This is a genomic window from Kribbella alba (genome assembly GCF_039529635.1).
Taxonomy (GTDB): domain Bacteria; phylum Actinomycetota; class Actinomycetes; order Propionibacteriales; family Kribbellaceae; genus Kribbella; species Kribbella alba.
Map to the genome: position 1 here is coordinate 57,672 of NZ_BAAANE010000007.1, position 55,968 is coordinate 113,639.

Here is a 55,968-nt window from a genome sequence, read left to right on the forward strand (position 1 = left end):
CCGCTCGAGCTGCCTGCCGGCACGTTCGACAAGCAACTGCCGAGCACCCTGGGCAAGGTCGACGACAAGATCTACTCGTTCGGTCACTACGACGTCGCGATGAACGTGACGGCTCGCAAGTCTGTGCTGACGGAGTACGGCATCCGGATCCCGACGATCGACAAGCCGTGGACTGGCGAGGAGTTCGACGCGGCGATCGCGAAGATCAAGGCCGGGGGCAAGTACCAATACCCGCTCGACATGGGCACGGCCGGCACCGGCGAGTGGATCCCGTACGCCTACTCGCCGATCCTCCAGAGTTTCGGTGGAGACCTGGTGAACCGCGACGGCTACAAGACCGCTGACGGCGTGCTCAACGGACCAGATGCCCTCAAGTGGGCGACCTGGTTCCGCGGCCTGATCACCAAGGGCTACGCGCAGCAGAAGTCTGGCAAGGACTCGGCCGTGGACTTCGTCAACGGCAAGAGCGCGATCATGTGGAACGGGAGTTGGGCCGCGGATGCGGTGACCAAGAAGTACGGCGCCGACGTGGTCTTCCTTCCGCCGCCGGACTTCGGCAAGGGTCCGAAGATCGGTGGCGCCTCCTGGCAGTGGGGGATGTCCTCCGCCTGCGCCGCCAAGGAAGGTGCCCTGGAGTATCTGAAGTTCTCGACCAAGCCGGAGTACTACGTGGACTACGCGAAGGCGCTCGGCCTGATCCCGGCGAATACCGACGCGGCAGCTCAGGTGCCCGCCTTCGCTCCCGGTGGTAAGTACCGCATCTTCCTCGAGCTCTCGCAGAAGTACGCGCTGGTGCGGCCGGTCACGCCGGCGTACCCATATATCTCCTCGACGTTCCAGAAGGCGGTGTCGGACATCCTCGCCGGCGGGGACGCCCAGAAGATCCTCGACAAGGCGGCTGCCGATGTCGACAACAACATCAAGTCCAACGGCAACTACGAGTTCTGACATGTCCGCCACCACAGCTCCCAAGCAACTGAGCAAGCCGGCCGTTTCGGGGCAAGTGCGGCCCGGCAAAGAAAGAAGCGCGCGATCCCACGAGACCCTGATCGGCGCCGCGATGGCCTCGCCGGCCGTGATCCTCCTGATCGTGTTCTTCCTGGTCCCCGTGCTGCTCGCGTTCGGGCTCGCGTTCACCAACGCCAGGCTGATTTCGCCGAGGCCGCCGCGGTTCGTCGGTGCCGACAACTTCATCACGCTCTTCGGCGACAGCCTCTTCTGGGCGTCGTTGCGCAACACGGCGTACTTCGCCGTGATCGTGGTACCCGTTCAGGCAGGGCTGGCGCTGATCCTGGCGCTGCTTGCCAACGCGAAGGTCCGCGGTACGAACTTCTTCAGGACCGTGTACTTCGTGCCTGTGGTCACGTCGATGGTCGTGATCTCGTTGCTCTGGCGGTTCATCTACCAGCCTGACGGGTTGCTCAACCAGATCATCGAGGCCGTCACGTTCGGCCACCTGCACGGGACCGACTGGCTGAACAACCCGACGACGGCTATGCCGGCGATCATGTTCATGTCGATCTGGCAGGCGGTCGGGTTCCACATGATCATCTGGCTGGCCGGGCTGCAGACCATCCCGCAGGACCTGTACGAGGCGGCGTCGCTGGACGGCGCCTCCGGCTGGAAGACGTTCACCCACGTCACCTGGCCGAGCCTGCGGGCGACTCGTACTTTCATCCTGATCACCATCACGATCGCGGCTCTCAGTCTGTTCACGCAGATCAGCGTGATGACGCAGGGCGGGCCGCTCGACCGGACGACCACGGTGGTCTTCATGGCAGTCCGTGCCGGCTACGAGCAGCAGTCCACCGGGTACGCCGCGGCGGTCTCACTCGTGTTCTTCGTTCTCGTACTAGCGGTTTCGGGCGTCCAGCGCTTCCTGACCAGAGATGAGGCGTGAGGATGACGACCGATCGCAAGACCAAGTACGCATTGCCTCTTCAGCTGGTGCGGATGATCCTGGTGATCTTCTTCGCCTTCCCGATCGTGTTCATGTTCATCTCGTCCTTCAAGCCGGATGCGCAGATCTTCGCCGACCTCAGCTCGCTCAAGGCGATCCTGCCGGTGGGTGACATCTCGCTGGACAACTACCGCGGCGTTTTCGACCGGGTACCGGCCGAGCGCCTACTGCTCAACTCCGTGATGATCTCGGTGGTGACGGTTGTCGTCGGCATCTTGATCAACAGCATGGCGGCGTTCGCGCTGTCGAGAATGCGCTGGCGCGGGCGCCGCGTAGTACTGGCGGCCATCATCGCGACGTTGATCGTGCCGTTCGAGACGTTCGCGCTGCCGCTGGTCTGGTGGGTGAACAAGCTGCCGTGGTTGGAGGTTCATGGGTTCAACGTCACCCTCACCGAGGGCTGGCTCGACACCTACCAGGTGCAGATCCTGCCGTTCGTGGCCAACGCGTTCTCCATCTACTTGTTCTACCAGTACTTCAGCAGCATTCCGGTCGAGCTCGATGAGGCCGCGCGGATGGACGGTGCCGGATGGTTCGGCATCTACCGGCGCGTCGTGATGCCGCTGTCCGGTCCCGCTATCGCGACCGTCGCGATCCTGACCTTCCTGCCGGCGTGGAACTCCTATCTGTGGCCGCTGATGGTGGTGCAGAGCGAGGACCTGCGTCCGGTGATGGTCGGCATCCAGTACTTCTTCCAGCTCAACGTCTCCTGGGGACAGATCATGGCCTACGCCTCGATGATCACCGTGCCGGTGCTCGTCCTGTTCGTCGCATTCCAGCGCGCCTTCATCGGCAGCATCGCCTCGGCGGGGGTGAAGGGCTGATGCTCGAGCTCCCCGACTCCTGGGTGTGGGACTTCTGGTTCGCGCAGGACGGCGATCAGTACCACCTCTTCTTCCTGTACGCGTCCCGCGCCCTGCATGACCCGGGCCGGCGGCACGGTCGGGCGTCCGTCGGTCATGCGGTCTCGGACGATCTCCGGAACTGGAAGCGGCTGCCGGATGCGCTCGTCAGGGGCGATGCACCGGCGTTCGATGACGCGGCGACCTGGACCGGTTCCGTAGTACGGGGTCCTGAGGGCAAGTGGCACCTGTTCTACACGGGTGCCAGCGAGCGCGATGGGGTGTTGATCCAGTCCATTGGCTTGGCCACGTCGGACGACCTGATCACCTGGCACAAGTACGACGGCAACCCGGTGGCGGCCGCGGATCCGCGTTGGTACGAGAAGTACGACGGTACGACGTGGTTCGACGAGGCCTGGCGGGATCCGTGGGTCTTCGCGGATCCGGACGGCGACGGCTGGCACATGCTCGTCACCGGACGCGTGAACTACGGGCCCGTGGACGACCGCGGAGTCGTCGCTCACGCACGGTCACGGGACCTCCTCCAGTGGGAAGTCCAGCCGCCGTTGAGCGAGCCGGGCTCCGGATTCGGACAGCTTGAGGTCCTCCAGGTCGAGGTGGTTGAGGGACGCGTCGTCCTGCTGTTCAACTGCTTGCGCAGCGAGCTGTCGGCGGGCAGGAAACAGACCTCCGGCGGCGGGGGAGTCTGGTCGCTGGTCGCCGACAGCGTCACCGGTCCGTTCGACATCAGCAAGGCCACGCCGCTGACCGACGACTCCCTGTACGTCGGGCGGCTGGTGCGGGACCGCGATGGGGCGTGGGTGCTGCTGGCCTTCCACAACGAGGGCCCGGAAGGGTTCATCGGCAGCATCAGCGACCCGATGCCGGTTCTCCTGGGCGACGACGGCCTCATCCTCAAGCAGGGCTGAACCGTTCATCCGGTCTAGCTGATTGCGGAAGCGAATCGGCCGCGATTGGTGAGAAGATCGACGGATGTTGGAAACGTCGGCGAGGCTGCTGCGCTTGCTTTCCCTGCTCCAGGCGCGGCGGGATTGGACTGGTCCGGAGTTGGCTGAGCGTCTCGGCGTATCGACGCGAACACTGAGGACGGATGTCGAGCGGTTGCGGGTGTTGGGATATCCGGTGGAGGCGCGGCCCGGGGTCGCGGGTGGGTATCGGCTGGGTGCGGGGGCTGCGCTGCCGCCGTTGTTGTTGGATGACGATGAGGCTGTGGCCGTTGCCGTGGGGTTGGGGGCAGCCGCGGGTGGGAGTGTGGCCGGGATCGAGGAGACGTCGGTCCGGGCGCTGGTGAAGTTGGAGCAGGTGTTGCCGTCGCGCTTGCGGCATCGGGTGAAGGCGATGCAGGCCGCGACGGTTACGGTACCCGGGTCGGGGCCGACGGTTGATGCTTCAGTGTTGACTGCGATCGCGGCGGCCATTCGGGCGAGTGAGCGGTTGCGCTTTGCCTACTCGGGCCGGGATGGAGCGGCGAGCCTCCGTACTACGGAACCGCATCGGCTGGTCGCCTGGGGAAGGCGCTGGTACCTCGTTGCCTGGGACAACGACCGGGAGGACTGGCGGACGTTTCGAGTGGATCGGATATCACCCCGCACGCCTACCGGGCCGCGTTTCGTGCCGCGGGAGTTGGCCGACGAGAGCGTAGCGGAGTTCGTGCAACGCACTGTGGGGATGGCGTCCTGGCAATATCGGGCTCGCGTCCTCGTCCACGCCTCGGCCGATTACGTCAGAGGGCGGATGCCCATCCCGATCGACGCGGAGATCATCGACGACAACACCTGTAGCGTCGAACTCGGGTCGGACGCCCCGCACCAGCTGGCTCTATGGTTAGGCCTGCTCGACGCAGACTTCGAAGTACAGGACGCTCCCGAGTTGGCTGACGCGGTCAGGCGCTTGGGCGACCGATATCACCGTGCAGCTGGGGATGGTGGGCGATGACCCTATGGACGATGCACGGCGAGCGGGGGTTCCCGGCCAGGCCGAGCTGCTGCGCCAGGCATTGCGGGACCTCGCCTCCACCGGCGACCTCGACCGCCGTGCCGCACGCCCTTCGCTGGGCACTCGGCTCGGTCGGAATCCCCGACCTGTGCGACGCTCTGCACGCAATACGAGACGAAGCCGACCGCGATCCCTTCCACTAACCGCCCGACGCCGACGACCGGTCCACCGCAACCTCCGCTCGACCCAGGCTGCTCAGCGAAGGCAACATTCAGCTGATCCCTGAGCGATGTTTGCGGTCACGCAGTGTTAACGCTAACAACCTAACTGATCAAGGGCAGAACGAGTTCGTTCCACCCTATTGTCGACGGCATTACATCGATGTATCGTCTGCCACCAATACGCCGGTGAACTGCCGGAATTGGGAGACTTTCCGCTCGACGCAGCTCCCGGCAGGACGGCCCGACTTCCGTCAGCGACGACACCAGAGGAGACCTCTCACTCATGCCCAACGCTCGTCTCGTGCTCGACGCCGCGTTCACCATCGCACCCGTCCCCCGCCGGCTCTTCGGCTCCTTCGTGGAGCACATGGGTCGTTGCGTCTACACCGGCATCTACGAGCCGGACCACCCCACCGCCGACGAGGCCGGCCTGCGCGGCGACGTCCTGGACCTCACGCGGGAGGTAGGGCCCACCGTGGTCCGCTACCCCGGCGGCAACTTCGTCTCCAACTACCGCTGGGAGGACGGCGTCGGCCCCAAGGCCGAGCGGCCCCGGCGGCTGGATCTGGCCTGGCACTCGATCGAGACCAACCAGTTCGGGCTGCACGAGTTCGACGACTGGGCTCGGAAGGTCGGCACCGAGGTGATGATGGCGGTCAACCTCGGCACCCGTGGGTTGCAGGAGGCCTGCGACCTGCTGGAGTACACCAACCACCCGGGCGGGACCTACTTGTCGGACCGCCGAGTCGCGAACGGCGCTGCCCAACCGTTCAACTACAAGCTCTGGTGCCTCGGCAACGAAATGGACGGCCCCTGGCAGGTCGGCCACAAGACCGCTCTCGAGTACGGCCGTCTGGCCAACGAGACCGGAAAGGCCATGCGCCTGATCGATTCCGAGATCGAGCTCGTTGCCTGCGGCTCCTCCAACTCCGCGATGCCGACCTTCGGTACGTGGGAGTCGACGGTGCTCGAGCACTGCTATGACACCGTCGACTACATCTCGCTGCACGCCTACTACGAGGAACGCGACGACGACCCGCTGACCTTCCTGGCCTCCGCAGTGAACATGGATGCGTTCATCGAGAGCGTCATCTCCACCGCCGACGCCGTGCGCGCCCGCGGCCGGCACAAGAAGAAGATCAACCTCTCCTTCGACGAGTGGAACGTCTGGTACATCAGCGAGTTCAGTGGCGACGGCCCCAAATCGAACAGCGAAGAGTGGGTTCCCGGCCCCGAGCTGATCGAGGACGAGTTCACCATCACTGATGCCGTGGTGGTCGGGACGTTCCTCAACTCCTTGCTCCGGCACGGCGACCGCGTGACGGTGGCCTGCCAGGCCCAGCTCGTCAACGTGATCGGGCTACTCCGCTCAGAGGAGGGCGGCGACGCCTGGAAGCAGACGATCGCCTACCCGTTCGAGCAGATGCGCCGGCTGGCCACAGGCCAGATCGTGCAGGTGGTCGCATCCGGTGACAAGTACGACTCCGCCACCTATACCGACGTCCCGGTTGTCGACGCCGCCGCGACGTACGACGAGGCCACCGGCCGCACCGCGCTGTTCGTGGCCAATCGCAGCCTGACCGAATCATCCACCCTGGAAGTCGACCTCCGCGGAGTCGGTGCCACGGCGGTCGTCGAAGCCAGCACGCTCCACGCGGGCGGCGACCAGGATCGCCACGCGACCAACCGCCTTTCGCACGACGCGGTGGCCCCGCGTCGGTTCGACGACTACGTGCTCGACGGCGGGCGGCTCAAGGCCAACCTGCCCGCCCTGTCCTGGACCGTCTTCTCATTCGAGGCGTCCCGGGGCTGACCCAACGACCCGGCTCTGACACCTTGTCAGCGCACAATTTACAACGTTAGATGTGATATCCGTCACACCACTGGGTATCTAGATCTCGCCACCACCCAACGAAAGGACATGCCGTGAGAAAGACATTCAACGCAGCAACTGTCAGCTCACGCGAGCTCGCAGGAGCACTGGAGCGCACCACCATCAGCCGCCGCGGACTGCTCGGCGGCGTACTGAGCGCTTCGGCTGTCTTCGGCCTGGCCGCCTGCGGTGGTGGATCAGGTACCGTCCCGGGCAAGCAGAACTCTGTCGCCGGCGGCGGAGGCGCCGAAGCGTACAAGGGCCCCAACGTGGAGCTCGCCTTCTGGAACGGCCTCACCGGTGGTGATGGCCCGGTCATGCGGAAGATTATCAGCAGGTTCAACGATGAGCATGCCAACATCAAGGTGAGCATGACCGCGATCGCATGGGCGGACTACTTCCAGAAGCTTCCGGCCACGGTCAGCAACGGCAAGGCGCCGGACATCGGTCTGATGCACAACAGTGACCTGGCAACCAACGCGGCTCGGCAGGTGATCAGCCCCCTCGACGACGTGGCGAAGGCGCTGAACCTCACGAAGGATGACTTCTCCTCCATCGCCTGGGACGGCGGCCTCTACCAGGGCAAGCGGTACGGCATCCCGCTCGACATCCACCCGGCCGGTCTGTTCTACAACAAGAACGTGATGGCGAAGGCTGGTCTGGACCCCAATAAGCCACCGACCACCGGCGCAGAGCTGCTGGCCATGCTCGACAAGCTGAAGGCGGCCGGGGTCCAGGGATGGTGGGTCTCCCCGCTCACCGTCAACGACCCGGTCATCTCGGGGACTCTGGTCTACCAGTACGGCGGCAAGATGGTGAACGACGACGGATTGACCGTCGGCTGGGGCGATGAGCCAGGTGTCAAGGCCATCACCTTCCTGAAGGACCTGGTCGACAAGGGCTACAGCCCGGCCAACGCCGGTGCCGGCTCCGACTTCGTTTCCTTCAGCAACGACAAGTCCGCGTTCTTCCTCGGCGGCCCCTGGAACACAACGCCGTTGTCTGCCATCAAGAAGCTCAGCTACGGCGCGGTGCCAGTTCCCAACATCGGCGGCACCCAGGCCACGTGGGCAGGCTCCCATCAGTTCGTACTTCCTCGCCAGATCAAGCCTGACGAGAACAAGGCGATCGCAAGCCGTGTCTTCGTCAACTGGATCTCCCAGCAGTCGCTCAACTGGGCGGACGCCGGCATGGTTCCGGCACGTAACCAGGTGCGCGACTCGGCGGGATTCAAGCAGAAGGGTCTGGTCAACCAGTTCGCGAAGGAGCTCGACTACATCCACTTCGTGCCCCCGATCCCCGGCGTCGCCGACGTCGACGCCGAATGGGTGACCGCCACGAGCAACGCCATGCTCGGCAAGCAGCCCATCGCGCAGGCGCTGAGCGAGGGGGCCCAGCGAGCCAACAAGATCCTTGCGGCGAACAAGAAGAAGTACGGCTAATGAGCACGGGCACGGCCGCACCGATGGCCACCACCGATACCGCGGGTGCCTCGGGCACGGGGGGTGGGAAACTCCGGCTCCACCATCCTCTGACGCCGTACCTGCTGTGTGCTCCTTACGCGCTGCTGCTGCTTACGTTCGTCGTGGGTCCGGCGCTCTTCGGAGTCTGGATCAGCCTGCACGACTGGGACTTCATGCTCCCGCAGAAGCCCTTCATCGGTCTGCAGAACTACAAGGACCTCTTCGACCCGACCTCGGTGATCTCCCGGCCGTTCTGGCACGGCATGCGTGCTACGGGCATCTTCGTGGTGGCCAGCGTCCCGTTCCTGGTCATGATCCCGTTGGCGATCGCGGTCCTGCTCAACCGGCAGTTCCCTGGTCGGACGTTCTTCCGGGCGGTCATCTTCGCTCCGTTCGTGCTGGGGATCGCGGTCGTCGGTGTCCTGTTCTCCTACCTGCTGGACACGCAGTTCGGGTTGATCAACGGTTTCCTAGGTCTCTTCGGGATTCCGAACATCGGCTGGATCTCGACCCAACCGGCGGCCTGGGTTGCGTTGGTCGGCATGACGGTGTGGTGGACGCTGGGCTTCAACACGGTGATCTACCTCGCCGGTCTGCAGGAGATCCCCGGAGAGCAGTACGAGGCAGCCGCGATCGACGGTGCCTCCTCATGGCGCCAATTCCTGCACATCACCATCCCAGGGTTGCGGACTGTGCTCGTGTTCATCATCACCACCACGGTGCTGGCGAGCGCGAACATGTTCGGCCAGTCCTACCTGGTCACGAACGGCGGCCCTGGGGACAGCACCCGGACGGCGATCATGGTGATGACCCAGGAGGGCCTGCGGAACTTCAAGATGGGCACAGCGTCCGCCATGAGCTATGTTCTGGCGCTCACCCTCGCCGTCATCTCCATCATCAACTTCTTCCTGTTGCGTGAGAGGAGGACGAAATGAGCACCGCTACTGCCGACACCACCAAGACGGACGCGGGTAAGGCCCCAGCGACCGGGCCGAGAAGGCGCAGCTACCGCAAGCACAGGAACGGCCCTGTCTTCTGGATCGGGATGGTCATCCTGGCGTTGATCTTCGCCGTTCCGGTGCTCTGGATGTACATCACGTCGTTCAAGACGATCGAGGACTCCCGCAGCATCCCGATCAACATCATCCCCGGGTCGGTCACCGTACGGGCGTTCAACTTGATCTTCGCGGACTCACAGAACCCTGTGTTCCGGTGGGCTCTGAACTCCCTGATCGCTGCGACGGCGCATGCCGTACTGGTCCTCGTGGTGGCCTCGATGGCGGCCTACGCGTTGGCGCGGATGAAGTTCCGGGGGCAGGGTTTCATGCTCGGGCTGATCATCTCGACCCTGTTCGTGCCGGGCTTCATCTTCCTGATGCCGAACTTCCTGCTGATGGACCGCTTGGGCTGGCTGGACACCCTGTGGGCGCTGATCGTGCCAGGCGCCGCCGGCGCATTCGGGGTCTTCTTCCTCCGGCAGTTCTTCGTCAACATCCCGCGCGAACTGGAGGAAAGTGCGCTGATCGATGGCGCCAACACCTGGCAGATCCTGACCAAGGTGGTCCTTCCGATCTCCCGGCCGGCGCTCGTGACCCTCGGCGTCCTGGCGTTCCTGGCGAACTGGAACGACTTCGTGTGGCCGATTTTCGTCTTGTTCTCTCCCGACCGAATGACGCTTCCCGCCGGACTGGCAGGCCTCAAGGGCAACTACAACATCGACTATCCCGTCGTGATGGCGGGGGCGACGATCGCCTCGGTGCCGGTGCTGATCCTCTACGTCTTCGTTCAGCGCTACATCATCGAAGGTGTGGCCACGAGCGGGCTCAAGGGCTGACACACACAACCTCGTCCGGGTCCGTCGATCCTCACCCAGGATCGGCAGGCCCGGAGGAGTGGATCAAGTTGCCGCCATCCTGATCAGTCAGCTTTCGCCAGGTCGAACAACATCATCTGCTTGATGTTGATCGGTTCGTGCCCCAGAAGCAGCCTTTAAGTCGTACAGGTCGTGTGCCTACTTGCTCGTAGGGTGAATGGGTCGCGCGTGGTCGCCACGGGTGGCAGCATCGCTAGTAGCTGATCGATCAGCTGTTGGGGTGTTTGCGATGTCACGAGCCAAGAGGGCGGTCGGGCACAGGAAGAAGTTGCTCGTGCCTGTCGTCGGAATCAGCGCTGCTGCTGTCGTTGCCGCCGTGGCGATGGTGGCACAGCTTCGCACGGACGACGACCAAGGGGCGCGCCCGATACCGACGACCTCAGCTGAGCAGACTCCGAGCGTGGCGCCGACGACCTCGGCCGTGCAAACGCGGCAGACTCCATCCGCGGCGCCGACTACTAAGAGCACATCGGCCGCTCAAGCTGCAGCAGAGGTGGTCCGTACCTGCACCGCAGAGATGCGCTCCACCGAGGCGATGGTCGGTGCGGTTCGCATCGCCGCCACGCACTGGCGTGAGCATGTACAAGCGCAGACAGACCTGATCGCCGGTAAGAACACAACCGCCACGACGACCGCGATCTGGAAGCGCACCCGGCTGGCCGGGCCGGGTGACATAACGAGGGTCAGCCTGGCTACTGCAAACCTCAAGAACCAAGCCGGTTGCGCCAAACTCAGAGGCCCTGCGGCAACCTCGTGTTCGCAGCGTAAGGCTGCAATGGAGGTGGCAATCACGACCGGACGTGCAGCGGCCCAAGATTGGGCGAACCACCTGTCGATGATGGCTGCTCACGCGTCGGGCGACCTCGGAGCCATCCATGCACAGCAGCGCTGGATCGACCAGTGGAGGGCCGCGCCGAAGAACCTCGATGCCTTTGCCCAGGCCGCGGCGGCGCTGTCGAAGGCGCCGGGTTGCGCACCTGCGTGACCCCGTACTACGACGTGCTGGTCGGTGGGCGAGGCGGGAGGTCTGAGTCGGCGTACTGGGGTCAGCCCATTACGCGCGCGAGGAGGCGGCCGGCTCGAGCGCTGAGGTCGTCGATGCCTTCGGCGAGGCGCGCGATCGGCGGGGACAAGATGATGGCGAGTTGGCGGCTGGTGGACTTGGCCTTGTGATCGAAGGCACCGTGGGAGCCGTGGTCGCCGGGAACGGGGTCGAACAGGTTGTCCGGGCGGTTGGGGTCTTCGGGTTCGTCGACCTGCTGGGCGTCGTATCCGGTCCGGCCGAGGTAGGCGTCGAGGAGCGGAGCGGCGACGCGGTTGCCGAGGATCGTGTAGACCGTCGGGAGTCCCACCCAGACCTGACGCCGGCGATGATGAGCCGCGTGCCAGATCGCCTCGGCGGCCAGTTCAGGCTGGTAGATCGGCGGAACGGGCTGGGCCTTGCGGTTCAGCTTCGAGCGCTGGATGCGGAACTGAGGCGTGTTGACCGCGGGCATCTGAACCTCGGGGATCCGTACTGCGCTCTCATCGTGGAGCAACTCGCACCGGATCGAGTCGGTGAATCCCTGAGCCGCGTGCTTTGCCCCGCAGTACGCCGATTGCAGGGGGATTCCGCGGTAGGCGAGAGCCGAGCCGACCTGGACGATGACGCCGCGATCGCGCGGGACCATCCTGTGCAGCGCGGCCCTGGTTCCGTTGACGAAGCCCAGGTAGGTCACCTCGGTCACGCGGCGGAACTCGTTGGCTTCGATGTCCAGGAAGGGCCCGAATACCGTCGCCATCGCGTCGTTGATCCAGACCTCGATCGGGCCGAGCTCGTCCTCGATCCGCTTGGCCGCGTCCTCGATCGCCTGGGCGTCGCTCACGTCGGCCTGGATCGCCATCGCCCGCTGACCCGCGTCTTGAACCTCACGCTGTACTCCGTTCAGGCCGTCGCTACCGCGGGCGATCAACCCGACGTCATAACCGCGGGACGCGAACAACTGGGCAGTCGCGCGGCCGATCCCCGCGCTGGCCCCGGTCACCACCACAACAGGCTTCTCACTCATGCCCCGCCGGTGCCCACCCCAACCAAAGCCACACACGACCCTCAGCGAACCCTCAGCGAAACCTCCGGGACGACGGCGACGGCCGGCCCGCCGCGGGTGCGGGGGCCGGCCAGGTCGGGCGGTCAGTTGGCGCGGAGGGTGGCGAAGAAGGTGCGGAGGTCGGCGGTGATGTCTTCGGGGCGTTCGAGGGCGGCGAAGTGGCCGCCTTCCTTGAAGGTGGACCAGTGGACGATGTTGGTGTTGTCGCGCTCGGCGAGGGGGCGGATGGTCTTGAAGTCGTCGGCGAAGACTGCGACGCCGGTGGGGGCCGCGTTGGGGGTGGACGAGTGCTCGGCGTGCGCTTCTTCGTAGTGGTAGCGGCCGGCGGCGGCTGAGGAGTTGGTGAACCAGTAGACGGACACCTCGGTCAGGATCTGGTCGCGGGTGACCAGGCTGGTGCCGTTGCCGAAGTTGTTGAAGAGCTCGTTCCAGGCGAGCTGGCCGACGGGGGAGTCGGAGATACCGACCGCAACTGTTTGCGGGCGGGTCGAGTTGATCGCGTTGTAGCCGCCGACCGACTGGAACCACTTCAGGTGCTCGAGCGCCGCGTAGTCGTCCGGGGTGAACTTCTCGAACTCGGACGGGTCACCCGACGGGAACGAGAACAGCTGGAGTACGTGCAGGCCGAGGAAACCGGGAGGGTTCAGCAGACCGAGTTCGCGGGAGATCATGGCGCCGCCGTCGCTGCCGTGCGAGCCGTACGAGTCGTAGCCGAGCCGGCGCATCAGCTTGTCGAAGGTCTCGGCGACCCGGGCCATGGTCCAGCCGCGGTCGACGAGCGGAGTACTGAATCCGAAGCCGGGGATCGACGGTACGACGACCGAGAACGCGTCCTCGGCCTTGCCGCCGTGAGCGACGGGGTCCGTGAGCGGGCCGATCATGTCGAGGAAGTCCACGAACGAGCCGGGGTAGGTGTGGATCAGCAGCAGGGGAGTGGCGTCCGCCTCGGCGGAGGGTACGTGGATGAAGTGCACTGTCTGGCCGTCGATGTCGGTCAGGTAGTGCGGAAGCTCGTTCATCCGCGCCTCCTGCTCGCGCCAGTCGAACCCGTTCTGCCAGTGGTCGACCATCTCGCGGAGGTAGTGGTTCGGCGTACCGAGATCCCAGTCGTCACCGGGCGCGGCCTCGGGCAGGCGGGTCCGAGCCAGCCGGGCCAGCAGATCGTCGAGGTCGGCCTGGGCCACGTCGACCTTGAAGGAGCGGATTTCTGCGGGGTTCGTGGTGTTGTTCATGGCACTACCGTAGAAGCCGTATAGGAACGTTGGATTCCTATTCATGAGATCATTTTCCGCATGCGTGAAACCTCGTCACGGTTGCTCTCCTTGCTGGCGCTGATGCAGTCCCGTCCGGCCTGGCCCGGCTCCGAACTCGCGGAGCGCCTGGGGGTGAGCACGCGGACCATTCGCAACGACATCGACCGGCTGCGCGAGCTCGGCTATCCGGTGGACGCCACCCGCGGCTCGGCCGGGTACTACCAGTTGGGCGTGGGAGCGAAGTTGCCGCCGCTGTTGCTGGACGACGAGGAAGCGGTTGCTGTGGCCGTCGGGTTGAGAACCGGCGCCGGGGTGAGCGGGATGGAGGAGAGCAGCGCGCGTGCTCTGGCGAAGCTCGAGCAGGTGCTGCCGCATCACCTCCGCCGGCAGGTGAACGCGATCCACACAACGCTGTCGAGGGGCCCGGACAACACGGGGTCCAACGTCAAGGATCCCGAGGTCGATCCGGCTGTGGTCACGACGATCGCGGCGGCCATCCGGGATGAGCACTACCTGCGCTTCGACTACGCAGTACCGCAGGAGCCAGAAGGCCCAGAGAACCCCGAGAACCCAGAGATCTCCGAGAACGGGGAGAGCGCTCCCCGGCTGCCGATCCTGGTCGAGCCGTACAGATTGCTGACCTGGCAGCGCTACTGGTATCTGGTCGCGCGGGACGAATCCGGCGACTGGCACACGTATCGCGTCGACTGGATGGAGCTGCGGATGGCGACCGGCCGTCGCTACAAGCCGCGGCCGATGCCGGGCGACGACTACACAGACTTCGTACTGCGGGACGTGGCGTCGACGGGTTGGAAAGTCCACGCCCGCATCACCGTCTTCGCCTCAGCCGAGGAGGTGCTCTCCCGCATCCATGCGGCAGTCGGCATTGTCGAACCTGTCGACGACAACACCTGCGTCCTGATCACCGGCGCCGAGTCGCTCGAAGTCGTCGCCGTCTACATCGGCATGCTCGGCCTCGACTTCCACGTCACCGCCCCACCCGCCCTGGTAGGACACCTCAAGCTCATCGGAGAGCGCTATCTCCGCGCGATCGATGCGTAGCGCGAAGTGGCTGCCGCGCCGGCAGGCGCAGCGGCGAGGTCAATGGGGGCCGACGGCCACCCGGGGGGAGGGTGGCCGTCGGCGGGGATCGTCCTGGGCCTGGGGCGTGGCCCGGGACGTCGCCCGGGCCGGGGAGGGGTGGCCGCGCGGGCGATCGCTTGGAGGTTAGGCGGATGGGTGGAGCGAGTCCGGCTTGGTTTGACCGGCGGTCTTGGCTGCGGGGCTGATGGACGGGGTCGTGGTGTGCAGTTGGGCGATGCGCAGTAGAGCGAGCAGACCGATGAAGACCATGCCGTAGACGGTGACCAGGGCTGAGGATTCGTAGATGTCGGCGGTCTGCCACTTGTTGCCGACGGCATCGGTGACGGTCGTGTGGGCCTCGGTGAAGTACGCGATGAAGAAGCTTGCCGTCGTCAACAGGTAGAGCACGATGCCCTGGAGGTCGCCGGCGAGGTCCCGTTCGGTTCCGGGCTGGGGACCGCGGGCCCGCAGGTCGAGGGCGAAGACCTGGATGAAGAGATAGACGGTGAAGGTCCAGCCGAGGAAGTTGCCCAGCGGTACACCGAAGAAGCCGCCGCCGTCCTCCCAGATCCAGTTCTGGTGGATCGTCGAGGCGGTGGGGTCTAGAGAAAGGTCCCAGGCGGTCATGGCGAAGGCGGCGACCACGGGAGTGCCGATCGTCGTCAGCCAGGGGGAATTGCGGCGTACGTCGCCGAGGAGCACGGTGGCCACCACCCAGGCAAGGTAGCCCGTGGCGAGGTAGGCGGGGCCGATGAACCACGGCACCTGGAAGATCTTGCCGCTGCCCGTGTAGTGGTAGTTGCCGAACGGGAAGCCGGTGCTGATGCTGAGGTTTTCGAGGATGTTGCTGATCACGAGCCCCGCCACGATGAAGACGGCGATGCCGCGCCAGCCGTAGCGGCGGGCGCCGTGCAGCAGCGCGAAGACGACCTGCACAACGATCAGTAGCATCCTGATCCCAGGCACGAACCCGGTGATGATCAGGCCGAGGGAGATCACAGCGGTGATGGCCCACAAAGTGGTGAGCCGGTTGGAACGCACGATGGTAGACATTGACATCTCCGACCCGTTCATAGCCGCAGGCCGTTGAGGACCAGCGTGCTCAGCAGTGCGTGATCATCGGCGTCGTCCGGGCGACCGAACAGGCGCGCTAGAGGCTCCTGGCTGTACATGGCCAGGGGCTTGGTAACGGCGAAGTGGAAGAGATACCACGGGATGTCTCTGAGCTGGCCCTTCCGCACGAGCCGCTCGAACTGCGGCCGGCCGGCTTCGTTGAGTGGGCCCATCAGCTCGTAGAGGTACTCGAGACGAGGCGAGTCGATCCCGGCCTCGTAGTCGATGACGCGGGTGAGGTGTGGGCGGCGGGCCGATGCGATGTGGAAGGCGCGGATGCCGGCGATCAACTGGGTGAGATCGTCCTCGCCGGCCTCGTGCGCGGCTCCGACCTCAGCGGTCACCTGACGGATGGCGGATCGCACGACCGCCTTCCAGAACTCTTCCTTCGACCCGTACCGGTCGTGGATGAAGGTGTGTCCCATGCCCAGGCGGGCGTTCAGCTGCCGCACCGACACCGCCTCATAGCCCAGCTCGGCGAACGCCTCGAGACCGCGTTGCAGGATCTGTTCCAGGTCCGGCACAGGCGCATCGGCCGGCGGCCTGCCAGGCCCACGCCGCTGCTGCACCGCCATGCCGACTCCCCGCTCGATGTTAATCCGACACCTGCCGGATTAATACTAGCAAGGCGCTGGCAGCAGACAAAAGAGGGCCCCGAAACCGATCAGCTGATCCCGCCGAGCCCGGCGTTTCGGGCCTGGATGATGGCGGCGGCCCGGTCGGCGACGGCGAGCTTCGTGAAGATGGTGGAGACGTTGTTGGCGACGGTCTTGGAGGCCAGTGAGAGCCGTTGCCCGATCGCCGCGTTGGACAGGCCGCCGGCCAGTAGATCGAGGATCTCGCGCTCCCGGGTGGTGAGCTCAGGGAACGGATCGGCAGCGGGAGCAGGCGGCGTGGCGAAGAAGGAGAGGACCCGACGCGCCACCCCGGGCCCGAAGATCGCCTCGCCGGCGGCGACGGCCCGAATCGCCCGAGCGATCTCCTCCTGTTCGGCGCCCTTCACGAGATAGCCCCGCGCACCCGCACGCATGGCCGCGAACACCGAGTCGTCATCCTCGAACATCGTCAACACCAGTACGGCGACCTCGGGCGCCGACCGCGCGAGCTCCCGAGTCGCCGCAAACCCATCCAGGTCGGGCATCTGCAGGTCCAGCACCGCGACATCCGGGTGCGAGGTGACAACTTCCCGAACGGCCTCCCGCCCGGTAGCCGCAACCCCGACCACCTCGATGCCGGGCAACGAGGACAGCAACGCGGCGAGCCCTGCCCGAACCACCGGATGGTCGTCGGCCAGAACCACCCGGACGGTGGCCTCATCACTCATGACGTCACCAACGGGAACGATGCCCGCACCCGCCCACCGGAGGCGGAAGGTCCCGCCTCGAACTGACCACCCAACTCGGCAGCCCGCTCACGCATCGCCTGCAACCCGACCCCCGGTTTCCAGGCACCGTTCGGTGGCCCGTCGTCGGTCACCTCGATCTCCAGATCACTTCCACACCGCAACGCCAGTACTGCGACCGTCGCGCGCGAATGTCGAACCACATTGGTGAGCGCCTCCGTGGCGATCCGGTACGCCGCGACCTCCAGCGCCGCGGGTAACGCCGGCAACCCATCGGCTGACACCTTCACCGAAACGGAAGCGCCATCCGCCCGCCAGGACAGCTGATCCGCTCGCTGCTGCAACGCCCCGACCAACCCCAACTCATCCAACGCAGGCGGCCGCAAATCATCGACCAATCGCCGCACGTCGGCAATCGCAGTACGGGTATCCGTCCGCAAAGCGCCCAACAACTCCGAAGCCCGAGCGGCATCCACCGACACGAGGTTCGCGGCAGCATCCGCGGTGAACGCCACCCCGGTCAAGGTGGGTCCGAGCCCGTCGTGCAGGTCTCGCCGCAGCCGACGACGTTCCTCCTCGCGAGCCGCGACCAACCGCTCTCGCGACGCCTGGAGTTCGGCCGACAACCGGGTCGCATGCACCGCAACAGCCAGCGGTACCGCGACCAGCGCGAGCACGTTCCGATCGGCCACCGACAACCCGGATTCACCCGATCGAAGTCCCACCAGCAACGACCCGACCCCAGTCCCGCCGTACGACAGGTCCACAGGTACGACGGCATCGCGGGTGCTGGGCAGCAACCCCGGGGTCCCAGCGAGCACCCCGTCAGAGGCGACGATCTCGCCGCCGGCCGACACCGCGACGTACGGGAGTCTCAAGGCGGAGCGGATCGCCGCGACCACTCCAGGCATCCCTCCAGCCGGGTTGGCCGACAACTCCTCGCCGACAAGGGAAGCCACCCGCGCGGGATCGCGGCGGTCGCCGTACATCGCCCGATCGACCAACCGCTGCAACCGCGGCAGGACGGGCGCGATCAGCAGAGCCACGATCACCGTCACAGCGGCCGATCGTCCGAAGCGGGACGAGATGAAGGAGTCCGTCACGGCAACCAGTACTGCATAGGCGCCGACGGCAACGATCGACAGCAACGCCCAGGTCAACGCGCGAGACACGACCAGCCGGATGTCGAGCAGTTGATGCCGGACGATCGCCACGGCGACAGCGATCGGAACCAGCGGAATCGCCAGCAATACAAGGATCGGAGTCCCCGCCACCAAGGACCACGGCGTCATGAACGCCAACGCGATGATCGCTGCCAGCAGCAACCACAGGAGCTGCCGGCGGCCGGTTTCCGAGGCGCGGCGATAGCGGATGATCAGGCTGGCAATGGCCAAGCCGTAGGCGATCAGGCCGCGGAGCTCGGTCGCCGTCCACAACGGCTGCAGCGAGTCATAAGAAGGAATGCTCGGGTAGCCGGCCGGCGCACCTTCGATCAGACCCCCAGGCCCCGCCCCCATCTCGACGGCGAACAGCGGCGCTGTCACGACAATCCCGATAGCCGCCGGTCGCCAGCGAGGCGAGAGCAGTCGACCGTCCGGGAACAACAGCAGCGCGAGCGGCAGGAACAGTCCTATCGACCAAGGCCAGGACCAATTGATCACCGTCGCCACGACTCGCTGGAGCGCGACTGGAGCCTGTGAATCGAACAGCGTCTGACTCAGTGGCGCGCCAAAGGCAGTGGTGGCGTGACCGATGCCGTCGGCCACGAACAGCCAGCCGATCGGGTTGGACGGCCGGTGCCAGGCGATCACCGCGCCGCACGCCGCGAAGGTCAGCCCCATCACGCCGTTGGTGACGACGAAACTGTCGAGCGCCTCCTGGAACGACCAGCCGAGGACGGCGGACAGGACGACCGCCGCGACCACCTCGAGGACGGCGAACGCCCCGAGACCGGCCGCAAGTCGCCGCTTGCCTGCTGTCATGTGGATCAGTGTGCGCCCGGACGGCTCCCGCTGTCCCGGGAATGCAGTCCCGCCCCCGCCGGGCTGACTCCCGCGACCCGGTGAACCCGGACTCAGGCGCGGAGTACACGGCCGGGGCCACTTTGGTGACACGGCCCAGCAGGGGTCGATTTCCAGGGGAGGTTCTGATGTCTCGTACTTTTCGTGCCGGGCTGATCGTGTTCGGGCTGCTGTCGGTGGGAGATCTTGCCGGGCCGCTGCTGACCGACGGTGAACACCCGCCGATGTCGGTCGCGCTGATCGGTTCGGCGCTTGGACTGGTCAGCCTGGTGCTGGTGGTGCTCGCTTGGCGGGGGACTCGGCGCACGGTGGTACCGCTCCTCGTGCTGCGGATCCTGTCGGGCCTGTCCGCAGTACCGGCCTTCTTCGCCGGTGACGTGCCGGCCGCGGCGATGATTGCCGCCGGGCTGACGATCGCGCTCACCGCGGCTGGAACCGTGCTGGTTCTGGTGCCGGCGCGGCAGTTGGTTGGTGCGCGATGACTGAAACGATCACCCGTACTACGGGTAGTGCCGACGTACGCGGGTTGTCCCGCTGGACGGCGGCGGTGATCCTGCCGATCGGGCCGGCCGCGGTCGCGTTACTGAGGTATTTCCTGCCCTACGACACGGTCGACGACAGCTCGACGATGACGAGCAAGGTGATGGCCGAGCCGGGGCGGATGTCGCTCGTGCTCTGGCTCGGGTTCATCGCGCTCCTGACGCTCGTACCCGCGGCGTACTCCGTGGGGCGGATGACCCGGCGGCGCGCTCCGTTGCTGACTGCGATCGCGATGTTCCTGGTGGTTCCCGGGTATCTCGCGCTGCCGTGGCTCGCCGGGACTGACCAGTTGTTGTGGTCGGGGACCGAGGCCGGGCTGGACGCGAACACGATCACGCGGCTCGCGGAGACGCCGCACCCGACGGTAGCCGTGGCAGGTGTCTTCTTCGTGCTCGGGCACGTCTTGGGGACCATCCTGCTGGGCATGGCGATGTGGCGGTCCAAGGTGGTCGCCCGGTGGGCGGCGGTGGCTGTCATCGTGTCGCAGCCGATCCATTTCGTCGCGGCCGTGATCATTCCGAACCACACGCTCGATCTGATCGGTTGGGGCCTGCAGGCAGTCGGATTCGCCGTGGTGGGGTGGGCGATCCTCCGACTACGCAATGACGACTGGGACCTTCCAGCTGTCGCCTAGAGCAACAGGTCCAGCCGGGCTCGCGAAGGGGACGAGCCCGGCTAGAGGCCGTGTTGTTTGAGGAAGGTCACGGTTCGGCCCATGGAGGAGGGCCAGGCGGCGGCGAAGGCGTGTTCTTCTCCTGGGTAGGTGTACAGCGAGGCGGACTTGCCGGCTTTCTTCAATGCTGCAAGGGTTTCCCGGGACCAGGCGACGGGGCAGGTGGAGTCGGCGAGGCCGTGTTGGAGCAGGACCGGTTCGGTGATCCGGTTGAAGAAGTTCACCGCTGACATGTTTCGCCAGAAGGTCGGGTTGGCGGTCGGTTCGCCGTGGGCCTTGAGGATCGCGGCTGCCGCGGTGGTGTCCGGGCGGATCCAGCGGTTGAAGTTGTCGGCTGCATCGGAACTCACCGGCGCGTAGACCACCGCCGCCTTGACCAGGCCTGGCTGCGCGACGAGCACGTTGTAGGTGATGCCGCCGCCCATCGACCGGCCGAACAACCCGACGCGCTGCGGATCGACGTACGGCGAAGTCTTGAGTGCGAGTACTGCGTTGATGACGTCCTCGGTGTAGCCGATTCTGAGGTTGACCTCGGAGTTCGGGTCCTTGGACGACTGCGCGTGATTGCGATAGTCCGTGTGCAGTACTACGTAGCCGCGGCGGGCAAGGTAGTCCTGCTCCCGCATCAGGCCGCGGCCGTTCGTGTAGATGGCGGTATCGATGTGCCCGTGGTTCAGCACGAGCGCGGGATGGCGCCCTGGCGTTCTCGGGACGTTCATGATGCCGGAGATGGTGAGGGAACCGCTCGAGTAGGTGATGAAGTACTTCGTGTACGCGTCGGTGCGGGCGATCACCCGCCCCAGGCGGAGGTTGCTGCCGTTGTACTTCTTCACCATCAACGCCTGCAGCGAGACCGGATTCGGGGGAGTGGCCGGTGGTGCAGGTGATGTGGGCGTGCTCGGCGTCGATGTGCTCGGGGCCGGCATGCTCGGGCCTGACGTGCTCGGGCCTGACGTACTCGGGCCCGACGTGGAAGCCGGCGGTGTCGACGTGCTGGGAGTGGGATCAGAGGTGGTTGTCGAGGACGAGCAGGCGACCCCTGCGGTAAGGCTCGCAGCGATGAGCCCCGCCCAGTATGCGAACCGCGTCGTACCCATGCCCCCAAGTCTGGCTGCCAATTGCGTCGACCTGGCGAAAATCGAGGCAACAATCATCGCTCGACCTGAGGCAGCGCTCAGGTCAGGTGCTCCTCTGCTGATCCTTGATCCAGCTCAGACCCGCGGTGGTTTCCGTCGCCGGGTGGTATTCGCAGGCGACGACGCCCGGGTAGCCGGCGGCGCGCAGGGCGTCCAGGGTGGCGTCGATGGGGAGGGTTCCGGAGCCGGGTTCGCCGCGGCCCGGGCTGTCGGCGAGCTGGACGTGGGCGATGCGGGAGACGAGCGATGACGCAGTGGTGATCAGGTCGACGCCGTTGTTGCCGAGGTGGAAGACGTCGAACAGCAGCGACACGTTGTCGAGATCGTCCAGCGGACCGTCGATCAGGTCCATCACGTCGTCTGCGGTCAGCAGGGGATAGCGGCCGTTCTGGCCTTCGGTCAGCGGTTCGAGGAGCACGCGGCCGCCGATCGCGCCGACTCCCGCGGCGGCTCGGCGGATCGAGGTCAGGGCGGCGGTGGCCTGTTCGACTGGGGTCCAACGGTCGTCGAGTTGGCCGTAGAGCAGGTTGAACTGCCTGGTGCCGGTGCGCTCGGCGACCCGGACCATCGCGTCGATGTTCGCGGCCAGGTCGTCGGCCCGGTCGGGGTGCGACGCGACGCCGCGATCGCCTGCCGCGAGGTCGCCGAGGTAGAAGTTGAGCGCGTTGAGTGAGACCCCCGACCTCAACACGGTCGAGCTGAACCCGTCGAGCTCTGCTGTGGAAGGCGCCGGGGAATCAAAGGGCCACCGCGACTCGACCATCGTGAACCCCGCCCGCGCGGCCGCCGCGAACCGCTCGAGGTAGGGCACTTCCGTGAACAACATCGACACGTTGGCGCTCAACTCGAACCCGCGATACTCCACCGCCCGACGATATCCGCAGTACGCCGGCAGATCGGGCCGCGGCTGCCAGGGCGGACGCCCAGCACTCACCTCAACTCGAAGCCCGAGCGTCTGAGCTCAGGGGCATCGCTCATCCCCATGGCCGAGACGCTCAGGACGCCCAATGCCTACAGCCTTTCGTAGTGCTGGCGGTCCGGCCCCGTGTGGACGGAGAGGCCGCAGGGTCCGGAGTCGGTCGCCACTAAAGCAGGTCGTGGCGCAGGAGCACGGTGCGGCCGTCGAAGGTCCGGGACTCGGCGAGGCGGAGTTCGATGCGCTCGCTCGGTGGTTGGTAGACGGGCTTGCCGCCGCCGAGGATCACCGGGTGCACGATCACGTGGTACTCGTCGAGCAGCCCGAGTTCGGTCAGGGCGGCGGCAACACTCGCGCTGCCGGTCACGAGGATGTCCTTGCCCGGCCCGGCCTTGACCGCGTTGATCGCCTCTGCCGAGCGGATCACGCGGGCGTTCCAGTCGGCACTCTCCAGCGTGGTGGAAAGGACGATCTTCTCGGTCTCGCGCCAGATCGGGGCGAAGGCGACCGCGTGCTCATCGGGGTTCATCGACTCCGCGTTCGGCCAGTAGGACGACATCAGCTCCCAGACGGTCCGCCCGTAGAGGAAGGTGCTGGACCGCTCGGCCAGGCTCATCGAATAGTCGGACAACTCCGGCCCGAGCTGCGCCCAGTCGAACTGTCCGTTCGGTCCCTCGATGAAGCCGTCGAGCGACTGGTGCACGTAGTACATGATCTTCCGCATGGCTGGCTCCTGAGTCCTGAAACTGCTCCAGTGGTTCTTTCACCCCCCAGTCGGAGCCAGTCGAGCCACTTTGACATGTCAGGTGGGAGTTCTCGGCGCGTGGTCTGCGGACCGACGTACGGGCTGGACGGTGCGTATCGCCTTACGAACTGGGGGATTGACTTATCGGGTGGGCTGGGTGGAGTCTCGGCTGGAACGGGGTTGCTGGGGGATGTCTGGCGGCCGTCCGTGGACAGTCGCTCTCTGGGGTGGAATTCGCGCTGTGCTCGGTGGCGGCCCACCAGTCTTGGTCGGTGCTGCGCCTTTTGTGCGAGCGCCGGCCGACAACGTGATGCCACGAAGGGGCGCTGGAGGAGTCATGGCCGAGTACACGGTCGAGGATTTGAGGGCACGCAGTCGGGGACCGGTGATCACCGCCTCGGACGAGGGGTACGACGAGGCGCGCAAGGTCTACAACGCGATGATCGACAAGCATCCGCGGGTCATCGTGCAATGTCAGAACGCGGGTGACGTGATGGCGACGGTGAACTTCGCAAGGGAGAACGACCTGGATCTCGCGGTCCGGGGCGGTTCGCACAGCGTGCCGGGGTTCGGGACCGTCGACGACGGGGTGGTCGCCGACCTGGGCGCGATGCGTGGCGTCCGGGTCGATCCGATCACGCAGACGGCACGAGCCGGTGGCGGTGCGACCTGGGGCGACTTCAACGCGGCGACGCACGCGTTCGGCCTGGCCACGACCGGCGGCATCATCTCGACCACCGGCGTCGGCGGACTGACGCTCGGCGGCGGCATCGGATACCTCGACCGGGGGCTCGGGTTGTCCTGCGACAACCTCATCTCGGCCGATGTGGTGACCGCGGACGGCAGGTTCCTGATCGCGAGCGAGAAGGACAACGAGGATCTCTTCTGGGCCATGCGGGGGGGCGGTGGCAACTTCGGCGTGGCCACCGCGCTGGAGTTCCGGCTGGCCCCGGTCGACACCGTGTACGGCGGTCCGATGCTGTTCGAGATGTCGGATGCCGCGGCGGTTCTGGCCGGCTTCCGCGACACGATCAAGGACGCGCCCGAGGAGCTGGGCGGGTTCCCCGCGTTCCAGATCGCGCCGCCGCTGCCGTTCATCCCCGAGGACCGGCAGGGCGAGGTCTTCACGTTGATAGTCGGTTGCTGGGCAGGGGATCCGGCCCAGGGCGAGCGGCAGATCGCCCGGTTCCGTGAGTTCGCGCCGACCGTGGCCGAGCATGTCGGCCCGATGCCTTACCCGGCTCTGAACAGCGCGTTCGACGGCCTGGTGCCACCCGGCCTGCAGCACTACTGGAAGGCCAACTTCGTCACCGAGCTCACGGACGACGCGATCCAGGCGCACCTGGAACACGCGCCCGGTCTGCCGGCGGTCAACTCGACCGTGCACATCTACCCGATCGACGGCGCCTGCCACCGGGTGCCCGCAGACGCGACCGCCTTCGCCTACCGCGATGCGAACTTCGCCACCGTGATCGCCGGGATGTGGCCCGATCCGGCGCAGAACGAGGCCAATATCGACTGGGTCCGCAAGTACTACGACGCGGTCGCCCCGCACTCCGAATCGGGCGGCTACATCAACTTCATGGCGGACGACGACCAGAGCAGGATCGCCGACAACTATAAGGACAACTACGCCCGACTGGTCGAGGTGAAACGGAAGTACGACCCGGGCAACCTCTTCCACCAGAACCAGAACATCGCACCCTGAGTCGCATCACCCGTGCGGGTACTGCGCCTCTCAAGACGACTGCGTCCGACGAATCAGGGGTTCGCCGGACGCAGCAGTAGAGCGGAGTCAGAGGGTCAGCAGGCGCTCGAAGAAGGCGCGGTAGCGCTGGAGCGCGGAGCGCAGATCCTCCGTCGACGGCTCGCCGTCGTTCCACTGGCGCTCCAGTCCGGTGTGCTGCTCGTCGAACGTCGTCGAAAGGCGCTGCAGCACGTCGCCGACCAGTCTGTCGGCGTCGGTGACCGCGGTGCGCGGGTCGTCGACGAAGCCCTGCTGGATGACGACCCAGCGTGCCTTGAAGTCGACAGCGGCCTCGCCCGGCACAAGCGGGTCGGCGTCCGTAGTCGTCGCCGTCGTCGCCGTCCCCGTCGCATGGCCGGTCGAACGGTCGAGCGAACCGTCATCCGTTGACCGGTCCATTTCCATCGAGCGGTCGGTGTCGGTCGAGCCCGTCGACTGGTCCGCGTCCATCGTCCGATCACCCTCCATCGAGCGATCGGCATCGCTGGAGCGGCCGTTGTCGTCCGGGCGGTCGAGGTCGCCCGCACGGTCACGGTCGTCAGGACGGTCGACATCTCCGTTGTCGGAGCGGTTGAGCGCCGTCTCACGGTCGTCGGTCACGGCGCTTTCGAGCGGGTCGTTGCTGCGGGTGGTCATGATTGCTCCTTGGCTTGCGTCGGTCCACGATGGCTACTGTCACGGTCATCGCCGTCGGGCCCGGGAACCACCAGCAGCACATCGACCAGCCGCCGATAGGCGGTGACGGCCTGCCGGAGTTCCTCGGTGTCGGCTTGTCCCCGCTTCTGCGCGACCGCGACGCGGTGCGCCTGGCGGTAGTTCTGCGCGACCTCGGGGTGATCGACGGAGATGTCGTCGACGCGCTGGTCGAACTCGTCCACCGGGTAGCCCGACTCGCGCATGATCCGCAGGACCAGGTAGTCGGCCTCGGTGACCGCGTTGCCCGGTTCGTCCACGAATCCTTGCTGCAGGGCGTTCCACTCCTGGCGGTACCCCTCGGCGGAGGAGGTGCTCAGCGGCTGCACGTCCAGCTTGGCGCGGCGTTGTTCGCGTTGCCTCAGTTCGCGTTCGGCCGTTCGCCGGTCGTCCGACTGCTCGACCGTTCTCTCGTACTCCGGCCCGAACCGCTGCTGCAGCTGGTCCGAGCGCCGCCGCTGCCACGCGTACGCCGCCACGCCGGCGGCGATCAGGATCACGGCGATGATCACGATGGTGATGACGGTTGCCATCAGAACCTCCAGTCCGACTCACAGTCCTGGCGATCTGTGCGTCCGACCGCGAGGACCTGTTTCCGCCGAGCCGGGGTGGCTACCCCGCCTCGCCCCGTGTCCCCAGGTCCTCTTGGTACCCAGGCCCTCTCGGGCCCAACCGCCACCCCACAACGTCCGAAGCACCGCGGGGCAGGACCCGCGGTGCTTCGGACGCAACGCGACGGAACGTAAGCGCAGGGTCAAGATTTCGGGGCGAGCTTGTGGACGACGATGCCGGACTTGAAGGTGGTCGAGCCGAGCAGGTCCAGGTGGGTCAGGGCCTGGCCGTCGAAGAGGCGGTCGCCACTGCCCGCGATCACCGGGAACACCCAGATGTGGTACTCGTCGACCAGTTTGGCGTCGAGCAGTGCCTTGGAGAACTCGCCGGTCCCGAACTTGAGCAGGTTTCCGCCGTCCTCCTCCTTGAGCCGGGCGACCGCCTCGACCGCGTCGCCTTGCAGCAACTGTGCGTTCCACTTCGTCTCGGTGAGCGTGCGGGACGCTACGTACTTGGGCATCGCGTTGAACTTGTCCGTGTACGGGTCGCCGCTGCGCTGCGGCCAGGCCTCGGCGAAACCTTCGTAGGTGACGCGGCCGAGCAGTTGCGCCTCGGTGTCTGCCATCAGCGACTGGGAGTACGCGCTGTGTTCGTCGTCCCAGTACGGCGCGCTCCAGTTCTGCGGATCGGAGATGACGCCGTCCAGGCTCATGAAGGTGGTCTCGAGCAGCTTCCTCATGGTTCTGACCTTTCTAGGGTTGGTACGGGTGCTTGGCGCGCGCATCCCGGAGCGCATGGCCCCACCAGACGAGCTGGTCGAGCAAGAGCTTGGCCGAGGCGTCGTAGCCGGCGCCAGGGCGGGGCCAGCTGCCGTCGGCGGCGAACTGCTCCCAGTAGCAGGGCAAGGTGACCGTGTTGCGGATCGTGATGGCCTGGAGCTCGGTGAACACCTGCCGCAGTTGCGCCGCGGCGTACAGGCCTCCGCTCGCCCGGCCGTAGGCGACGATGGCGACCGGTTTGGCCTGCCACTCCTCGTAGTACCAGTCGAGCGCGGTCTTGAGCGGCGCAGGAAAGCTGCAGTTGTACTCCGGTGTCACCACCGCGAACGCATCCGCCGCAGCCAGCCGCGGAGCCAGTACTGCGACCGTGGCGGGGGTCGGCTCGTCCGTGTCGGTCAGCGTGGCCGGCAGGTTCGCAGTGGCCAGGTCGATCAGGTCTATGTCCAAGTCGCCCCGCTTGGCGGCCTGCCGTACGAACCAGTCGGCCACCGTCGGACCGAAGCGCCCGTGGCGGGTGCTGCCGATGATCACTGCGAGCTGCAACTTCACCCTGTTCACCTCCTGCGTTGCTGTTGAGGACGACTCTGCCGGGGACCCCTTACGGTTTCTTTCCGGCCAGTCGTGAGGCGCCCGGAAAGATAGGGTGCGGCCATGCGTTTCGGTGTGCTCGGCCCGGTGGCGGCCTGGACGGATGGTGGGGAGCCCGTCACGGTTCCAGGCCTGAAGGTGCGCGCCCTGCTGGCCGACCTGCTGGTCCACGAGGGGCGCCCTGTCCCGGCTGACCGGCTGATCGACGACCTGTGGGGCGACGACCTGCCCGGCAACCCGGCCGGCACGCTCTCTGCCAAGGTGTCCCAGCTGCGCCGCGCCTTCGAGGACGCGGAGCCGGGCAGCCGCGCTCTGGTGGTGTCCGGCCCGGCCGGCTATTCGCTGAAGGTCGACAGCGCCACGTACGACGCGCTGGAGTTCGCGGGGCAGCTACAGCACGGGCGACTGCAGGAGGCGCTTGCTCTCTGGCGTGGCCCGGCCTTTGCGGACTTCGCAGACGAGCCGTTCGTAGAGACGGCTGTAGCCCGGCTGAGCGAGCAACGGCTCACCGCGCAGGAGGAGTACTTCGAGGCCCGCTTGGCGGCTGGTGATCTCGACCTCAGCGAACTGGCAGATGTCCTAGCGCACCACCCGCTGCGAGAACGGCTCCGGGCGACGCACATGAAGGCGTTGTACCGGGCGGGGAGACAGAGCGAAGCACTCGACAGCTACGAGGTTTTACGCGCGGTCCTGGCTGAGGAGCTCGGGCTGGATCCGGGCCCGGAGCTTGCCGCACTGCAGCAGGCGATCCTCACGCAGGAGCTGCCTTCTCAGCAGCAGCGGACGAATCTCCCGGCGCAGCTGACCGAGCTCATCGGCCGCGCGGAGGCTCTTGAGGACATCAGGGCGCGGATGTCGGATGTTCGGCTGCTGACGCTCACGGGCCCGGGCGGAGTGGGTAAGACGAGGCTCGCCCTCGCTGCGGCCGCGGGACTCGTCGACAGGTTCCCCGATGGGGTGACCCTGGTCGAGCTGGCTGCGGTAACTCCTGATGCGCTCGACGTGTCCGGCTCGCTGACGGACGCAGTACAGGCTGCTTTGGATCTGCGGGACGCGCCGGGGGAGTCGACCGTCAACAGGCTTGCTGCAGTGATGGGGCAGCGGCTGCTGGTGCTCGACAACTGTGAGCAGGTGGTTGAGGAAGCTGCCGCGCTGACTGGTCGGCTGCTGGCGGCTGCACCCGGATTGCGCGTTCTTGCGACGAGTCGTGAGCCGCTAGGCCTTACAGGGGAGGCCGTGTGGAATGTGCCGACGCTGCAGGTGCCCGCAGCGGCTGATGGTCTGGATCAGCTTCACGCTTCGAGTGCCGTGCAGTTGTTCGTCGCCCGAGCGGTAGCTGCCGACAGGGACTTCACCCTGGACGACGACAGCGCTCCAGCTGTTTCTGTGCTCTGCCGACGGCTTGATGGGATCCCGCTCGCTTTGGAGCTGGCCGCTACTCGCGTACGTGCCCTGGGCGTACACGGACTGGTCGCACGCCTCGACGACAGGTTCCGCTTGCTCGCGACCGGCCATCGAGGCGCTGCGCCCCGGCAGCAGACGTTGATGGCGATGATCGACTGGAGCTGGGACCTGCTGTCTGTGCAGGAGCAAACCGTGCTCCGGCGACTCGCAGTACATGCGGACGGTTGTACTGCGGACGCGGCCGAGCAGGTCTGTTCGGAACCAGGTGTCGACGTGCTCGACGTCCTGATGCGCCTGGTCGACCGTTCTCTGGTGGTCGCGGCGCACGGCTTGGACGGCCCGCGCTACCGACTCCTGGAATCAGTCGCGGCGTACTGCGTCGACAAGCTCCGCGGAGCCGAGGAACTCGACCGGCTCCGGCAACGGCATCACCTGTACTACGTGGAGCTCGCGGAACTCGCTAGGCCTCACCTGTACGGCGCGGATCAGCGTAGGTGGCTCCAGCGGCTCGACGACGAGTCCGGCAACCTCCGGAGCGCGCTGGATGGACTGATAGCCGCTGGGGATACCGAACTCGCTGCACGGCTGGTGGACGCGCTGGCCTGGTACTGGTTCCTGCGCGGACGGTTTGCCGAGGCCAGGCGAGCGCTGGAGGCCATCCCGTCCGTGGAGGCAGGAGCCTGGCGCGCCGGGTTCATGTATCTCCAGGGCGATAGGGATGCCGCGGCCGAGCGGGACCGCTGGCTGCCGCGGGTCGACGCCCGGGGTGAATGGTGGCTCGCCTTCACCGGCAGTGATGCGGGAGACCTCGTCACCTGCCTGGCGATGCTGGAGCACTCGCTGAAGAGCTTCGAGGAGTCAGGAGACCAGTGGGGGATCGCCGCGGTACGGGCGGCGCGGGCGAAGCATTCGCACGTTCGTGCCGACCTGACTGCGCTCGAGAGCGACGCCACGGAGAGCGCCCGGATCTTCCGCGAGCTGGGTGATCGCTGGGGTCTGCTGCAGGCGATTGGCTGGCTGGGCGCGCACGCGGAGCTGACTGGCGACCTTGAGGAGGCTGCCCGGCTCCACACCGAGGGGCTGCACATGGCTGAGGAACTTGGGCTGTGGACTGACGTTGCCGGCGAGCTGGGCTGGCTTGGCTGGATCGCTGTACGACGGGGCGAGTACGCCCAGGCTCGCGAGTACGGCCAGCGGGCGTTGCGCTTGTCGACCGAGCAGGGACACCGGCCGACGCAGGCCCTGGCGGAACTTGTCCTGGGCTTCGCAGCCCGGCGTGCGGGTTCGCTTGACGAGGCAGAGAAGCGCCTGCAGGCCATGGTGGATGCTGCTCGGGAACAGGACGAGCAGGTGCTCTACCTATCGATCGTGTTGGAGGAACTCGGGTTCACCCTGGAACTGCGCGGGCAGTACGAGGCTGCGCGTGCTCTGCACACCCAGGCTTTCCAGATCGCGCGCGACTACGACTCACGCCGCGGCATGTGCTGGGCGCTCGAGGGCCTCGCGGCGACGTACCTAGATCAGCCGGAGCTCGCCGCCCGCCTACTGGCAGCCGCTGCGGCTGCGCGCCAAGCTGAGCGGCATCTGGTCACTCCGGCGGAAGCCACCGACATCGAGCGGGTCGCTGCCCGGATCGGGACCCTTGACGTTGGCGCGGCGCTGTCGCTCGAAGAAGCCTTCGCGTTGGTGTCAGAGGTATAGATCGCCGGCCAGATACTTCAGGCCGGTGTCCGCTGTCTCCACCGCGTGGCCAGCCTCCATCAGGCGGCGTGTCAGTCCGCGAACACGGCCGGTACGTCGGCGACGATCCGCCGCAGGCTCCGGGTGAACCGCTCGCGCTCGGTCGGCGGGAAGTCTGCCAGCAGCGCGTCGAGGCGTCGCGTCAGCTCGTCGTGGAACCGGTGCACCGCCTCGGTGCCGGCCGGCGTCAGCTCCACGTTGACCGCCCGCCGGTCCCGCGGATCAGTCTCCCGTACTACGAGGCCGCGCTGCTCGGCGCGATCCACCAGGCCCGTCAGGCTGGAGCGTTCGAGGCCGAGTGAGCCGGACAGCTCGGCCATCCCGAGGGACCCGTCGGACAGTGTGCACAGCATCTGCGCCTGCGCCACGGTGAGGTCACACCCGCGCCCGACCTCGGAGTACAGGTTCTGCACGAGGAAGGTGAGGCGGACCAGTCCGCTGGCCGCTCCGAGGGTCTCCTTCATCATCCGGACTCCGCTTGTGATTGTTCGTGGCACGAAGTAATTTGTTCGTCGGGACAATATTACGTGGCACGAACAATCTGGAGCAATGATGGCGGACTACGGGCACGAGCTGCTCTTCGGCACGTTCCTGACCCCGGCGGTGCAGAACCCCGAGCGGGTGATCGCGCTGGCGCAGCTGACCGAGCAGGCCGGACTCGACCTGGTCAGCGTGCAGGACCACCCGTACCAGCCGCGGTTGCTGGACGCCTGGACGCTGCTGTCGGTGATCGCCGCGCATACACAGTCGGTGAAGGTGTCGACCAATGTGGCGAATCTGCCGCTGCGGCATCCCGTCGTACTGGCGCGCAGCGTCGCGACACTGGACCTGATCAGCGGTGGACGGGTTGAGCTCGGCCTCGGCGCCGGCGGGTTCCTGGAGGCCGTCGCTGCCAATGCAGGGCCGCACCTGACGCCGGCCGAGAGCGTCGACGCGCTGGAGGAGGCGCTGGCGATCATCCGCGAGGTGTGGCAGCCAGAGGGTGGCGGTATTCGGCTAGCGGGCAAGCACTACGCGGTGGCCGGGGCTAAGCGGGGTCCTGCGCCCGCGCATGACGTGGAGATCTGGCTGGGTGCTTACAAGCCGCGCATGCTCGCTGTGACCGGCCGCCTAGCCGATGGCTGGCTGCCTTCGAGTGCTTACGTCGGTCCAGACCAACTCGCTGCAATGAACAAGATCATCGACGAAGCTGCCCGCGAGGCTGGGCGCGATCCGGCCGCAGTGCGGCGGCTCTACAACCTGTCGGGACGCTTCGGCGGTGGCGGCGGATTCCTGCAGGGACCGGAGGAGCAGTGGATCGAGCAGTTGACGGAGCTGACACTTGCTGAGGGGATGAGCACGTACATCCTCGGCTCGGACGACCCTGACGACATCCGGCGGTTTGCCGATGTCGCTGCCGGGGTCCGTGAGGCTGTGGCCTCCGCTCGCTCAGGTCTTGTTGTCGAGCAGCCCGCCGCTCCTGCTGCTGTCGGTTCCGGCGTTGCGCCAGCTGTTTCCAACGGTTTCAGCGTGGTGCCGACGCCCGCTCCCGCAGTACGGCGTAGTGAGGTGCAGCCGTGGGACGAGTCGCAGCGGCCGACAGGCCCCGCCCTGGAACCCGGTCGGACTTATTCGCCGCACCAGCTGGCGTCGGGGCAGCACCTGATCGACGTACACGACCATCTGCGGGCTGAGCTCGAGCAGGTCCGCGACCTGGTTGAGCAGGTGGCGGCAGGCTCGATCGGTGTCGGGCAGGCGCGGTCTCACATCAACACCATGACCATGCGGCAGAACAACTGGACGCTGGGCGTGTACTGCGAGTCGTATTGCCGGCTGGTGACGACACACCACTCCATCGAGGACGCCTCGCTCTTCCCGCAACTGCGTCGGGCGGATCCCGCGCTGGTCCCGGTGGTAGACCGGCTACAAGAGGAGCACTTGGTCATCCACGACGTCCTGGAAGGGGTCGACAAGGCTCTGGTCACCCTGGTGGACGGCTCCGGCGACATCGCTGACCTGCGAGCCGCCGTCGACCTCCTCGACGACACCCTGCTCTCGCACCTGTCCTACGAGGAACGCGAACTGGTCGAGCCCCTCGCCCGCTTCGGCGTCATGTAGTCCGGCGCGCCGGCTACTTCGCTTCGCCGAGCAGGGAGGCCAGGATGTCGAGGAGGCGGAGGGTAGGAGCCTCGGAGAGGACTCGAGCGGCCGACGTGGCCGGCTCGGCGATCAGGCGGACCTGGAGCAGCTTGAAGTCCCGCACGTTCGCCGGGTTGACCAGGTCGTGGTGCACGGCGGCGAGAAAATCCGCCCCGGCAGCGGCGCTGCTGTAGGTCATCCGGATGAAGCTGTCACTGACCGGGAAGAGGTACGGCCGCTTCAGGTGCAGCAGCTTCGACTTCTTCGCCTGGCCGAACCCGCGGTGCCCGGAGAACTTCTCGTCGAGCGCGGTCGCCGCCTCGAACAGCGCGCTGCCCGGCGCGGCGTCCTCCAGCCGTGCGTCGACCGGGATCGCGGCGAACTCCTTCTCGGCGTCCACCTCGAGCAGCCAGGGGATGTCGAGCGCCTTCAGGTCAGAACCGATCAGCATCGTCCGGGCCAGATCCTCCAGCGTGACCCGGTCCGGCTCGGATCCGCCGACATGCGTCAACCCGGGAAGACCGTCGTAGTACTTCAGCACCGCGCCGTTCGTCTCGGCGTACAGCCGCAGCTGCGCGATGGCCTCGTCCACGACGATCTTCCTACTGCCGATGTTCATGAGCCACACCCTCACACTCTTCGTGGCAGACCCGCCAGCCGGATTGGGCGATCCGACTCCGAATCCGAGCTACATCCGGATGCGGTGCATCGTAGGGGACGGCCGGGCTGACACCCGGCGCAGGGTGACATGCCCACTCATCCACAGCCCGTAACCAACTCCGTCGACTCAACCTCGAACCTCGATAAACTCTGTGTCACACCCCATCACACAACGCAGACAAGAGCGAGCACCGTCCGGCCTTGGAGACAACCAACTCGAGCAGACCCGGCGCAAGCCCCGCGCCCGGTAATTCGTTTGCCGGGGTCGATCGCGGTCGCCGAGGATCGGGGGTATGACTATGGCCTTCGTTCTGATGCTTCCCAGTGCCGCCGTCCGGCCGGTACGGGTCGAGCAGCCGGGCGGCCGTCGTCGGGAGGCTACCCAGCTTCGATCGTGACCGCGGCGTTGGTCGCGGGGCTCCTCGCCGGCTATGGGATCGCCATGCCGGTCGGGGCCGTGGGGGCCTATCTCGTCGCGTTGACAGCTCGGACTTCCTTGAAGATCGGCGTGTGCGCCGCCCTGGGAGTCGCCACCGCTGACGGGGTCTACGCGGTGGTCGCTGTGGCGGGCGGGTCCGCCTTGTCGCCGGTGCTCGAGCCGTTGATGGCTCCGCTCAGGTGGACCTCAGTGCTGTTGCTGACCGGCCTCGCAGTCCTAGGTGCCACCAGGGCGATCAGGCAGTACTACGGGCGCCGGGTGGCGGGTGCGAACACTCAACTGCCGATCAGCGCATTCCGTGCCTACCTCGGCCTACTGGGCATGACCCTGCTCAACCCCATGACCGTCATCTACTTCGCCGCCCTCGTCCTGGGCGGACAGAGCGCAGCTGATCCGGGCCGGCTCGAACGGGCCGTCTTCGTCATCGCCGCGTTCATGGCGTCAGCAAGCTGGCAACTGGCCCTGGCCGGCGGCGGTGCGCTGCTTGGCCGCGCGTTGACCGGCGCCCTCGGCCGCCTTCTCACCGCGCTGACCTCGAGCCTCGTCATCGTTCTGCTTGCCTTGGCGCTGATGACATAACCACTCGGAGTCTGCTTATGTCACCGTCACCAGTTGGCCGCGAGTGCCCGGATCGCCGCCCGCTAAGAGGTCTGGATCGTCAAAGGGTGTGGGCGTGGGCGCGGGTGGGGGCCAGGAACAGGAGGACGGGGCGCCCGGTGTTGGGCAGGATGTTGGAGTAGGCCTGGAGCTGGGGGGCGTAGTAGGCGACGCGGGCGTCGAGGGCGGCTGCGGGGATGGCGTCGGTCTTGTAGTCGACGATGATGAGGGTGCCGTCGTCCTCGCGGTAAATGAGGTCGACGAAACCCTCGAGAACCGTGCCGTCAGGTTGCAGCGTGCCGATGTAGGACTCGCGCCAGTGCTCGCGCTCGGCGGCTCGCTGGACCACCTCCGAGGCCAAGGCTGAACGAACCAGCGCGGTCACGACGTCGGCGTACTCGACGACTCCCTCCGCCACACACTGGGCGGAGACGGCCGCATCGAGGCCCGCGCCGGTCGCGAGGTCTACGACTTGGAGCACGCCGTGCACGGCTCGGCCGATGGCGGTGCCGTAGCGGCCCTTGGACCAAGGCGGAAGCTCGAGGTCGCGCGGCGCCTTGGCGATGCCTGGGTCCGCACCTTGAAGGGCGACGTCCGGACCGGTCCCCTCGAGCCCGGAGGCGCTCTGGGCAGACCTTCTGCGGCTGGCCTGCCGCGCGGAGCTCACTCGCGCCTCCCACTCGGCGCGGTTCACCGGCGGCGCGATCTCGGCGGACGTCCGGGCGTCTACCGAACGGACAACAGCGGCCGGGCTCGTGAAGAGTGTCGCGTTGGCAGCCTCGGCTCCACCCGCCTGCGCAAGAAGTTCGGCGTTGCTCGAGTGACGGCGGTTGCCAGATCGGTGCAACGAGACGATCAGGTGATCCCGCGCTCGCGTGGCCGCGACATAGAGCAGGCGTCGACGTTCGTAGTCGTCCATCTGCTCGTCGACGGGTTGCACAAGGTCGAAGTCCTCGGTCTGCACGGACGCCTTCAGCTTGACCGCGTAACCACCATCAGCCGGCCACAACACCTGTACGCCGCGCTGGCGATTCGGCGCCGCGGTCATGCCGGACAGGATGACGATCGGGAACTCCAGGCCCTTGGCGGCGTGGATCGTCATCACGCGGACGGCGTCCGTGTCGGTCTCGGGCAGCACCGCCTCAGCGACGCGCGACGCCTCTTCGCCTTGATGGGCGGCCCAAGCCAGGTAAGAACGCAACCCGCCGTGCTCCACCTCGGACCAAGCCCGCGCCTGATCCACGACGAACCGGACCCGGCGCCAGGCATCACGAGCGCGCGGGCCGGTCGCGGCGACTTCCAGCATCCGGCGATCAGCGACGATCTTGGCGAGCACTTCGCTCGGCGTCATCCAGCGCGCCGCGTAGTACGTCCGGCGCAGCCACTCCATCGCCTCGCCGACGGGGTGAGTCAGCAGCGAGTCGGGGACGGGCGCGGTGAGCGTGAACGAGCCGCCTGACCGTTTCCAGCCGAAGAGGTCATCGTCACCGCAGCCGAACAGGGGCGAGCGCAGGGCCGTCACCAACGCAAGCTGGTCACTCGGATCGCCTAGAGCGCGGGCGCAGGCCAGCAGGTCGCGGACCTCGGCGGTCTGGTAGACGAGCGAACTGGCTTCCGCGCGATACGGGATGTCGGCCTGGTCCAGGGCTTCTTCGAGGAACGGCAGGGATGTGCGCGCCGGCACCAGCACTGCGATGTCGCCGGCTCCGGCTGCGCGCCACTCGGACGCCTTCTCGTCGTACACCTGCCAGCCCTCACGAAGCGCCTGGTCGACAACAGCAGCCACATCCGCCGCCTCGCGCTCCCGCAGCACGCTCGCCTGGGCCCGAGGCAGATCGTCATGAGGCTCCGCCCCCAACACCACCACAGCCGGCCCGCCACCCCCGTCCCCCTGCGCCAAGTCGCCGCCCCCGTCGCCGCCCGGCAAGGCGCCCTCATCGATGGACGACTCAGCCGGCTCTGATGGCACCAGCGAAAGACCACGCCGAATCGGCGTCACACTCGCGAGCCCAGGCTCGGCCTCGGTCGAGTCCTCACCCAGCAAGGAGAGCTGGTCTCCGCGCACAGGTGATGCGATGGACGGCGCTTCAGACAGTGCACCGGGCGATGAGACGGCGGACGACTCATCAGCCACGGATGTCGGCGAGAAGGTCGGCGAGAAGGTCGGGCGGTGGGGGGTCAGTGATTGGTAGGAGGGTTGGGCAGCGGGTTCGGCTTGGATCAGGTTGGCGAAGACGGAGTTGACCCAGTCGAGGACGGGGGCGACCGTGCGGAAGTTCGTGGTGAGGGCGACTGTTTCGCCGAGGAGCTCCTGGGCGGTCAGGTAGGTGGCGATGTTGGCTCGGCGGAAACGGTAGATCGACTGTTTCGGATCGCCTACGACGAAGAGCCGGCCAGGTGGCACCTCCACATCGCGCCAGTCCGGCGCGTCGGCTTCGGCGCCGCCCGCGATTCTGACGGCGAGTTCGATCTGGATCGGATCCGTGTCCTGGAACTCGTCCAGCAGCAGCCGCTGGTACCGCTCTTGCAGCGCCGACCGCACAGACGGATCCCGTCGCAGCAGGTCACGCGCGAGCACCAGCAGGTCGTGGAACTCCAGCCGCCCCTCCGCGCGCCGAAGCTCGGCAGACTCCAGCACCCGCACCGCGACCCAATGCGAAAGATGCCGCAGGCAAGCGTCGAGCAACAGCTCCACCAGCGAGCCGGCCACCTCGACGACCTCGGTGCAGTCGCCGCGGACCTTGGTGATGTCCGGCCAGTTCTCCTTGCGACCGATCCGGCCGACCTTCAGGACGCGCAGGGTCTGCAGGATCGCCAGCTGCGTCTCCTGATCAGTGGCGGCGCCGAGCATCGTGCCGAACTCACGGATCTGGTCCACCTTCGGCAGCAGCCGGTCGTCGGAGTCCAGGCAGTCGGCAGCGACCGCGCCGATCTTGGCCGCCGCGGCGACCAGCCCCGTCAGGTCCGGCATCTCCACCAGCTCCGGCGGGTCGACCAGGACGCGATCGCCGATCAGGTCCCAGTCGTTCCCGAACAGCCGGGCCAGCGAGCGCAGGTGTTTCAGTTCGACCCCGACCGCCATCGCCAGCAGCAGCGGTTCCGCGATCGAGTCATCGTCGAGCAACTGCTGCTGCAACTCTGCCCAACGCTCCTCGAACGCGACCGACGACCCGACCTCGTCCAGTACCTCGATCAGCGGCGGCAGCCCGGCCTCGATCGGATGCGCGAGCAGGAGTTGCTGCGCGAACGAGTGCAGCGTCCCGATCGACGCGGAGTCCAGGTCGTCCAGGGCTTCGTCCGCGAGCCGCCTGTCCGGCCCCTTCCGCGCCTTCTCGAACTCCACCCGCAGGCGGTCCCGCAACTCCGCCCCGGCCTTCTCCGTGAACGTCACCGCCGCGATCGTGCTCAGCGGCACGCCGTCGCGCAGGACCAAGGTGGTCACCCGGTCTACCAGCGCGTGCGTCTTGCCCGAGCCGGCGCCGGCCTCGACGAAGAGCGTCTCCGAGGTGTCCGACCGGATCTGTTCGCGGGCCTCCGCGTCCAGCAGTTCCTCACTCATCGAGGGCCACCTCCTCGAAGGCAGGCAGTGCACCCGGATCGATCAGCCGCACGAGCCTCTCCAACGTCGGATCGTTCCGCTTGCGCTCCCACCGGCTGCGTACCTCGCTGTGCCCGATCCCGTCGGGGTTGCAGTAGGGACATTGCACCCACAAGAAGTCCGGCACCTCGGGCGCCTTCGCAGGGAAGTACCCGGCGGCGATCGACGAAACGATCACGTCCAGCGTGTCCACGTAGCGATCCGCCACCTCAGCGGTCAGTGGCACGGGGATCCGCCGCCCACCCTTGCGAACGAACCAATAAGACGCCTCAACCGGTGTCGACTGCTCACCCAAGCGGGCCCGCGCGGCATACGCATAGACGGGCAGCTGCAGCTTCGTCCCAGCAGCAACCGGATCTGATTCGATCGCCTCGTAGCGCGAGAAGCCGCCCGTCTTCACATCGGTGACGTAGATCGTGCCGTCTTTGCCCAGATCCACCTTGTCCGCGCTTCCTCGCAGCAGGACGCGACCTGACGGGACGGGGATCTCCACCGGTGGTTCACCGTCGAAGCCGAACCGCAGCTCGCTCGCAACCACCGAAGCGTCATGCAGGGTGCGCCAGCGATCATCGTCAGCCAGCAGGACCAGCAGATCACCCAGGACACGAAGCCGCTCGCGCTGCCACAACCGCGGATGCCCCGTCAGTCCCTCAGCCTCGAAGCGGTCGGCAAGCTCCGCACCGATCGCGAGCAACAGCGACCTCTGCTCGTCTGCCCAGGGCTCGCCATAGCCCGGCAGCGAGCCCGCTAGGCGGGAGACGAACGCATCCAGGCTGTTGTGAATCAGGTTCCCTATCTGCAGGGGCGAGATGACGAGTAGATCCTCGGGCGATTCGAGTGGTTCGACCTGCAGCAGCCGCTCGACGAAGTACGCGTGCGGGCAGGTCGCATAGGACTCGAGCGAGGTCGGCGAGGCGACGCGATCGTCCACCGCATAATCCGGCAGCCCTGCCACGCCCGACAGATTCCCGTCGAAGCGAGTGAACTCGTCGCCGGCTCGCGCACGCAGCAAGGCCCGGGCCCGATCGACCACCCCGTCGGCGAGAGACAACCCGGCCGAGGCTGCTCGCACCTGCCAGTCCTGCTCCGTCGCCGGCATAGTTGCCGTAGTCAACGAACCGGCGTAGGACGCCGACGTGAGCATGCGGTCGCCGTACGACGCCTGGTCCCATTCCGTCGCGGCGAGGGCGTGATCGCCTGTCAGTGACCGCAACGTGCCGAGCAACCAGCGCGTCGGCAATCGCCGGCTGGATCGCCGCAGATCGCCACGGGGGAACGACGCGACCACTCGCGACGATCCCGCTGAGAAGGCTGCGAGCAGGTGCCGCTGCTTCTCGTCCAACCGATCACGGAAGGACGCCAGCTCAGGCGCCGCGGCCTCGCGGACGCGATGGGGGAGGAGCGCATCCTCGTGGACGCGGCCTGGATAGAGGTCTTCTGACAGACCGAGCACATACACGACGTCCACCGACAGCCCGATGCTCGTCGACAACGGCGCAACCAGTACTCCGGTGCCGAACGTCCCGACGCGGGGGAGGGACTGTTGCAACTCCAGGTCGAGGACGTCTCGCAGTACGGTCAGGCTGGCCGGTGTGCCGAGCTCGTCCAGAGTGGACAGCCCGCGGAGGGATCCCTCGACCGCGACCGCGGCATACTGCTCCTCGACGGGCAGCGATGAGTAGTCGCCGAGCAGATCCTGGAACAGCCTGAGCACCGACTGCGCGAGCTCCGACCAGCTCCCCAGGAGCGAAGCCGCGTTCAACCGGCGCCGGAGCTCCGTCGCGAATTGGTGCAACTGCTGAGCGGTAGCCGCGTTGCGCTGTGCACGGCGGACCGCGGCCGGACGAGGATCCTCCGCGGCCTGCTCCTGCTCGGCCGTACGCCGCTCTGACTCCACATAGCCCGCGAGTCGCACGTCCCAGTCGTCGCCGCGAACCACACCGGCGACCCGGGACAGGCGCTCCCACTGCGGCACCGGGATCCGCTCGCCGGTGAAGTCTCGCGTCGGCGCGTTGGCCAGAGCGCGGAACACGTCGGCCCGGGGGAGATCGTGGTCGACCAGCGCGAGCACTTCCAGCAACGTCCGGCCGAGTGCCCGCTCGTGGACCGGCCGGGTCCCCGGGCCGTTGACCTCGATCCGCGCGGCGGCGAGGTGCTCGTGCAGCAACCTCGCATACGGCGTCGCGGCCGAGTAGAGCACGGCGATCCGATGAGCCGGCGTGTGCTCCAGCGCGGCAACCACATCCCGCACCACGCAACGAACCTCGTCGTCGGCATCCGACGCGTTGAGCACCTCGGTCGCGACCGGGTAGTTCTTCGAGATGGAGGTCGGCAGGTCGATGCCGATCCGCTCGAGCGATCGCCGGACCGCGCGGTCGGCCCGCCGGACATCGGTCAGGCCGACGATCACGGTCAGATCCGCCGCGGCCGATCCCAACGCCTCCACGAACCCTGCTTCGGCCTGGGTCAACTCCTGCGGCAGATAGAGCACCAACGCGCCGAGCTCCGCCACCACCGCCGGGCTCTCCGCGGCTCGGGCCGACGCGGCACGCAGCAGGTCCGTCTCGTCGTACCAGTCGGGCATCAGTCCGCCGGTGATCTGACGATGCAGCCGCACCAGATCAGGAGCGAGCCCGGACGCGGCTGCGACCTTGTCCAGCGCCGATTCGCTGAGATCGCGCAACTCCCGATGAGCTGCGGCAAGCGCTTGGATCGTGGACGGGTGATCCGCCACCTCTTCGAAAACCCCCGGCGCCTTCGACAGCGCGGTACGCCAGGTCGCGGCCACGATCGGGCGCGTGGCCGGCCGGCGCGGGGCGAGCAGGCCGCCGGCGAGTTGCTCGGCCAGCCGCGGCAGGGTCGCGAGGTACAGACCGGCGATCCCGGACACGGCGAGGAAGCGGCGGGCGATGACACCGGCGAGATTGTTCGGCAGCAGCAGCGTGACGGGCTTCATCGGGTCGTCGCCCTTCAGCCCCGCGACGACCTCGCGAAGCCGCTCCAGCGCTGCCGCGCCGTAAGCCGTGGTCTCGATCCGGATGCCGCTCACCCTTCCCCCCTCCTTGCCGAAGCCGAAGATCCCTGCCGTCAGACGACTGACTGTCAGACCAGACGCTAGAGCACCGCGTGGACAAAAAACGTCGCACCCTGACCAGAAAACTCGGAAGGATGGCAGGAGATCGGCAGAACGAGGCGCGCCAGTGTCGCTGCGGTGGCGGCGAACGGCTCGGACAATGAAGGAATGACCCAGCAGACCATGATCGCCCGCGCTCTGATGGTGCTGGTGTTCGCCCCTGCGGGCGGCCTCTTCGGAAAGGCGGTCGCCGAGGCGGCGGGCGGCCATCACTGGTGGAGGTGGCTCGTCGCCGCACTGGTCTGGCTGGTCCTGTTCGGACTGGTTTCGGTGGCGGTGTCGAACCACTTCGACGAGCACAGATAATGCTCCGATGGCCGCCGCGTTGCACCACCTCGAGATCTGGGTCCCGGACCTCTTCCGGGCGATGACCAGCTGGGGCTGGGCCCTCGGCCGGCTGGGCTGGAAGGAAGGTGACAGCTGGCCCGGCGGATTCAGCTGGACCAGTCCGGATGGTTCGTACCTCGTCGTGGAGCAGAGCCCCGCGATGTCGGCGCCCGACCACGACCGCCTCCGGCCGGGCATGAACCACGTTGCGCTGAACGCGGCAAGCCGGGCCGAGGTCGACACGATCGTTGCCGAGGCAGGAAAGAACGGCTGGACCTTGATGTTCGCCGACCGCCATCCGTACGCCGGTGGGCCGCGGCATTACGCCGCGTTCCTGCACAACGAGGACGGCTACGAACTCGAGATCGTGTCGCCCTCGGACTAGGCCGGCAGATGAGACTTTGTCGTGGCTGGAGTGACACGTGGGGCTGCTGGTGTGACATGGTTGGTCGGAACGGTCGCGGGGCAAGTGTGGAAGGACGGTGCTCGTGACGGCGAAGCCTGACGGGGAAAGCATGCCCGGACCGGTTTCTCCGGAGATCCTGGAAGCGCGGATCCGCGGTCTGCAGTACGCACTCGGCCAGTTGCTCGAGAACGCACGTCAGCTCACCCGGGGCGAGCACCAGCGCGCGGTCCAGTTGCACCGCCAACTCCAGGAGCAGACGGCCATCGCCCGGCGCGAATCCCGTGGCCTGGTTGAGGCCGCGACCGCCGAGGCACTCGCCACTTCGGAGCCCGCCGCGCGTCTGCTGGCCGACCGATTGGCGCCTGGCCTGGCCTCGATCCCGCCGAACGACGCCCGCTGGCGCTCGAGGCATCTCGTCGGCGCCGGCGCCCCGTCGTACGTGCGGGTCGGTGAGTTGGAGGCCGGTACGCCGGTCGTCGCGCCGCTGTTGCGCACCAACGGCTGGAAGGTGACGGCGGATCGCAATGCATCCGCGCGGCAGCTCCTGCAGAGCGTGGCGCTGCGCCTGGTTGCCGCGGCCGAGCCGTTCCGGCTGCGCATCGACGCGTTCGACCCGCGACTGACCGGGATGATGGGGCTGCTCGGGCACCTGACCACGAAGTACCCGCAATTGGTGCCGAGGGCAACACATACCGCCGAGCAGTTGCATACGGTGCTGTCGGGGCTCGTCGACGTCTCCTCGCTCCGTGCCAGCAGGCAGGCGCAACTGGGCCACAAGCGATTCGAGGAGCTCATCCGAGAGACGGGGCGGGTGACCGACCCGTACAGGTTGATCGTCCTCTTCGACTACCCGTCAGGCATCGACACCCTCGCGCAGCGCGACCTGGTCCGGCTGGCGGCGACCGCGGCGGATCGGGGGATCTGCTTCCTGGTTCATCACGACCCCGCCTCGACGTCGGAGTACGAGGTCGACGCGAGGCAGTTGCTCGAGCTGCTCACGCCGGTCACGATCACGGGCGACAAGGTCGAGGTGTCCACCCTGCAGAGCGTGCCGGCCCGGCTCGATCCGCCGTTCGACGCGAATATTGCCGCAGGCATCTGTGATGTCGTCGCCGAGCTGGCGGAAATCGCGGTGCTGCCGACCATCGAGTTCAACCGGACCCTGCCGGACCGCACGACCTGGTGGCATCCGGTCAAGGACGAGTTGAGCACGGTCATCGGGTACGACGACCGCACCCCCGCGCTGGTCCGTCTGCGCAGCGGCAACCCGGCGCTTCCGCATGTCCTTGTCGGGGGCGCTGTCGGGCAGGGCAAGTCCAATCTGCTGCTCGTCCTGATCCACGGGCTCGCCGCGCGCTATCACCCGGCGGATCTGGAGATGTACCTGCTCGACTTCAAGCACGGCGTCGAGTTCTCGGCGCTCGGCCCTGCCAATGAGCGTGAGCACTGGCTGCCGCACGTTCGCGTGCTGGGCATCCACAGCGACCGGTCGTTCGGGCTTGCGGTGCTGCGGCATCTGTCGGACGAGCTCGCCCGGCGCAGCGAGATTTTCAAGTCGCACGGCAACGTCGCCGACATCGCCGAGCTGCCCCCTGGGCCGGATCGCCCGCCGCGCATCCTCGCAGTACTGGACGAGTTCCAGGTGTTGCTGGAAGACGACGACGAGCTTGCTGATGAGGCTGCGCGGTTGCTCGAGCGGTTGGTCAGGCTGGGACGTGCCTATGGCGTGCACGTCGTGCTGGCGACGCAGACGATCGAGGGCGTCAAGCGGCTGTCGACACGGCGCGACTCGATCTTCGGGCAGGTGCCCTACCGGATCGCGCTGAAGACGACGCCGGCCGACTCGCAGGCGATCCTGCGCACGGGCAACACGGCCGCGGCCGAGCTGCAGTTCCGCGGTGAGGCCGTGCTGAACGCGAACTTCGGATCACCTGACGACAATCAGCACGTGCTCGTCAGCTTCGCGGACAAGGGCGTACTGGACGATCTTCGCCGCGAACTATGGGTGAGATCCGGTACTACGAGGCCGCCGCGGGTGTTCCACCTGGCAGAGCCGGCGAGGTTGCCCGACACGGCCGCGGCAATGGCTCCTGAGCTTGGGCGGCCGTGGACGGGGTTGCCGATCGCCGTCACGGAGGCGCCGGTCGCCGTGGAGGTTCGCCCCGAGCCGGGCGCCGGCGTACTGGTGCTCGGTGATGGTCCGGCGGATGCGCTCGGTGTGTTGACGGGGTTGGCCGTCTCCGCGGCGGCGGCCGCCGTAGTGCCGCCAAGATTCATCTTCATCGACGGCACCGGCTCCGCGCCGGTGGTTGCTGAGGGCAAGGATGCGTTGGTCCACGCGCTGCGGCAGCTCGGCTGTGAGGTCGAGACGATCGACAAGCACGAGGAAATCGCGCCGCGGATGTTCGGCCTGCGCGATGCCGTGCGGGACGGACGCGTCGGCGGGGAGACATACCTGCTGGGGTTCGGCTTCCACGGGGTGCCGAAGATGCAGACGCACGCGGAGGGCTTCTTCGAGAGTCCCGCGAACGCGCTGCAGGAGATCGTCCGCGACGGCCCAGCGCAGGGGCTGGTCACCTTCGGCTGGTGGAACCGCCTGCACGTCTGCACCGAACAGCTCGGCTACGGCCGCGCCAATGTGGCCACGCACCTCTTTTTGCGTCACCCGCAGGACGGTGTCCGCGCCGTGTGCGGGCCGCTCGTCCGTTGGGCGTCGGAGCCGCACCGGGGGTTGCTGTGGGACGGACTGCATCCGGAGGCACAGGTCGTCGTACCGTTCGCGCCGCTGCATGTCGACGAGGTCGACCGCTACCTGGAGCTGGTACGCCGATGAAGACCGAGGAGCAGGAGTGGTCCGAGTACGTCCGGGCCCTGCGGCAGGTCGCCGGAGCCCGGGCGGACGCCCAGCAGGCCCAGGACCGGCTGACCGCGAACCGGTCGAAGGCAGAAGCCACGGCGATGGCCGAGGCAGACGCGATGGCCGAGCGCGGCCGCAAGCTGGAGGTCCGGCTCAACGCGCTCGCAGAGAAGGCGGCCGTCAGCCTGCAAAGGGCGGGAGTTCCCCCGGACGGCAAGCAGACCGCTACCTCGATGCCTGCGATCAGAGGAATCACCGACATCGAAGCGGCCGCGGCCAAGCTCACCAAGCAGCTCGGTGAGACCGTCGACCGGTTGGAGGAGGTCCGTGCGAAAGCCCGGGCCGAGCAGGAGCGCCGCAAGCGCCGTACGATCAGCGCCGCACTGGTAGCAGTGGGCTTCGTCGCGGTCTGGGTGATCTCCGGATCGTTGCTGGCCGGGCTGGAGGCCGCCGCGATCGAGGCGGCCACCATGCTCGCCGCATCCCGCGTACTCGGGCTGCCGCGGCTCCCCGGCGCACGGTGGTGGGGCTGGGGTGGTGCGGTCCTGGTGATCATCCTGATGGCGGCCGGGCTGCCCTGGTGGATCGCGATCCTCGTCCCGGTCGTGGTCTCCGGCACGGCGATCGTGCTGCCGAAGAAGAACAAGTCCTAGCCAGGGTTCGCCACAGCACTTCAAGCAGAGGGGCAGTCAGTGTCCGACGTACAGCGGCTCAAGGAACAGCTGCATCAGGTCTCGGCCGAGGCCAAGCAGGCAGCTGGAGGCTTGGCCGGATTCAAGCTCCGCTTCACCCAGCACAGCGCGCAGGTGGAGAGTCTGATCGCCGGTACGGCGACCGGGGTGGATCGCGACATCTCCGAGATCCTGGACGCCGCCGGCAAGGCTGTCGAACAGGCAGCAGAGGCACTGGAGATCGCCTCGGCCGGCTGCAAGAACTACGCCGACCAGATCTGACCACTGATGCCGTCCGACCTGCAGCGAGTCGCCCAGGGGCTGGTCGAGTGCCTGGACGAGGTGCCGCAGGTGGTGCTCCAGCTGCAACGGACGGCCGAACGCTGCCGGGAGAGCGCGGCCCTGGCGATGGCCGCCTCGCAAGGGCGGGCGACCGTCGCCGCGCAGCAACTGGACGCCGCAGCCCGGTCCTGCGAAGCCGCGGCGCACTACCTGTCCATGGCACCCCCGAAGGCCAAGGCCTGGGCCGAGCGGCTGGTCGGTGGTTCGCAGTCGACCGACCGGCCCGACGCTGGATCCGCTGACCGCAACAAGGTGACCGGGGGAGCGGGTGACGTCGCCGATCGGGACGTGTTCGGCCGGATCAAGCGGACCTCGCTGCCGTTCAAGCCGGCCGAAGATGCCGAGGGCAAGGAGCCGCCGGTGATCAAGGTCGCCCGGAAGGCCCTGCAGAAGCTGCGGAAGCAGCAGCAGAAGGATGACGAGGAGCGGGAGCAGCACGAGCCGCTCAAGGTAGACATCGTGGTCGTCGGCGGCGGCAGGGCCGAGGTGGTGGACGAGCGGGACGACGACGAGCGGGACTTCGAGATCAAGGTCGAGCTGGACGAGGCGGCGACCGAACTGCTGAAGGCGATGGAGGAGCACGGCAAGCGCAACTGGCGCGAGGCGTCCCTGACCATCGACCAGGACCGGGTCACCGCCACCTTCACCTACGACGACCTGCCGGGGCTCAGCCGACCCACCGTCATCGACGTGGAGCTTCCGGAGCCCTCGAGCGGCCAGCAGGCGTCCGAGCCGATCGACGTACCGGAGATCGACGTACCGGAGATCGACGTGGAGATCACACCGGACTCGCGGGGCTGACTGCGGGAACGTGCAGTCGTGCGAGCGCTCTGGTCGGGTCCGAAAATGTCTCTGCGGAATCGCGTCATGAACCTGTGGGCCGGCCGTCACTACCAGTGAACCCATCCCCACAGGGAAGTGGAAGTGATCGAAGTGAACCGCAGCTCCTCGATGCCGCCGATGGGAACACCGACAGGCCTTCGTACGTCGACCGAACCGACCGGGCGCAGGGTGCACTGATGTCCGACAGCGCTGGTTCTGACCCCACCCCGCCGCCCCGGTCAGGTGCTGGTCCGAAACGCCGCCGCGTCCGAGTGTGGTTCGGGGACCACGTCGTCGCGGACTACCGGGCGGAGGCCGAACTGGCCGACCGCTATGCAGCGGCCATGTCGCGCCGGTTCGCCGGCCTGCGCGTGACCAGTGAACCGATCGCGGACAGCGATCCCACGCCCGGCCGCAGCCTGCCGGGCGAACGGCTCTGGGAGGTAACCCCGAAATGACATCGCGTCGCTTCCGGCTGATCCGCCATCACGACATCTCCGGCGTCAGCGGCACCGGTCCGGTCGCCGAGGGCGTCCAGTTCACCGACGGGGCGGTCGCGCTCCGCTGGTACGGCGACTATCCGACCACCACGGTGTGGGACGGCATCGACTCGGTGATCGCGATCCACGGTCACCAGGGCGCCACCGAGGTCGAGTGGCTCGATCCCGAAGCAGGCCCGGATCCGGAGCTGAAGGTGCGCACCGATCTGCCCCCGCGGCCCTGGCCCGACCTGCACGCGGCTCCGGAGCCCGAACCCGACCCGGACGAAGAGCCGGCAGCCGGCAACCAGCCCCATCACTGACCCAGACCACGACCGGATCCGGCGCCGCGGACCCGGTCTGACCCCGAGCGGGCCGCCGTCACTCCTCCCTCCGGCGTCGGCCCGCTCGACCACCTAGTTCTTGGTTCCCTGCACCTGGAGCAGGTCGAGGTTGTAGAACGTCGGCGCGCCGTCGCAGAGCTCCATCATCTTGGCGGCGAACTCGCTGGTGTCGGAGCGCTTGGAGTTCTCCATCGCGGCGTCGTACGAGTCGAACTCGACAATCGTGAAGTAGCGCCCGGGGTTGTCCCGGTCGGCGCAGGTCATGCCGCGACCGGGCACGGCGCTGTCGTTGTCGGCCTCGCGTGACTTTTGGAACTCGTCACCCAGTGCCGCGACCTCGTCCGGCTTGGACGTCCGATACTCGATGATCTGAACGAAACCAGCCATTTTTCCCCCTAGGTAGTAGTTGCCTTATCTACCGACAGTGCGCCTGCCTGGCTCGGCCCGCAAGGGTCTGTGGCGCGGGTTGACGCGGTGCCCGCGAGACGCCACGAACTGTGTCCGGCGTCTGCCCTCGGCAGAGCCGATGGGTTTTGTCGCAGCGGCCTGCTTGGCTGTCTCCGTGGACATTCTGATTCTTGGTGGAACGGCCTGGCTCGGTCGCGAGATCGCCGCGCAGGCGCTGGCTCGCGGACATGCCGTCACCTGCGTGGCGCGAGGCGAGAGCGGCTCTGTGGCCGAAGGAGCCACCTTGGTCACGGCTGACCGCAGCCGGCCGGACGCGTACGCCGGCGTGCCGGAGCAGGAGTGGGACGCCGTCTTCGAGGTGTCGTGGCAGCCAGGGTTCGTGAGGGGTGCACTGGATGCCTTTGCGGGGAAGGCCAAACACTGGACGTATGTGTCGTCCGGCAACGCCTACGAGAAGTTCGATACGCCTGGCGCGGATGAATCGGCACCGCTTCGGGCTGCGACGGAGGCGGACACGGTCGACCGGGAGCTTTACGGCGAGGCGAAGGTCGCGAGCGAGCTGGCATCGGTCGAGGCGGTGGGGGATCGTCTGGTCATCGCTCGGGCAGGCCTGATCGGCGGCCCGGGCGACAGCAGCGACCGGGCGGGGGCTTGGGTGGCTCGCGCGGCCCGAGCGCCGGAGGAGGTGCTGCTGGTGCCGGACACCCCGGATCTCGCGACCTCGGTGATCGACGTCCGGGACCTCGCGGCATGGCTGCTGGATTGTGCTGAGGCCGGTCGGACGGGGACCTTCGATGCCGTCGGCCCGGTGGTGCCGTTCGGGGAGTGGATCGAGCTGGTCCGGTCGATCGGCGGTCACACGGGGCCTGTTGTCCTGGCGCCGCGGGACTGGCTGGAGGAGCAGAAGGTCGAGCAGTACATGGGGCCCGAGTCGATCGCGATGTGGTTGACGGAGCCGGGCTACGAAGGCTGGTCGAGTCGCAGCGGGCAGGCGGCGGTGGCCGCCGGCTTGAGGCATCGGCCGCGGGACGAGTTCTTGCGCGACACCTTGGCCTGGGAGCGCGAGCTCGGCCTGGACCGCGAACGCAAGGCCGGTCTCAGCCCTCAGCGTGAGAGGGAGTTGATCGAGTCCTTGGCCGAGTGATCGTGGCAGGGTGGGTGGCATGCGTCTGGTGCTGATCTCCGACACCCACCTTCCGGTCCGCGCGAAGAAGCTCCCGGCCGCCGTCTGGGAGGCGGTCGACCAGGCCGATGTGGTGATCCACGCCGGCGACTGGGTGCACGTCGAACTGCTCGACGAGCTGGAAGCGCGCGCGGAGCGGTTGATCGGGTGCTGGGGCAACAATGACGGAGCCGAGCTGCGGGCGCGGCTGCCCGAGGTCGCCCGGGTCAAGCTGGACGGGGTGTCGATCGCGGTCGTGCACGAGACCGGTTCTGCCAAGGGCAGGGAGGAGCGCTGCGAGCGGGCGTACCCCGACGTGGATCTGCTCGTGTTCGGCCACAGCCACATCCCGTGGGACACGACGACGCAGCGAGGGCTGAGGCTGCTGAACCCGGGCTCACCGACGGATCGTCGGAGTCAGCCGTACTGCACCTACCAGACCGCCGAGATCACCTCGGGCCGGCTGGAGAAAGTTGCCCTACACAACCTTTGATCCCGCGAGCGCGAGTCGCCGGTGAGGAATCACCGGCGCGCGGGCGACCCGCAGTACCGACTAGGCGTTGGCTGCTTCCTTGACCCGGGTCTTGATGCGGTCACGGACCTCTTCCGGCGTATAGGCGCGACGCTTGCGCTCGCCCCGTGCGATCACCACACCGGTTGCCGCGACTCCGACAATCCCCGCCAGTCCTACAACCTTCCATGCCTTCATGAGCACTAACCTAGCGACGTGGAGACGCGGATTTCGCTGGATGATGCTACGGAACTGACACGAACAGGTGACATTTGGTTGTTCCGGGGTGAGAGTGCGGCCGATCGCGCAATTCAGCTCACTACCAACAGCCCCGTCAACCACGTCGGTATGGCGATCGTGCTCGAGGACCTGCCGCCGCTGATGTGGCACGCCGAGCTCGGTCGATCCCTGCCGGACATGTGGTCGGGGGAGCACCAGCGCGGCGTACAGCTGCATGACCTGCGCGACGCGGTGCTCGTGTGGTCCCGCAGGTACGGCCAGCGCGCCTGGCTTCGGCAGCTCGAGTACCCGATCACCCACGAGACCGAAGACGCCGTACTGCGAACTGTCGCGCGCCTGGACGGTACTCCGTTCCCGTCGACGGCCCGGCTGGCATCGCGCTGGCTGCGCGGGCGGATCCCCAAGTTCCGCCGCGGTGAACGCGAACTGGAACTGGAGAGCGCGTACTGCGCCGAGGTGGTTGCCGTCACTTACGAGGAGATGGGGCTGCTCCCCGGCGGTCGACGGCTCAACTGGTACGACCCGGGCCGCTTCTGGAGCGGGGATGACCTCGAGCTGACCGGTGGCGCCAAGCTCGGCGAGGAGATCGCCATCGACATCCCGGTCGAGGAATCAGGAAGCGCGGGCTGACACGGTCGTCCGCCGGGCTCGCATCCACAAGATGACGTCGAGCGTGCGGAGCGAGGAGATCGTCGGGTCGAGCTCAGCCGCCTTGTGGGCGCGGATCAGGTGGTCGCGGATCTGAGGAGTCAGGGCGGACTGCAGGGACATCCACCAGTCCGCGCCCTTGCCGAGATCGACCAAGCCCCGCACCTGCGCGTCGTACATGGGAATCAGCCTCGGGCGTTTGCGCGCCAGCAGTTTGTGCGCGGTCACCCAGGCTGTTCCGTGCTCGCCGCCGTTCCAGGCCATTGCGCGGAGCTTCGTGAAGAGCTGGAAGGCCGCCGACTTCGGGCCGAGGTGTGCCCTCGACGCGGACCAGAGGTCAACGTCGGCCGGGATGTCGGTCAGGAGCGCCGAGATCTCCGCTGCGTCCGTCCCGAGCAGCCGGGCCGAGACCGTGATCGGGAGCCGGACGCTCACCGCTGAGAGGGCAACGATGTCGTCCGAGGTGAGCCGGTTCCTGTTGCGGTGTTGTTCTTCCGGCGTGCCGATCCGTTCGAACCAGCGGCCCGTGTAGCTCGAAGGACCGTCCTGGTAGTAGGTCCTGAGGTCTTGGATGGCCTGCGGGTCTGTGACGAACTGCAGCAGCCGGCCGGACAGGCCGGTGTCGATGGTGATTTGCATGTCGCTCCGTGCCAGTGCTTTCCGCGGTTTGGTGGTCAGTACCACAAACCCGTAGTACCGCTGACCGGCCGCTGCAGATCCGGCTCGAAGCCAGGGGTCTGCGGGCAATTGGGCGTGCTCGGCTGACTCATGTGGTTGCCTCCGGTTCGCGCTCGCGCGCAGGGTCGATGCGCGGCGTCTTCGCGGCGTTTCCCCCCACGCATACGGCCTATCGATCGTTCCAATGCGTTCGTTACAAAGAGTTGCCGATCGGTCTGGCTCTGGAGCGAGCCGGTTCCCGGTCGCGGAAACTGTCGGTGCGCCGTGATTGGCTTGCTACGCGTTGGAGCCGGGCTCGAGTTGGAGGAGGCGCTGGGGATGTATGCCGTCATCGACACCGAGACCACTGGCCTGCTGCCGGGGCAGCGGCACCGGGTGATCGAGATCGCCGTCGTGCTGCTGGACGCCCAGGGCCGGTTCGAGCACGAATGGGTCACCTTGCTGAATCCTCGGCGCGACCTCGGCCCGCAACACATCCACGGGATCCTGACGGCCGACGTGCTGGCCGCGCCGGAGTTCGCCGACGTCGCCCGGCACTTGGGCCGGCTGCTCGCCGGGCGGATGGTTGTCGGCCACAACGTGGAGTTCGACCTCGGGTTCCTCCGGGCGGAGTTCGCGCGCCTCGGCTTCGCAGTACCGCTGATCACTGAGCGGTCGATGTGCACGATGGCCCTGGCGGGCTATCTGTATCCGGGCGCCAAGCGAACGCTCGGCGCATGCTGCACGGCGGCCGGGATCTCCTTGGAGGGTTGGCATTCGGCCCTTGCGGACACCCGTGCAACGGCCGAGCTCTTCAGCCGGTATTTGCAGGCATTTCCTTCACCGCCGCCCTGGCAATGGGCGTACGACGAGGTCCGCGGGCTGAGGTGGCCCGAGCTGCCGGGTGCCGAGTTCACGCCGACGGTCCGACCTGTTCACGCAGCTGGTCGGCATGGCTGGATGAGCCGGCTGGTCGACCAGTTGCCCCGGGTGCCGGAGCCACCGCAAGCCGATTCGTACTTGGCCGTGCTGGACATGATCCTGGCCGACCGCGAGATCAACGCCGCGGAGGCGGACCAGTTGGTGCACGTCGCGACAGATCTCGGGTTGACGCGATCACAAGTGGACAAGCTGCACCGGTACTACGTGGAGGCGCTCGCGGCGGCCTTGTGGAGCGACGGCGAGGCCGAGGTCAGCAGCGACGAGCGGAATGACCTCGACCGGGTTGCGGTGATGCTGGGTCACCGGGCCACGGATGTGGACGAGGCGCTGTTGCGGGCCAGCGATGGTCGCTACCAAGTCCCCACGCGCCCTGGTGCGCAGGGATTTCCGCCCGGCAGCACGATGGTCTTCACCGGCGACATGGTCGAGCCGCGCGAGCTTTGGTGGGACCGCGCGGTGGCGGCCGGCTTCAACCCCCAGGAGGCGGTGCGCCCCGACACCACCTTCGTAGTGGCAGCCGACGCGGACAGCCTCTCGGTCAAGGCCCGTGCGGCCCGCTCCTACGGCATCCCCATCATTGCGATCGAGGATTTCCGCCGCCTGTTGTTCAACTCCGAACAACAGAGGGCGAGCTGACGCGCCCGGGCGACACACCGGCCTGCTCTGCGCCTTCGTCCGAAAGGAGGCGAAGACCTACGGCACCTGCCGGTTGGCCGAAGGCGCGGAGGTTGCCGGCCGCCGGGTCCTGATCGTCGAGGACGTAGTCACCAGCGGCGGCCAGATCATCCTGTCCACCAAGGAACTGCGAACCCTCGGCGCCGACATCCGCGAAGCCCTCTGCGTGATAGACCGCCAACAAGGCGGCGAAGCCTCCTTGGCCGCGGCCGACATCACCCTTGTCTCACTCCTGACCTCCACAGCCCTCCGCCCAACCCACTAGCACCTTTGCCTCCGCGGGCTCCGCGGGCCCGGCGTGCGCCAGCCAGCGAAGGCGGCGGCTGGCAGCTTCTTCGACCGCTGGCGGCTTGCAAGGCGCCAGTCGTCGGAAAGCCTGCCAGCGGCCAGCGGACAGCGGGCGCCAGCCGAATTCCCGCCCTGCCCTTACGCGAGGTCCACGCCCACGGAAGCACCGGCGTTACAGCTGCTCCTCCTCATCCTCGTCGTCACCTTCGCGGCGTTCGATTTCGAAGCGGAGGGTCTTGCCGGAGCGGATGCGCTCGACTGCTGCCAGGCAGGCCGCGTCGCTCATGTGTACGCCGATCTCGCCGAGCTTGTTGCGCAGGACGAGTGCGGCGTCCTCCGCCGACCGGGAGCTCGACTCGTTGATGGCCTCGATGGTGGTGGCGGTGAGCTTCTCGCGAATGTCCGGGTGGACCTGGTGGATCTCGTGGGTGATTCTGAACTCCGTCATCGTGCCCTCTCCCGGTTCTGACAGCCTGCCCCGTGGCTCTGCGCCAAGCGTAGTCATCGCGGGCCGTTATACGAGTACCCGATTGACGAAAGTCTCCAATCGTTCTTCGAGCCGATCGGCGCGGACCTCGGGTGGGGCGGTCTCACCTTGAGGGACCTCGACGTCGCGCAGCCCGCGGATGTAGAGGGAGCACGCCAGATCGGCGCAGATGTAGGTGCCGACGGTGTTGCCCGCCCGTCCGGCCGAACCGGCTCGCCGAGCCGCGAACAACGCGACATCAGTGATCTGGTGGGCGGTATGGCAGAGGTCGCACAAGCCGGTACCGCGCCGCGGCCTACCCGTCGCGGCCGTGTTCAGGGCGATCCCGGTCACCTCGGCGTCCCGACGTACGACGAGGTACGCGCGGGCGGGCGCCTTCGGGTCGCGCCAGCCGAGGTAGTCCAGCGAGTCCCACGCCAGGTCGGCGAAGTCGCGCGGGAGCGTCATCGCCTTCACCAGGCTCTTGGACGAGTTGACGAAGGAAGTCCTGATCTCCTCCACGCTGAGCGGCAGCACTGTGGTCCTCCGAATCGGTCGGCGACCACCCACCCAACCCGCCGGCCAGGATCGTCGCAACTCAATAACTGGTTGCCTCAGGCAATCAGCTGCGCGCGCGGGACGGCCAACTGATCCCGTCGCGACCTGCTCGATCATCGCATGCCGGCCGTACCGGCCGCCGTCGAGGCGATGGCCCCTGCGCGGCGGACCCGGCTCCGGTATAGGCCGGTCCGGGCGGCTTCGGGAGGGATGTGTTCGTTCTCCGCTATCCGGTGAATCCACGTGTTTGGGGCTGGACGGAATGCCGTCGGGTCTGCCAGGTTTGAAGATACAAAGTTCAACTATTTCCAGGAGGCGGACTGTCATGACTACTGGGTACTCCGAGCTGACCGGTGACTACACCATCGACCCCGCGCACAGCCGGATGGGTTTCGTCGCGCGGCATGCGATGGTGGCCAAGGTGCGTGGGTCGTTCGACGACTTCGAGGGCACGTTGCACATCGACGGTGAGCACCCGGAGAACTCCTACGGGCGGGTGACGATCCAGGCCAAGAGCATCGATACCCGCAACGACCAGCGTGACGAGCACCTGCGCAGCAACGACTTCCTCGACATGGCCAACAACCCGGAGATCACCTTCGTCTCCACGTCTGTCGAGCAGACTGGTGAGAACACTTTCAAGGTCACCGGCGATCTGACCATCCGCGGCGTCACCAAGCCGGTCACCATGGACTTCGAGTTCACCGGCAGCGCGGTCGACCCCTACGGCAACGTCCGGATCGGCCTCGAGGGTACGACGGTGCTGAATCGCAAGGATTGGGGCGTCAGTTGGAACGCCGCGCTCGAGGGCGGCGGCGTATTGGTGAGCGAGAAGATCACCCTCGAGATCGAGGTCTCCGCAATCAAGAACGCCTGAATCAAGATCGCCTGATGGGAGCTGACCCCTTCGCGGGCACCCGTGGGATCCGCGTGGCCTCTAGTCGCGCGGTCCCGGGTCGGCGTGGATCACCTCTGTGGCGATGGAGTTCGGTGCTCCGGGTTCGTCGCAATGGGATCACGATCGGGGGTGCAGGATGTTCAGGCCTGGATCGTCACAGTTGGTGCTGACAGACTTTCTGTGAGTGCCGGGCTAGGTCCAGGGGGTCCGCCGATGATCGACACCAGACTCCGTCGATGGTTCCTGCCGTTGCTGGGTCGGCGACGCCGCGGCCGACGCTCGCCCGAGGCGTTTCGCCCACGCAGTACGAGTTCCAGGGTGAGCCGGCTGGCGACCCGGTACGACGCTGAGGTGGATGAGGCGCTGAAGCGACTCTGGCCGAGGGCGCGGGTCTATCACGATCGCGAGTTCACCCGGGATCGGGCGGACTTCCTGCTGGTCGTCCGCGGGCGCGGCATCATGATCGAGACGAAGGTGAAGAGCGATCCCGGGGTGTTTCGTGGATCAACCCTGCCGCCGCTGCTCGATCGACTGCAGCGCGACGGCCGGCGACTCGTCGTGCTGCTCAACCAAGGTGATCCCACGCCCGCCCGCGAACTGGTCGCCGCCAGGCTCGGCGGGAAAGCCCGAGTCATCGTCTGGTCCGGCCCCGGCGACGACGCCGACCTCCGCGACGCCGTAGAAGCCCTCATCAGCATTGAGAGCCGCCACCCCTGAGCGCCGGGAAACAGACAGCGCGGAGAGCCCGGGTGGTGCTGCTCTCCGCGCTGCGAGTTGGCTCCGAGCCGCGAGGTGTGCCCGGAGATGGGCAGCGGTCGGAGTCGTGGTGGCCCTCTACTGAGGGAGTCTGGTCAGCATTTCTGCGGTGTGGTGCGGCCGCCGTCGACGACCCAGCGGCCTTGCTGCTGCTCGACCCGCATCTCGTCCAGCCAGCGGGTGGGCGTCTTCGCCGGTAGTGCGCTCTTGCCCTTGGCGTCGACGGTGCTGGCCAGTTTGGTGTCGTAACAGGCGCGCACGATCACGCCGTTCGAAACCAGGGTGCGCTTGGCCCAGACGACGGTGGTGACGCCCGTGTTGTGCAGTCGGTTGGTGCGGTAGTACTTCGCTTGCTGGCTGATCGAG

55 protein-coding genes (2 of these 55 running past the window's edge) are annotated in these 55,968 nt (G+C 67.1%); 32 read left to right on the forward strand and 23 right to left on the reverse strand.

The window, feature by feature from the left end; translation table 11 throughout:
• The 10 genes from ABD210_RS18305 to ABD210_RS18350 all read left to right on the forward strand — a co-directional run.
• Window positions 1-948 carry the 3' portion of an extracellular solute-binding protein gene (locus tag ABD210_RS18305; RefSeq protein WP_344112841.1) on the forward strand. The gene continues 357 nt to the left of window position 1, outside the view, so 948 of the gene's 1,305 nt are visible here — the last part of the coding sequence; its start codon lies off the left edge, out of view; its stop codon occupies window positions 946-948.
• A gap of 1 nt (window position 949) precedes the next feature.
• Window positions 950-1,900, forward strand: a complete 951-nt coding sequence (locus ABD210_RS18310; RefSeq protein ID WP_344112843.1) for a carbohydrate ABC transporter permease — start codon at window positions 950-952, stop codon at window positions 1,898-1,900.
• A 2-nt stretch (window positions 1,901-1,902) separates the two neighbouring features.
• Window positions 1,903-2,784: a carbohydrate ABC transporter permease gene (locus ABD210_RS18315; protein WP_344112844.1), complete on the forward strand. Its 882-nt coding sequence runs from the start codon at window positions 1,903-1,905 to the stop codon at window positions 2,782-2,784.
• Window positions 2,784-3,731, forward strand: coding sequence for a glycoside hydrolase family protein (locus tag ABD210_RS18320; protein ID WP_344112845.1), 948 nt, complete (start codon window positions 2,784-2,786; stop codon window positions 3,729-3,731). The genes ABD210_RS18315 and ABD210_RS18320 overlap by 1 nt, the downstream gene beginning before the upstream one ends.
• 64 nt (window positions 3,732-3,795) lie before the next feature.
• Window positions 3,796-4,758, forward strand: a complete 963-nt coding sequence (locus ABD210_RS18325; RefSeq protein WP_344112846.1) for a helix-turn-helix transcriptional regulator — start codon at window positions 3,796-3,798, stop codon at window positions 4,756-4,758.
• Window positions 4,759-5,262: 504 nt separating this feature from the next.
• Window positions 5,263-6,792, forward strand: a complete 1,530-nt coding sequence (gene arfA / locus ABD210_RS18330; protein ID WP_344112847.1) for an arabinosylfuranosidase ArfA — start codon at window positions 5,263-5,265, stop codon at window positions 6,790-6,792.
• Between the two features lie 113 nt (window positions 6,793-6,905).
• A complete protein-coding gene (locus ABD210_RS18335) occupies window positions 6,906-8,294 on the forward strand; it encodes an ABC transporter substrate-binding protein (RefSeq protein ID WP_344112848.1) in 1,389 nt (462 codons plus the stop codon).
• Window positions 8,294-9,250, forward strand: a complete 957-nt coding sequence (locus tag ABD210_RS18340; RefSeq protein ID WP_344112850.1) for a carbohydrate ABC transporter permease — start codon at window positions 8,294-8,296, stop codon at window positions 9,248-9,250. Before ABD210_RS18335 ends, ABD210_RS18340 begins: the two co-directional genes overlap by 1 nt.
• Window positions 9,247-10,149, forward strand: coding sequence for a carbohydrate ABC transporter permease (locus ABD210_RS18345; protein ID WP_344112851.1), 903 nt, complete (start codon window positions 9,247-9,249; stop codon window positions 10,147-10,149). The genes ABD210_RS18340 and ABD210_RS18345 overlap by 4 nt, the downstream gene beginning before the upstream one ends.
• Window positions 10,150-10,588: 439 nt before the next feature.
• A complete protein-coding gene (locus ABD210_RS18350) occupies window positions 10,589-11,173 on the forward strand; it encodes a hypothetical protein (RefSeq protein ID WP_344112852.1) in 585 nt (194 codons plus the stop codon).
• Window positions 11,174-11,234: 61 nt separating this feature from the next.
• On the opposite strand, the gene ABD210_RS18355 is transcribed toward ABD210_RS18350, so the two are convergent.
• Both ABD210_RS18355 and ABD210_RS18360 read right to left on the reverse strand, forming a co-directional pair.
• The gene (locus ABD210_RS18355) at window positions 11,235-12,236 is read right to left on the reverse strand and encodes an SDR family oxidoreductase (protein ID WP_344112853.1); all 1,002 of its coding nucleotides are present in this window, start codon (window positions 12,234-12,236) and stop codon (window positions 11,235-11,237) included.
• Window positions 12,237-12,358: 122 nt separating this feature from the next.
• On the reverse strand, window positions 12,359-13,507 hold the full coding sequence (locus ABD210_RS18360; RefSeq protein ID WP_344112854.1) for an epoxide hydrolase family protein: 1,149 nt from the start codon (window positions 13,505-13,507) through the stop codon (window positions 12,359-12,361).
• Window positions 13,508-13,567: 60 nt separating this feature from the next.
• On the opposite strand from ABD210_RS18360, the gene ABD210_RS18365 reads away from it, so the two are divergent.
• Complete coding sequence (locus tag ABD210_RS18365; RefSeq protein WP_344112855.1) at window positions 13,568-14,590, forward strand: helix-turn-helix transcriptional regulator; 1,023 nt, start codon at window positions 13,568-13,570, stop codon at window positions 14,588-14,590.
• A 165-nt stretch (window positions 14,591-14,755) separates the two neighbouring features.
• Here the strand turns inward: ABD210_RS18365 and ABD210_RS18370 are convergent, their stop codons facing one another.
• The 4 genes from ABD210_RS18370 to ABD210_RS18385 all read right to left on the reverse strand — a co-directional run bounded on the left by ABD210_RS18370 (window position 14,756) and on the right by ABD210_RS18385 (window position 19,048).
• A complete protein-coding gene (locus tag ABD210_RS18370; protein ID WP_344112856.1) occupies window positions 14,756-15,664 on the reverse strand; it encodes a carotenoid biosynthesis protein in 909 nt (302 codons plus the stop codon).
• Between the two features lie 17 nt (window positions 15,665-15,681).
• Window positions 15,682-16,299: a TetR/AcrR family transcriptional regulator gene (locus ABD210_RS18375; RefSeq protein WP_344112858.1), complete on the reverse strand. Its 618-nt coding sequence runs from the start codon at window positions 16,297-16,299 to the stop codon at window positions 15,682-15,684.
• A gap of 89 nt (window positions 16,300-16,388) precedes the next feature.
• Window positions 16,389-17,048, reverse strand: a complete 660-nt coding sequence (locus tag ABD210_RS18380) for a response regulator (protein ID WP_344112859.1) — start codon at window positions 17,046-17,048, stop codon at window positions 16,389-16,391.
• Complete coding sequence (locus tag ABD210_RS18385; protein ID WP_344112861.1) at window positions 17,045-19,048, reverse strand: sensor histidine kinase; 2,004 nt, start codon at window positions 19,046-19,048, stop codon at window positions 17,045-17,047. Before ABD210_RS18385 ends, ABD210_RS18380 begins: the two co-directional genes overlap by 4 nt.
• 167 nt (window positions 19,049-19,215) lie before the next feature.
• Between ABD210_RS18385 and ABD210_RS18390 the strand changes: the two genes are divergently transcribed.
• Entirely contained in the window at window positions 19,216-19,569 is a 354-nt protein-coding gene (locus ABD210_RS18390) for a hypothetical protein (RefSeq protein ID WP_344112862.1), read from the forward strand.
• Window positions 19,566-20,261 (forward strand): hypothetical protein, encoded by a 696-nt coding sequence (locus ABD210_RS18395; RefSeq protein ID WP_344112863.1) that lies wholly within the window; start codon window positions 19,566-19,568, stop codon window positions 20,259-20,261. The genes ABD210_RS18390 and ABD210_RS18395 overlap by 4 nt, the downstream gene beginning before the upstream one ends.
• A gap of 41 nt (window positions 20,262-20,302) precedes the next feature.
• Here the strand turns inward: ABD210_RS18395 and ABD210_RS18400 are convergent, their stop codons facing one another.
• From ABD210_RS18400 to ABD210_RS18410, 3 genes are all read right to left on the reverse strand, one after another.
• Complete coding sequence (locus tag ABD210_RS18400; protein ID WP_344112864.1) at window positions 20,303-21,226, reverse strand: alpha/beta hydrolase family protein; 924 nt, start codon at window positions 21,224-21,226, stop codon at window positions 20,303-20,305.
• Between the two features lie 253 nt (window positions 21,227-21,479).
• On the reverse strand, window positions 21,480-22,301 hold the full coding sequence (locus ABD210_RS18405; RefSeq protein ID WP_344112866.1) for a hydroxypyruvate isomerase family protein: 822 nt from the start codon (window positions 22,299-22,301) through the stop codon (window positions 21,480-21,482).
• Window positions 22,302-22,521: 220 nt separating this feature from the next.
• Entirely contained in the window at window positions 22,522-23,076 is a 555-nt protein-coding gene (locus tag ABD210_RS18410; RefSeq protein WP_344112867.1) for a dihydrofolate reductase family protein, read from the reverse strand.
• A gap of 358 nt (window positions 23,077-23,434) precedes the next feature.
• Here ABD210_RS18410 and ABD210_RS18415 point away from each other — a divergent pair, with 358 nt between their 5' ends.
• Window positions 23,435-24,805, forward strand: a complete 1,371-nt coding sequence (locus ABD210_RS18415; RefSeq protein WP_344112868.1) for an FAD-binding oxidoreductase — start codon at window positions 23,435-23,437, stop codon at window positions 24,803-24,805.
• 87 nt (window positions 24,806-24,892) lie between these two features.
• Here the strand turns inward: ABD210_RS18415 and ABD210_RS18420 are convergent, their stop codons facing one another.
• The 4 genes from ABD210_RS18420 to ABD210_RS18435 form a co-directional block, all read right to left on the reverse strand.
• On the reverse strand, window positions 24,893-25,480 hold the full coding sequence (locus tag ABD210_RS18420) for a hypothetical protein (protein ID WP_344112869.1): 588 nt from the start codon (window positions 25,478-25,480) through the stop codon (window positions 24,893-24,895).
• The gene (locus ABD210_RS18425) at window positions 25,477-26,070 is read right to left on the reverse strand and encodes a hypothetical protein (RefSeq protein WP_344112870.1); all 594 of its coding nucleotides are present in this window, start codon (window positions 26,068-26,070) and stop codon (window positions 25,477-25,479) included. Before ABD210_RS18425 ends, ABD210_RS18420 begins: the two co-directional genes overlap by 4 nt.
• Before the next feature lie 221 nt (window positions 26,071-26,291).
• On the reverse strand, window positions 26,292-26,828 hold the full coding sequence (locus tag ABD210_RS18430; protein ID WP_344112871.1) for a dihydrofolate reductase family protein: 537 nt from the start codon (window positions 26,826-26,828) through the stop codon (window positions 26,292-26,294).
• Window positions 26,829-26,841: 13 nt separating this feature from the next.
• The gene (locus ABD210_RS18435; protein ID WP_344112872.1) at window positions 26,842-27,417 is read right to left on the reverse strand and encodes an NADPH-dependent FMN reductase; all 576 of its coding nucleotides are present in this window, start codon (window positions 27,415-27,417) and stop codon (window positions 26,842-26,844) included.
• A gap of 102 nt (window positions 27,418-27,519) precedes the next feature.
• Between ABD210_RS18435 and ABD210_RS18440 the strand changes: the two genes are divergently transcribed.
• Window positions 27,520-30,561, forward strand: coding sequence for an AfsR/SARP family transcriptional regulator (locus ABD210_RS18440; RefSeq protein WP_344112873.1), 3,042 nt, complete (start codon window positions 27,520-27,522; stop codon window positions 30,559-30,561).
• Window positions 30,562-30,632: 71 nt separating this feature from the next.
• Here ABD210_RS18440 and ABD210_RS18445 read toward each other — a convergent pair whose 3' ends face one another.
• Window positions 30,633-31,067, reverse strand: a complete 435-nt coding sequence (locus ABD210_RS18445) for a MarR family winged helix-turn-helix transcriptional regulator (protein WP_344112874.1) — start codon at window positions 31,065-31,067, stop codon at window positions 30,633-30,635.
• An 82-nt stretch (window positions 31,068-31,149) separates the two neighbouring features.
• Here ABD210_RS18445 and ABD210_RS18450 point away from each other — a divergent pair, with 82 nt between their 5' ends.
• On the forward strand, window positions 31,150-32,697 hold the full coding sequence (locus tag ABD210_RS18450; RefSeq protein WP_344112876.1) for an LLM class flavin-dependent oxidoreductase: 1,548 nt from the start codon (window positions 31,150-31,152) through the stop codon (window positions 32,695-32,697).
• 13 nt (window positions 32,698-32,710) lie between these two features.
• Here ABD210_RS18450 and ABD210_RS18455 read toward each other — a convergent pair whose 3' ends face one another.
• Window positions 32,711-33,337, reverse strand: coding sequence for a DUF6308 family protein (locus tag ABD210_RS18455; protein ID WP_344112877.1), 627 nt, complete (start codon window positions 33,335-33,337; stop codon window positions 32,711-32,713).
• Between the two features lie 435 nt (window positions 33,338-33,772).
• Here ABD210_RS18455 and ABD210_RS18460 point away from each other — a divergent pair, with 435 nt between their 5' ends.
• Complete coding sequence (locus ABD210_RS18460; protein ID WP_344112879.1) at window positions 33,773-34,396, forward strand: LysE family transporter; 624 nt, start codon at window positions 33,773-33,775, stop codon at window positions 34,394-34,396.
• 79 nt (window positions 34,397-34,475) lie between these two features.
• Here the strand turns inward: ABD210_RS18460 and ABD210_RS18465 are convergent, their stop codons facing one another.
• Window positions 34,476-37,973, reverse strand: a complete 3,498-nt coding sequence (locus tag ABD210_RS18465) for a UvrD-helicase domain-containing protein (RefSeq protein WP_344112880.1) — start codon at window positions 37,971-37,973, stop codon at window positions 34,476-34,478.
• Entirely contained in the window at window positions 37,966-41,061 is a 3,096-nt protein-coding gene (locus tag ABD210_RS18470; protein WP_344112881.1) for a PD-(D/E)XK nuclease family protein, read from the reverse strand. The genes ABD210_RS18465 and ABD210_RS18470 overlap by 8 nt, the downstream gene beginning before the upstream one ends.
• Before the next feature lie 192 nt (window positions 41,062-41,253).
• Between ABD210_RS18470 and ABD210_RS18475 the strand changes: the two genes are divergently transcribed.
• The 8 genes from ABD210_RS18475 to ABD210_RS18510 all read left to right on the forward strand — a co-directional run bounded on the left by ABD210_RS18475 (window position 41,254) and on the right by ABD210_RS18510 (window position 47,372).
• Entirely contained in the window at window positions 41,254-41,451 is a 198-nt protein-coding gene (locus ABD210_RS18475) for a hypothetical protein (RefSeq protein ID WP_344112882.1), read from the forward strand.
• A 7-nt stretch (window positions 41,452-41,458) separates the two neighbouring features.
• The gene (locus ABD210_RS18480) at window positions 41,459-41,857 is read left to right on the forward strand and encodes a VOC family protein (protein WP_344112884.1); all 399 of its coding nucleotides are present in this window, start codon (window positions 41,459-41,461) and stop codon (window positions 41,855-41,857) included.
• 103 nt (window positions 41,858-41,960) lie between these two features.
• A complete protein-coding gene (locus tag ABD210_RS18485; RefSeq protein ID WP_344112885.1) occupies window positions 41,961-44,711 on the forward strand; it encodes an FtsK/SpoIIIE domain-containing protein in 2,751 nt (916 codons plus the stop codon).
• The gene (locus tag ABD210_RS18490; RefSeq protein ID WP_344112886.1) at window positions 44,708-45,388 is read left to right on the forward strand and encodes a hypothetical protein; all 681 of its coding nucleotides are present in this window, start codon (window positions 44,708-44,710) and stop codon (window positions 45,386-45,388) included. Before ABD210_RS18485 ends, ABD210_RS18490 begins: the two co-directional genes overlap by 4 nt.
• A gap of 39 nt (window positions 45,389-45,427) precedes the next feature.
• Window positions 45,428-45,688: a hypothetical protein gene (locus ABD210_RS18495; RefSeq protein WP_344112889.1), complete on the forward strand. Its 261-nt coding sequence runs from the start codon at window positions 45,428-45,430 to the stop codon at window positions 45,686-45,688.
• A gap of 6 nt (window positions 45,689-45,694) precedes the next feature.
• Window positions 45,695-46,549: a hypothetical protein gene (locus tag ABD210_RS18500; RefSeq protein ID WP_344112890.1), complete on the forward strand. Its 855-nt coding sequence runs from the start codon at window positions 45,695-45,697 to the stop codon at window positions 46,547-46,549.
• A 218-nt stretch (window positions 46,550-46,767) separates the two neighbouring features.
• Window positions 46,768-47,028: a hypothetical protein gene (locus ABD210_RS18505; RefSeq protein ID WP_344112891.1), complete on the forward strand. Its 261-nt coding sequence runs from the start codon at window positions 46,768-46,770 to the stop codon at window positions 47,026-47,028.
• Complete coding sequence (locus tag ABD210_RS18510) at window positions 47,025-47,372, forward strand: hypothetical protein (RefSeq protein WP_344112892.1); 348 nt, start codon at window positions 47,025-47,027, stop codon at window positions 47,370-47,372. Before ABD210_RS18505 ends, ABD210_RS18510 begins: the two co-directional genes overlap by 4 nt.
• A gap of 93 nt (window positions 47,373-47,465) precedes the next feature.
• Here the strand turns inward: ABD210_RS18510 and ABD210_RS18515 are convergent, their stop codons facing one another.
• Window positions 47,466-47,780, reverse strand: coding sequence for an antibiotic biosynthesis monooxygenase family protein (locus ABD210_RS18515; RefSeq protein ID WP_344112893.1), 315 nt, complete (start codon window positions 47,778-47,780; stop codon window positions 47,466-47,468).
• A 175-nt stretch (window positions 47,781-47,955) separates the two neighbouring features.
• Here ABD210_RS18515 and ABD210_RS18520 point away from each other — a divergent pair, with 175 nt between their 5' ends.
• Together ABD210_RS18520 and ABD210_RS18525 are read left to right on the forward strand one after the other, a co-directional pair.
• On the forward strand, window positions 47,956-48,945 hold the full coding sequence (locus ABD210_RS18520) for an NAD-dependent epimerase/dehydratase family protein (RefSeq protein ID WP_344112894.1): 990 nt from the start codon (window positions 47,956-47,958) through the stop codon (window positions 48,943-48,945).
• Between the two features lie 19 nt (window positions 48,946-48,964).
• Complete coding sequence (locus tag ABD210_RS18525) at window positions 48,965-49,456, forward strand: metallophosphoesterase family protein (protein WP_344112897.1); 492 nt, start codon at window positions 48,965-48,967, stop codon at window positions 49,454-49,456.
• 60 nt (window positions 49,457-49,516) lie between these two features.
• Here ABD210_RS18525 and ABD210_RS18530 read toward each other — a convergent pair whose 3' ends face one another.
• Window positions 49,517-49,672, reverse strand: coding sequence for a hypothetical protein (locus ABD210_RS18530; RefSeq protein WP_344112899.1), 156 nt, complete (start codon window positions 49,670-49,672; stop codon window positions 49,517-49,519).
• A gap of 150 nt (window positions 49,673-49,822) precedes the next feature.
• On the opposite strand from ABD210_RS18530, the gene ABD210_RS18535 reads away from it, so the two are divergent.
• On the forward strand, window positions 49,823-50,344 hold the full coding sequence (locus tag ABD210_RS18535; RefSeq protein WP_344112900.1) for a hypothetical protein: 522 nt from the start codon (window positions 49,823-49,825) through the stop codon (window positions 50,342-50,344).
• Here the strand turns inward: ABD210_RS18535 and ABD210_RS18540 are convergent.
• Entirely contained in the window at window positions 50,327-51,001 is a 675-nt protein-coding gene (locus ABD210_RS18540) for a DUF6308 family protein (protein WP_344112902.1), read from the reverse strand. The genes ABD210_RS18535 and ABD210_RS18540 overlap by 18 nt on opposite strands.
• Before the next feature lie 357 nt (window positions 51,002-51,358).
• Between ABD210_RS18540 and ABD210_RS18545 the strand changes: the two genes are divergently transcribed.
• Together ABD210_RS18545 and ABD210_RS18550 are read left to right on the forward strand one after the other, a co-directional pair.
• Complete coding sequence (locus ABD210_RS18545; protein WP_344112903.1) at window positions 51,359-52,597, forward strand: exonuclease domain-containing protein; 1,239 nt, start codon at window positions 51,359-51,361, stop codon at window positions 52,595-52,597.
• A 73-nt stretch (window positions 52,598-52,670) separates the two neighbouring features.
• The gene (locus ABD210_RS18550) at window positions 52,671-52,901 is read left to right on the forward strand and encodes a phosphoribosyltransferase family protein (protein ID WP_344112905.1); all 231 of its coding nucleotides are present in this window, start codon (window positions 52,671-52,673) and stop codon (window positions 52,899-52,901) included.
• A 195-nt stretch (window positions 52,902-53,096) separates the two neighbouring features.
• Here the strand turns inward: ABD210_RS18550 and ABD210_RS18555 are convergent, their stop codons facing one another.
• Window positions 53,097-53,372 carry a hypothetical protein gene (locus tag ABD210_RS18555; protein WP_344112907.1) on the reverse strand — a complete coding sequence of 92 codons (276 nt, stop codon included), beginning with the start codon at window positions 53,370-53,372 and terminating at the stop codon, window positions 53,097-53,099.
• Between the two features lie 66 nt (window positions 53,373-53,438).
• Complete coding sequence (locus tag ABD210_RS18560; protein WP_344112908.1) at window positions 53,439-53,927, reverse strand: FBP domain-containing protein; 489 nt, start codon at window positions 53,925-53,927, stop codon at window positions 53,439-53,441.
• Window positions 53,928-54,273: 346 nt separating this feature from the next.
• On the opposite strand from ABD210_RS18560, the gene ABD210_RS18565 reads away from it, so the two are divergent.
• Window positions 54,274-54,825: a YceI family protein gene (locus ABD210_RS18565; RefSeq protein ID WP_344112909.1), complete on the forward strand. Its 552-nt coding sequence runs from the start codon at window positions 54,274-54,276 to the stop codon at window positions 54,823-54,825.
• Between the two features lie 234 nt (window positions 54,826-55,059).
• Window positions 55,060-55,563, forward strand: coding sequence for a hypothetical protein (locus ABD210_RS18570; protein WP_344112910.1), 504 nt, complete (start codon window positions 55,060-55,062; stop codon window positions 55,561-55,563).
• Between the two features lie 134 nt (window positions 55,564-55,697).
• On the opposite strand, the gene ABD210_RS18575 is transcribed toward ABD210_RS18570, so the two are convergent.
• Window positions 55,698-55,968: the end of a hypothetical protein gene (locus tag ABD210_RS18575; protein WP_344112911.1), read on the reverse strand. 302 nt of this gene lie beyond the right edge of the window; 271 of the gene's 573 nt are visible here — the last part of the coding sequence; its start codon lies beyond the right edge, outside the window; it ends in the stop codon at window positions 55,698-55,700.

Coding starts and splice junctions, on each gene's coding strand:
- ABD210_RS18375 (WP_344112858.1), bottom strand. CDS start 16,299: ATGGCGGTGCAGCAGCGGCGTGGGCCTGGCAGGCCGCCGGCCGATGCG.
- ABD210_RS18380 (WP_344112859.1), bottom strand. CDS start 17,048: ATGAGTGATGAGGCCACCGTCCGGGTGGTTCTGGCCGACGACCATCCG.
- ABD210_RS18515 (WP_344112893.1), bottom strand. CDS start 47,780: ATGGCTGGTTTCGTTCAGATCATCGAGTATCGGACGTCCAAGCCGGAC.
- ABD210_RS18440 (WP_344112873.1), top strand. CDS start 27,520: ATGCGTTTCGGTGTGCTCGGCCCGGTGGCGGCCTGGACGGATGGTGGG.
- ABD210_RS18540 (WP_344112902.1), bottom strand. CDS start 51,001: ATGCAAATCACCATCGACACCGGCCTGTCCGGCCGGCTGCTGCAGTTC.
- ABD210_RS18395 (WP_344112863.1), top strand. CDS start 19,566: ATGACTGAAACGATCACCCGTACTACGGGTAGTGCCGACGTACGCGGG.
- ABD210_RS18425 (WP_344112870.1), bottom strand. CDS start 26,070: ATGGCAACCGTCATCACCATCGTGATCATCGCCGTGATCCTGATCGCC.
- ABD210_RS18385 (WP_344112861.1), bottom strand. CDS start 19,048: ATGACAGCAGGCAAGCGGCGACTTGCGGCCGGTCTCGGGGCGTTCGCC.
- ABD210_RS18445 (WP_344112874.1), bottom strand. CDS start 31,067: ATGATGAAGGAGACCCTCGGAGCGGCCAGCGGACTGGTCCGCCTCACC.
- ABD210_RS18400 (WP_344112864.1), bottom strand. CDS start 21,226: ATGCCGGCCCCGAGCACATCGACGCCGAGCACGCCCACATCACCTGCA.
- ABD210_RS18420 (WP_344112869.1), bottom strand. CDS start 25,480: ATGACCACCCGCAGCAACGACCCGCTCGAAAGCGCCGTGACCGACGAC.
- ABD210_RS18500 (WP_344112890.1), top strand. CDS start 45,695: ATGCCGTCCGACCTGCAGCGAGTCGCCCAGGGGCTGGTCGAGTGCCTG.
- arfA (WP_344112847.1), top strand. CDS start 5,263: ATGCCCAACGCTCGTCTCGTGCTCGACGCCGCGTTCACCATCGCACCC.
- ABD210_RS18370 (WP_344112856.1), bottom strand. CDS start 15,664: ATGTCTACCATCGTGCGTTCCAACCGGCTCACCACTTTGTGGGCCATC.
- ABD210_RS18505 (WP_344112891.1), top strand. CDS start 46,768: ATGTCCGACAGCGCTGGTTCTGACCCCACCCCGCCGCCCCGGTCAGGT.
- ABD210_RS18360 (WP_344112854.1), bottom strand. CDS start 13,507: ATGAACAACACCACGAACCCCGCAGAAATCCGCTCCTTCAAGGTCGAC.
- ABD210_RS18365 (WP_344112855.1), top strand. CDS start 13,568: ATGCGTGAAACCTCGTCACGGTTGCTCTCCTTGCTGGCGCTGATGCAG.
- ABD210_RS18570 (WP_344112910.1), top strand. CDS start 55,060: ATGATCGACACCAGACTCCGTCGATGGTTCCTGCCGTTGCTGGGTCGG.
- ABD210_RS18410 (WP_344112867.1), bottom strand. CDS start 23,076: ATGCGGAAGATCATGTACTACGTGCACCAGTCGCTCGACGGCTTCATC.
- ABD210_RS18490 (WP_344112886.1), top strand. CDS start 44,708: ATGAAGACCGAGGAGCAGGAGTGGTCCGAGTACGTCCGGGCCCTGCGG.
- ABD210_RS18390 (WP_344112862.1), top strand. CDS start 19,216: ATGTCTCGTACTTTTCGTGCCGGGCTGATCGTGTTCGGGCTGCTGTCG.
- ABD210_RS18480 (WP_344112884.1), top strand. CDS start 41,459: ATGGCCGCCGCGTTGCACCACCTCGAGATCTGGGTCCCGGACCTCTTC.
- ABD210_RS18320 (WP_344112845.1), top strand. CDS start 2,784: ATGCTCGAGCTCCCCGACTCCTGGGTGTGGGACTTCTGGTTCGCGCAG.
- ABD210_RS18345 (WP_344112851.1), top strand. CDS start 9,247: ATGAGCACCGCTACTGCCGACACCACCAAGACGGACGCGGGTAAGGCC.
- ABD210_RS18325 (WP_344112846.1), top strand. CDS start 3,796: ATGTTGGAAACGTCGGCGAGGCTGCTGCGCTTGCTTTCCCTGCTCCAG.
- ABD210_RS18450 (WP_344112876.1), top strand. CDS start 31,150: ATGATGGCGGACTACGGGCACGAGCTGCTCTTCGGCACGTTCCTGACC.
- ABD210_RS18545 (WP_344112903.1), top strand. CDS start 51,359: ATGTATGCCGTCATCGACACCGAGACCACTGGCCTGCTGCCGGGGCAG.
- ABD210_RS18455 (WP_344112877.1), bottom strand. CDS start 33,337: ATGAACATCGGCAGTAGGAAGATCGTCGTGGACGAGGCCATCGCGCAG.
- ABD210_RS18525 (WP_344112897.1), top strand. CDS start 48,965: ATGCGTCTGGTGCTGATCTCCGACACCCACCTTCCGGTCCGCGCGAAG.
- ABD210_RS18565 (WP_344112909.1), top strand. CDS start 54,274: ATGACTACTGGGTACTCCGAGCTGACCGGTGACTACACCATCGACCCC.
- ABD210_RS18355 (WP_344112853.1), bottom strand. CDS start 12,236: ATGAGTGAGAAGCCTGTTGTGGTGGTGACCGGGGCCAGCGCGGGGATC.
- ABD210_RS18530 (WP_344112899.1), bottom strand. CDS start 49,672: ATGAAGGCATGGAAGGTTGTAGGACTGGCGGGGATTGTCGGAGTCGCG.
- ABD210_RS18415 (WP_344112868.1), top strand. CDS start 23,435: ATGGCCGAGTACACGGTCGAGGATTTGAGGGCACGCAGTCGGGGACCG.
- ABD210_RS18535 (WP_344112900.1), top strand. CDS start 49,823: ATGGCGATCGTGCTCGAGGACCTGCCGCCGCTGATGTGGCACGCCGAG.
- ABD210_RS18465 (WP_344112880.1), bottom strand. CDS start 37,973: ATGAGTGAGGAACTGCTGGACGCGGAGGCCCGCGAACAGATCCGGTCG.
- ABD210_RS18475 (WP_344112882.1), top strand. CDS start 41,254: ATGACCCAGCAGACCATGATCGCCCGCGCTCTGATGGTGCTGGTGTTC.
- ABD210_RS18310 (WP_344112843.1), top strand. CDS start 950: ATGTCCGCCACCACAGCTCCCAAGCAACTGAGCAAGCCGGCCGTTTCG.
- ABD210_RS18340 (WP_344112850.1), top strand. CDS start 8,294: ATGAGCACGGGCACGGCCGCACCGATGGCCACCACCGATACCGCGGGT.
- ABD210_RS18510 (WP_344112892.1), top strand. CDS start 47,025: ATGACATCGCGTCGCTTCCGGCTGATCCGCCATCACGACATCTCCGGC.
- ABD210_RS18555 (WP_344112907.1), bottom strand. CDS start 53,372: ATGACGGAGTTCAGAATCACCCACGAGATCCACCAGGTCCACCCGGAC.
- ABD210_RS18315 (WP_344112844.1), top strand. CDS start 1,903: ATGACGACCGATCGCAAGACCAAGTACGCATTGCCTCTTCAGCTGGTG.
- ABD210_RS18430 (WP_344112871.1), bottom strand. CDS start 26,828: ATGAGGAAGCTGCTCGAGACCACCTTCATGAGCCTGGACGGCGTCATC.